Raw genomic sequence first — 57,671 nt, forward strand, 5'->3', positions numbered from 1 at the left:
GGAGACTTCTTTCTGAAGAACGTTAAAAATAACAGTGCCAAAAGTAAACTTAGCAGGGTATAATGAAAGTACCACAGCAATAATCTCGCTGAGTATTTTTATCCCCCCAGTTAAGTGAAATATGTCGTTTATCAGGTAATTAGCTAATTGGATAAGACCGAATACAATACTCACCGACACAATAAATGCAAACAATATGAGAATTACTTGTAGTAAGGACATCTGTTTTATTTTTCCGAATTTTTTAATGCTACCATCGTTAATTGCAAAAGAAAAATATGCCATTAGAGTTAATAATAAGTACCAACTTGAATAGCCAAACCCTATCCACAAAGCACCCATTCCCAAAAGTAGAATCCACCCAATTATGTTAAAGGTTTTTCTATTCACATAACCACTCCCATAAAAAATGATATATAGTTAAATTGCCTCATTGTCCTGATTGGCACTAATTTCTATTCCAGAATTGCTCCCGTTAAAGGAAGAATAAGATAAGTATTTTTTATTAATAGTATGTGTAGTTATAAAAATCGGAATGAATAGCCAAATATTAATAACATGACAAATTCTATTAGCCACCCTAAGTACATTTAGCACACTATTTCACAATGTTCCTTTATAATCCAAAATTAGTAAAACGATGTATGAAATTCGATAAGTTAATTGCTTACTTTATCCATAGATTCAAAAACCATTCCATCTGTTGATTGCACCTTTAAAGGTTCTCTTATTTCATCTAAGCCTATCATAATATAAGGCGTTTTATCCTTATTCTCACCTTCAACAATTTTAACAGTGATTTCAGTCGGTCTCCATTTACTTACACTTTCAACTACAATTTCTTTTCCTAAATATTTTTCTCCTAATCTGAGCGTTACTTGTTTTTTACCTTCCGAAATAGTGGAAGTCCTATAATAGCTTTCACCCCTTCCAGCATCTTCTGTATATGTTGTTTCTCCTTTATCAATAATCCAGTAACCTTGATCAGAATAGATAACCAACCCAATCGTCGCAATAAATATAATCGGCAGGATGGCAAGAATAATTTTATCAAATTTCTTAAATTCCTGTGGTTCCTTCCTACGCACTAATAATGGCAAAAGAAGTGTACCAACAATACTAACGATTAAAAATCCTGCTGCTAAGAAACCGTATGCCATACCCTCAAAACCTCGAATCACAATAAAACCATATGCTGTAACGACAATAGAAAAAAGAAATGTCACTATTGGTGCTAAATAATACTTACCATTTCTTTTAGATACTATAAAAGTAAACATAAAAGTAATCAAACCTAAAAAAATACCACCTAACATGATTAAAAATACCATGTAAACTCCTCCAATTTAAAATAAATGCAGGATATTGTCTGAATATATAATGACAACAGCCAAGTACCTTTATAATTAAATATTAATCCGAATTCACTAACCCAACCAGTTAGCACGATATCTTATTACACTATTTTAACATAATATTCCAATATTTCATTTTTAATTTCACCCATAAAAAAAGACGATCATTTGATAATCGCTCTGAATAAAAATCCCCTCTACATACAAGCAAAGGGGATTTCGTCTATTATTCTATTTTTTTATTACGTCTAGCAATTAGTATCATAGCTCCCACTAAGAGTATGATCAAACCTGCTGTTAACCAATTGAAAGTGCCAGTAGCAGTTTCTGGCAACTCATTTCCTTCAGACTTATTTTTCATTGTGTCTGGAGTACTTTTTTCACCATCTTTCTGATCGTCCGTTGAATCGTTCGAATTATCTGGATCTGATGGTTCTTTCGGATCTGTTGGATCACTTGGATCTTTCGGGTCCTTCGGATCTGTTGGGTCACTTGGGTCTTTCGGGTCCTTCGGATCTGTTGGGTCACTTGGGTCTTTCGGGTCTGTTGGATCACTTGGGTCTTTCGGGTCCACTGGATCTATTGGATCTTCTGAATCAGGGGTGTCTTCTAATACAGTAAATACACTGAAATGATCTGTTGCTGCTGTAACTGTACCTTCTTGATAGTAACCACCAATGGCTTCCCATTCATCTTGGTTATTTAAATAATATACTTGCAGTTCATCTGTATCCTGAACATGATCTATTTGAATAGGGAATATTAACGTTATCGCTTGATCAAATTCAGAGATAAGGTCTTCTCCATCAAAGATAGATAAATCATAAACTGAACTGATTGGGTTATCATGGTCTATTTTTTCTAAAGCAATGGATAGCTGATTGTTTTCTGCAAAATTACTGGCAGGAATTTGTAATGTTATTTCTTGCTCCCTGATAATCTCTATTAATGCATTTTTTTGTACTAATTGAGCTAATTGATCACTCGTGATATCTACTTGTACAGTGTCTGACTCCATGTCAGTAATATCAATCATTAGCGTTCCATTATCATTCAGCAATTCCACAGACTCATCAATGATTGTTGCTGTTTGGTCTGTAATAACAACGTCTGCACGAACATGATCTTGTTTAGGGGTTTCTGGATCCTCTTCATTTGGATCTTCTGGTTCTGGTGTTTCTTCTTCATATAATTCAATATCATTTGCACCACGAGGCTTTAACTGGGTCGTTCCATCAAATTGACTGGAAACACCTACAATATTAACCTTGTCGCCATTTGCAAAGTCAAAATCATTAAACACCAGTCCTGTACGATTATCTACACGTACCAGTACGGTTTCTCCGTCAATTGTTGCGTTAAATTCAAATGTGCCATAGTCATTCACTTCATTTAGTTCTGAAATGACTGCTCCTTCCAATTGAACAAGCTGGGCTTCATTAGCACTTGAGATTTGTGAAGGCGTAACATGGATCGGAGCTGGCACGTCACCTTCTCCCAATTTTTCAAGGTGAGATAAAGAAGAGATTTGCAATTCTCCACGATATTTTCCTTTTATCCCCGTAAGTTGGACAAGATCACCTTGTTCCAGTTCTAATTCATTTTGGAAGATATAGATACCAGCCGTTTCATCCTGCACATAAAAACCTTGGCTTCCCCAATTTCCAGTATCGGTAGTTACCACACCTTCAATTGTAACTTCCTGTCCATCATCAGCATTCCGTGCCTCATTAATAGTAATCGTTTCATTAGGCGCAGGTGTTGGTTCTTCTTCGACCCATTCAAAACTAGCAGGAGACTTCAATCCCGGCATTCCAAAATACGCTTCTAAATCACCAGTAATCTCAATCCATTTCCCTAAATTATCCGGGTTATCTACTAGATTCAAATCATTACGAATCGCACCAGATGGCAATTGTACTGGAATAATGTTATCCATATTTCGTTCATCTGGGGAATCTGCTAACATCAAGTTGGTATGCGTAAAGTCACCATCAAAATTACCAGTCATGGTGCCCACAATATAGCCTCTTACTGTCTCAGTACCTTCATTGTTGGCAATTGCCTGGGAAACTGTAATGAAATCCCCATCTTCTGTCGGCGGTTCTACAGGTGTATCTGTGATCGTGATTCTAGTACCTTCTTCATAATCGATCGGTCCATCATGATTCGTTACATATTCAACCACTGCTTCCCATACTTTACCGTAACTTTCATTTCCTGTTTCATTACCTAATTGATAATAATTACTTCCATGCATGTAGTCATTATACGCAACCGTATATTCTATTGACTCATCTAATGGTGTACCATCAGGTAATGTGAAATTCACATCAACAAAAGAATTGTTTTCTTTCACAAGTTCGTAATGCAATCCTGATACTTGTATATCCGTTCCGTTGTGATAATTAGACTGCTCTAAGAATATTTCTTTCATTTCTTCAACCGTAGTTGTGACAACAACCACTTCATTTCCAAATCCGTCTAAAAACTCAATTTGGCCATCCGTAATATCACCTGCTGGTATAGACCCTTCTACAGAAGATCCATTTAGCATACTAAAATCGGCACCCGTTAGATCACGTACTGCATCGGTATAGAGATTTCCTAAACTAGCATCTCCGGACATCTTGTTATCTGACGACAAGCCATTATTCGTGTGTCCAATCACTTCGCCAGCAATTGGTGCATCGTTGTCAATTTCGATTTCAATACGTTCATTACCCGAATAATTAATTTTTTCGCCATTTTGCGTAAGATGCTTTGCATAATCTATCATCGCATCTGTCATCATACCTGTTAAAGCGGCTAAAACTTCACCTTCAAAATGATAACCACTTCCGCCTGTACCAATGTAATCACTAACTGCTACTGTATAGGTTTGATCCTCTTCGACAGGCTCTCCATCTACTTCTAATTCAACATCAATGAATTTGCCAGCATTGTTGGTAATCACTTTATAATGAAGGCCAGAAGTTTGCAAATCGATTCTATTACGTCCATCACGCTCATAAGAATACTGCATAACATCCTTAAGCGCAGCACCTGTCATTTCGAGTTTCATAATTTCATTAGCAAAAGGTTCAATCGTGTAAATATCATTAACAGTTAAAGGACCTGCAGGGATACTTGCACGAATGCCACCACCATTCGTTAAAGCTATATCTGCATCAGTTTTAAAACGCATAGCATCTGTCCAAAAATTACCTAATGGTGTATCAAGGCTACCATTTCTGCTCAGCCCTGTTTCTGTGTAACCAATTTCTTCTGACAAAAGTTCATCCATATCGGCAATATACTTATCGACTTTAGTTTGAATACTATCATCCACGTCTTCTAAACTAGAAATCGATTGCAAGAAATAGTCGACATTTTCTACTTCTTTTGTTTCTGAATTAATCTGTAGAGTAAGGTTACCTATATTTGCTGCATTACCACCTGTTTGTACAATTGGCGTGCCATTGTCGGTATTTGGGTTATTTAGTGTTGTATGACTGTGTCCACCGATAATGACATCAAAATAATCTACTTCCTGAGCTAATTTCTGATCTTCTGAATAACCGATATGCGTTAATGCAATAAGTACATCTGCTTTTTCTGTTAATTCAGATTCGTATTGCTTAGCTGTTTCAATGGGGTCATTAAACGTAAGTCCTTCGATACCAGCAGGTGCTGTCGAAGGAGGTGTTTCCGTAAGAGAAAATACAGCTACTTTTAAGCCATTCACGTCAAAAATTTCATAAGGTGCTGGTTGCGGAACATCAGCTTCCGTACCTTCACCAACCTCTATGTTCGCACTTAACCAGTGAAAATCAGATTGGTTGATACGTTTAACCATTTCCTCCTGACCATAATCAAATTCATGATTACCAATGGCCATGGCTTGTAATTCCATATCATTTAGCAGATCAACAATAGGTTTTCCAAATTGAAGATCGACAACTGGATTACCGCTAAAAATATCGCCTGCATCTAAGTACATGGAATATTCGGACTCTTCCCTCTCTGATTGTATATACGCCCCTACTTTTCCAAAATCCTCAATTTGCGCATGAATATCATTTGTATGTAGAATCTTTAAATCTATTGGATCGCTGTTTTCAACCGTTTGGGCAGAGGTCGGGATAGCTAGTCCAATTACCAAATAGATTGCTGCTACGATTACCAGAAAAAAATTAAACTTTCTCGACAAGTGCTGCTGTGAATTTAGCATTTGTTATTCCTTCCTTTCATATTATAGGTTTGCACTTGCGATTATAAAGGTAAGATACTAAGGGACTGTTAATTTAATGTAATTTTTTTGAAAATTAGCTTGATTATGTCATAATAAAGAAAAATCAACTAAGTCGGAGGTGATTTTCATGATCGTGACGATTAACAACCAGACAATTAAACTTTTTAAAGGAGCAACGTTGAAACATGCTTTATTAAAAACAGATGAACAATTGTATAAGTCGGTTGTTAAAAAAGAGGCAATCATTAAAGATCAAGAGGGAAATAGGACAGAGGTGAATGGGGCAGTTGCAGACGGGTGGTCTTATGTGGTTGTAAAAAGAGTTGAATAAAAGAGACTAATCAGTAGTTGGTCTTACAGATGTTTTACACTACGTATATAAGCTAGATAGACGAATTGTTTTCCTTTTAGCAAAATATGCAGTTATTATTAAAGTGAATTATAACATTGACCACTTTTTGCATTATTTTTTTATTAGACATTAATACGTCTATTCTTATTCACAGTAAATGCTCATTCCTTTTGTAATTTCTTATTGAACAAACATGCCCGTCACTTTAATAATGATTGAACCTTTAAAGCAACCTCTTTCGGTTTAACATCAATAGATGATAACCTTTCTAAATCCATCCACATTGGCGAATACGTTAATCTATCTCTATCCTTGTCTGTGTATTCTTCACCTTGTCCTGTGCCAAATGTTCCATCAATGATTTCAGATAAGAAAAAGTATTGAGTTCCGTTAAATTTTACTTCTGCAATGCACTTATTAACCTTAACTTTTACTCCAAGTTCTTCTAAAGCTTCTCTTTTCGCAGCATCTTCGGGTGTTTCTCCATTTTCAATCCCACCACCAGGAAAAACGTAATAAACAGAACCATCTCTTATTCTTCTAATTAGTCCAACCTTTTTACTTTCTATAATTACTACTGAACCTCTATCACGCATAATCGCATCCCCTCTATGTCTTATTAAAACAACCCGCCCCGTTAGCACAATATCTTATTCCATTATTTTAGCATAATATTCCAATGTTTCATTTTTAATTTAACCCATAAAAAAAGACGATCGTTTGATAATCGCCTTGTTAAACTCTTGTACCTTTTGTTGAAATATCATATTTTTGGTTAACTTCTTATTATTTCTTTCACCCAATTAATTCCTTCATTTACGAACGTTTCTGTTGGATTTGTATGTGGTGTGTGTTCAAAAACAAAATACACACCTGAACTTGTCGATAGTTTATATATTAATTCTTTTACATTAAAGTGTAGATTGTCGATTTCGTGTGACGGGTGAACAGGTACCCAAATGTATTTATTATTATGAAACTCTACGTTGTGTAAATGGACTACCTTTATATGCTTCTTCCATTTTTCAATATAATCCATTACCTTATCTCCAGTCGCTAATAAATAATCCCCTATGTCAATGCAAAGTTTTATTCCATACTTGTCCCAAATTTCAATTGGAAAATTATCAAGAGATCTAATTCCAAACGCTGACCTGTTAAGTCCTAGTTTTGGCTCGCAAACAATTGTTATAGAATATTTTTCTTGTAGTAAATGTAATCTTTTTATTCCATTTTCTATTATTTTATTAGTATCTATATCTTTTTCTTCCTTAAAATAAGGAAAGTGCCCTAAAATATACTTTGCCCCTAACTGGGACATATATTTAACTTCCGATTCAAACTGTTCCCATGCCTGTTCAGGTTCGTATTGTATCTTTTCCAACAAATCATATTTACTTTGATTTCTGTACAAAGGTGAGTGTAGACCAAATGTTACATTCTTTTCCTTTAATAGCTCTAAAAAATTTTTAAAAGACTCTTCACTTGGAAACTCACCAATCTCAATATGATTTACATTTTTCTTCCTAAATAAGAAAGGGAACTTTTCAGGATCTGACATAATTACACTTCCAGAAAGTCCAATACAATGATGCATATTATAGTTTATCCCCCTTCTAAAAAAAGATTCTAAGTAAAACATATTCTTAAAATACATTATTCAAAGCACTATACAATCGTATTGTTTAACCATTACACTAGATAGCTTAAGTACACCATTTAATGAATTACTATAATTGATTAAATGGTTGTGCTAGATGAGTACTGCCTCTTCTACATATCAAATATCTTTACAAGCCCATGCATCAATTTCTACTTTAAGCGAAGGTGCTGCTAGTTCTCCTACATATAGCATTGTAGTGCAAGGAAGATGTTCTCCAAGAAAATCTCCGATTATTTTTCTTCGTTGTTCCGCTTCAAAATCCCCAACTAAGTAGAATACCATTTTTGTCAAATCTTTAATCTCCATTTCAGCAGCAACAAGATTCTTCTTGAGTTGCCAAATCGATCAACAAGAAACGAAGATATTTAATCCCATATTTGAGGTCTATCAATATCCATCGTTCTCATATAATCTAACAACTGACCTGTATGAACAGATTCATGATAAGCAATACGCAATAGCATATCTCCAAGTGTTCTAACATATCCTACATCAGATCGGTCTATTTCAATATTTTCAAAATCACTAGGATTGATTGTCTTTATGTAACTAATAAATTTCTCGCGATATGGTTGAGCATATGCCAATTCATCTTCTACTGTTGTAAATTGTTTTGTATCAAAAGGATTAGATAAATTGGTTAATGCTCCACTACCTTTTCCCTTGAGAATTTGGTGATAAAGAAACTCACCTTCTAATATATGTCTAATCATCTCGGCACAAGTCATTGCCCTTTCATCAGGCTTCCAATCTAGCATATTGCTCGGTATTGCCCTCCATACTTTTTTACTCCTACGTCTAATTTCTTCAAAATTTAGTAATATTAAATCATTCTGATTCACTTTCCATCCCCTCCAATATCTTTCATTCTTTTTTCATCAATAACCATCTATTTTCAATTCTTGCACCTTTTAATTGAAGAATTCTATTATTAATACCAGTCCTTTTTTAGTAGCGAATACGAATAATGGTCATAGTATTTGCCTCTAAATAAATGTTTGTCTCGATAAATGCCCTCATTTTTAAATCCTAAGCTTTCTAATGTATTTGTGGATCTTTTATTTCCCAAAGCTACATATGCATTTATTCTATTTAGTTTCATATTGGTAAATCCACTCTCTATTGCTGCAATTAATGCCTCTTTCATATATCCATAACTCCAAAATTCATACCATAAATCATACCCTATTTCCGCTATATTATTAGTTCTATCCCACAAATCAAATCCACAGGTGCCAATCTGTTCATTGCTATCTTTCTTCTCTATAACCCATCTATTATGCCCTTTTTCTTCAGGGTTTGTGTTCCACTCTATAAGTTCAAGCGCTTCTTCTTTTTTTGTAAATATTTCTTCATCATATAGAAATTCACATATTTTTTCGTTACTGAAAAGCTTAAATATAAACTCTGCATCTTCTTCGTTAACATTTCTTAATTTTAATCTGCTAGTCTCTAATTCAGGGAAAAACCTTTGCTCGCTCATCATAAACACCCTTTACATCGATTTACTATCTTTTACTTAACCTGCTCGTTACTCTAAGTGCTTATAACAAATACACATACTAAAATTATACCAACAGAACTTTAATTTCCTTCAATTGTTCTATTAGACTACTTCTTCCACTAATATTAACGATTAGTGAAACGGATTCATTTATCCTCGGAAAAATTCACAATAAATAAACCGACCTTAATCAATAAAAGGAAGAAAAGAAAAGTAAACCTATTCCTATAAAAATCCCCCTATTTTCGCTACTTTTATTTTACCATTTTTTACTTAAACTACCATAGTAGATGTGAATAGTAAGTTTTATTTGGTATACCGATTTTCATTATGTAATAGTCGAATTATCTCTTTTTAAAAACCCATACTTCAACTTTTGGTTAGTGTCACAAAAAATTACCACTTGAAAAATAACCAAATAGCTAGTAAACTATTCAAAGTGTTTATAAATAAAATAATACAACCTGTATAACCTCAGAATATGGCGTGAGGGTCTCTACCAGGAACCTTAAAATCCTGATTACAGAAAATGAATGATTCGTTTTCTGTAATCAGGATTTTTTTATTTCCTATAAATCACTTTAGTAGAAAGGACGTAAAACAGAATATGAATGTAAAAGTTTTTATACTAGCATTATCCACTGTAGCAGTTGGACTAGTTGAATTAATTATTGGTGGCATACTTCCAACTATTGCAGATGATTTAAATATCACTTTAAGTTCAGCAGGACAACTAATCACGATTTTCGCACTTATTTATGCTGTATCTGGCCCTGTATTACTAGTTCTAACGAGCAAAATAGAGCGAAAGAAATTATATTTACTATCTTTATTTGTTTTCTTCATTGGTAATATTATGACCTATTTCAGTCCGAATTTTACCTTTATGATGATTGCAAGAATTATCACCGCAATGAGTACAGCACTTATCGTGGTACTATCCTTAACGATTGCTGCCAAGGTTGTTGCACCAGAACACCGAGCGAAGGCTCTGGGTCTAATTTATATGGGAATTAGTTCATCACTTGTTATGGGAGTACCACTAGGGATTTTGATTTCTGACAAATTTGGTTGGCGTGTTATTTTTCTCGGGATAGCTATTTTATCTATCGGTTCCTTTGTACTGATTTCGATCTTTTTGGAGCGATTATCTGGAGAAAACACCGTTCCACTTTCACAGCAATTAAAAGCAGTAAGTAGCTTAAAAATAGGTAGTGCACATCTTGCGACTATGTTTATGCTAGCAGGACATTACACGCTTTATGCCTACTTTACTCCATTTTTAGAAACGGAACTTCAGCTAAATTCTAGTTGGATCAGTATCTGTTATCTATTATTTGGAATTGCAGCGGTAAGTGGTGGAGCATTCGGAGGAAGTCTATCCGATTCGATTGGAGCTCAAAAAAGTATCATTGTCGTCATTGTTTCTTTTGCTGTAGTATTATTCATCTTACCATTCACTACTTTTTCGCTTATTGTATTTATACCAATTATGATGATTTGGGCAGCATTAAGCTGGAGTCTAGCTCCACCTCAACAAAGCTATTTGATTCAAACAGATCCGGCTACATCGGATATTCAGCAAAGCTTTAATAATTCAGCGTTGCAAGTTGGTATTTCGATTGGATCAGGTTTTGGTGGTATCGTGTTGAGTCAGACAGGGACTGTTGCTCATACGTCTTGGTTTGGTGGAGTTCTTATTGTCGTATCGTTAGGGTGTGCGGTTTTTTCTTTAACAAGGAAAACGACTGCAAGAGAAAATAATAATACGACCATAGCTTTTCAAAAATAAATACATGAGTAACCAATAGTAGAAGAATACAAGAACAAAATTCCCCTTGGCAAACAGGGGGTATTCACTAGTTCTGCTCTTCAACTCTGTTATCTTAAAGAACTTCTTGTTGTGAATTACATCGGGTGCATTTATACTTCAGTAATGCACCCGATTTTTGATAAGTGTTTAAAGGAGACAAATCTTTCCTCGAATAACCTTCGTTATCTAGTTGGCAATGGTGCTCGCTTAGAAATAAATCCTTTGTCCACTAATTCAGTCCAAAAGGATTGTGGGATATCTTTATTAATCATCTCTACATCTTCTGCATTATGTTCTGGACGTGTTGAACCTGGAATGACAGCTTTTACTGCTGGGTGTGCCGTTGAAAATTGTAATGCTGCTGCTTTCAAGCTTACATTATGATTTTCAGCAATTTCTTCTAACTGCTTTACTTTATTTAATATATCAGCACCAGCTTTAGCATAATCAAAATGATCTCCTCCAAGTAACACACCAGAATTAAATGGACTTCCTACAATGATATCTACACCTTTTTCCTCAGCTCTTTGCAGCATGCGCTCTAAGGATTGCTCATGCTGTAAAAGCGTGTATTGAGTGGCAGATAAGCAGACATCAGGCTGAGCTTCTTCCAAACCCATCACTAGTTCAATAGGTTCGGTTGTATTGACACCAACTCCCCATGATTTAATCACCCCTTCTTCACGAAGCCGACTTAAGACACGAAAGGCGCCATTTCTAGCCTCATCAAATTTTGTAATCCATTCATCTCCATGGAAATCAGGGGAAACATCATGAACGAAAACCATATCCAAGCGGTCCGTTTTTAACCGGTCTAAACTTTGTTCAATAGATTTCATGGTGGCTTCCTCTGTATAATCTGTTATTACTTTATTTTGACGACCATACTGGAATATCCCTTCTTTATTTTCTTTTTCATCGGTAATATAACGTCCAACTTTAGTCCCTATGAAATAATCATCACGATTATACTCTGATAACGCCTCACCTAAACGCATTTCCGATAAACCTGCTCCATAAAAAGGTGCAGTATCAAAATAGCGAATTCCTTGATCCCAGGCGGTTTGTATGGTTTTTTGTGCTTCCTCTTCGGGAACGTCTCTGAACATATTCCCTAATGGCGCGGTTCCAAGACCTACTTTATGTTGAAGTGCTTGCTCTAACGATTTCAACTAAACTCCTCCTTATCATGAAGTTATATATTTCATTTTCCACTTATACTCTGCACTAAACACGAAGACTTGGATATTTAAATGTTAAAACGTTTTAGGAGGAATAATCGTTTTAAGTTGTAACTTTACTAACTTCTAGATAAGTTTGAACACTTTATTCTATGTATATTGAAAGGCAACCCACGATTGTTAGAGGAAAAATGTAGTAGGGGGTTATAAAGTTCCTTGATTTGATGATAGACTTCACTTATCTAAAATCCTTCATATCTATTTCATTAACTTTTGATAAATTTTTATTTGTTCATCTAATAGTTCACTATATTTTAAAGTAGAGGGGGCTGTTAATCCCTCTCGTAATCCGATGTCTACTAATTTTTCCCGCATTAATTCAATTCGTTCTAATAATGAGTCGGCATCGACTTCACTATTATGCATATGGAAACCTCCTTATTCAACTGTATTGGTTTGGATGAATTGGGACAGGAAGAATATAGAAGGATTATTTCGTGAAATTACATTAAGTACTTAGTAAAACGAGGAGAGAGTCAATATTTTGTCTTAATTTTTTGGGATGTTTAATCTCCTAATTACGTTCAACTATTTATTCCAACTTGCATCCCCTTGGAACCCTTCATTAATTCATCAAGTACTCAAAGCATGTCCTTATTGTATTTTCCTGTTTATCTATACATTTGTCTTATATGCATTTTGAAACTAATTGCCTATCTCATAGCTCTCACCGCCTTTTCAAATTCCGACTCGGATTACTGGACATTTCGTTCAAGCTCTCATTATAGAAAAGCTCATCAACCGTACAATTTAATACATCCGCTATTTTTTTAGCCAAATCAACACTAGGTGTTCTTTTTCCTTGTTCAATTTTGTAATAATAAGATGTTGAAATACCAACCTTTTGTGCGATTACATCAACTTCTTTATAACCTTTACTAATTCGAATATGTCTTAAGTTTCTTCTCATAGAATCACCTTCTTTATTAGACGCTATGTCCTGTTAAATAATACTATAATGGACATTACGTCCAAAATCAATCCCTTTTTCCCCATTTTGTCTAAATATATTTTGTGTTTTGGACAAATAGTATAATATATGAGTTATATGGAGGCTGACTAATGAGTAAATTCAGTAATAGATTAAAAAACATTAGGTTAAAAAGGAATATTTCTAGAAAAGCATTAGCTCAAAAGGTTGATCTATCTTACTCGACTATTGCTAAGTATGAGAATGGAGAAAGAGAACCAGATATTTCTACATTAAATAAATTAGCATTATCTTTGGAAGTATCAGTTGATTACTTAGCAGGAAAATCTAATAATGAAAACAGTGACGATTCCAACCTAATTTCAGAAGTCAACTGCCTTCTTAAAGAGTTTGGCATAGAATATTCGGGCTTTCACGATATCGATCGCTGGAAGGCCTTGGGACCAGAGGAATTAAAAGAACTGGAGAATTACTTTAAATACATCACAGATATGGCTATGAGAAAAAAAGAAGAAAATGATGATGAACCAACTTAGTGTATAAATAAAAGCTATCTAACATTTACTAACCTTCACATAAGGAATAAGACAAGGGTAATGATTGTAGTTACCCTTTTGCTTTATTCTATAGTGATTATTTTACTTTAAGTGATTAGAAGAACAATTTTTTACTCCAGTACTTTTCCCCACCAACACTTCATTACCACCAAAAAAGTAAGAGATTATGTTAACAGAATCTGTCATGGGGAGAAAACTAATAATTCACTAGATGGCTCTCTCTTTCAATTAAAACTTAACAAAGTCAAAAGGATGTACATACTATGAGTTTATGAATCACGTTCTAGGATCAAGGACTATTTCAACTCTCTGCTTAACCAGTATTTGTGATACAGTTCACTTTGCTTTTATGGTAAAGCACTCTATAAATTAATTTACTAATGAGTACAGTTGGTATCCCATATAAACAGCCATGCCCCATATAATAAACGCGGATACCTGGTTCATAAATCTTAAAAACTTACCATTTTTATCAAACTGACCAATCTTTCTGCCAAAGATCGCCAAGGAAAAGAACCAGATCCAAGAAATCATTATACAAGCCACGGTAAACACCCATTTTTCATATCCTGTATAAGCCAATGAACTAGTTCCTATCACTCCAATAGTATCCATAATAGCATGAGGATTAAATAATGAAACACTAGCAGCAAAAGTTACCTGACGGCGTAGAGAAAAATGTTTTTTTTCTTGATGATCGCTTATTTCAGGTTTGCTTTTCCACATACTCCATCCCATATAGGCTAAGAAAAAGACTCCAACTAAAAATAACAAAATCTTGACCCATTCAAAACTAAAAACAATAATGGATACCCCTGCCACAGCCAAATAAATGAGTATGGTATCACAAATTCCTGCTGTAATAATCGCAGGTAAAGCGTTGACGAATTTGTTGTGTGTCGCTCCTTGATTAAATACAAATACATTTTGAACTCCTAAAGGTAAAATTAATCCAAATGCTAGAATTATTCCATGCAATAATGGTTCCACGATGTTCCCCCCTCTTCTTATCTAGAATAGCGAAGGATCACCAATATGTCTCCAACCAATTGGATGGAAATTCACCCAACCATTTTGTTATAATTTCAAAAAAAGATTGGAGGTAACCTATGTCTGATTTAGCGTGGAAGCCACAAAAAAATTCATCCATTCCTTTACATCAACAAATATCTGATTTTATGAAAAACAAAATAATGAACGGTGAATGGACAATAGGTACTAAAATACCATCACAACGAGATTTAGCAAAATCTTTCCAAGTAAACCGCAGTACAATTGTAACTGCACTTGAGGAACTGGTTGCCGATGGACTAATTGAATCTAAGGTTGGGAACGGTACTAGAGTGATTAACAACACATGGAGCCTACTCGCTTCAACACCTCCTGCTGATTGGATTAGTTATGTAAAATCTGGTATTCATAAACCAAATATAACAATCATCCAAAAAATTAATAAAGCTGAGGCAGATCCTAATATCATTAGACTGGGAACAGGAGAACTTTCACCAGACTTGTTACCCAACAGCAGAATGGAGCAACTGCTACAAATAGATAATGAACAGTCTTTATCGCTTGGTTATACGGAGCCAAAAGGAAGTCTTTCTTTACGTAAAACGGTTAGTACATATTTGAAAACAAAGGGAATCAACGCATCTCCCGAATCAATTTTAATTGTTTCTGGAGGACTTCAAGCCCTGCAGTTGATTTCAATTGGATTATTAAAAAGAGGTTCAACAATACTTCATGAAACACCATCCTATTTAAATTCCGTTCACGTTTTCCAATCGGCTGGAATGAATTTAATGGGGATTCCACTTGATGAAGAAGGAATTAAAAGTAATTCAATTGGACCTATGAAGCGACAGCATAACGCAACTTTGCTCTATACGATCCCTTCTTTCCACAATCCTACAGGTACATTAATGTCCGAAAAAAGGCGGCTCGAATTAATAGAGGCTTGTCAAAGGGAATCTATACCTATCATCGAGGATGATGTTTATGGTGATTTATGGTTTGAGACTCCATCACCAAATCCTTTGAAGGCAAATGACGCACAAGGAAATGTACTGTATATAGGAAGCATGTCTAAAACATTGAGCCCAGGTTTACGAATCGGTTGGATTGTGGGGCCTGAACCTGTCATGGATCGTTTAGCAGATATCAAAATGCAAACAGATTACGGGTCAAGTTCCTTATCACAATACGTTGTAGACAAGTGGCTTTGTAGTGGTATGTATGAGGATTACTTGAAGGAAACAAAAGAGGAGTTAATCTTCAGAAGGGATTTCACTATTCAAATGTTAAAGAAATATTTTTCTGACATAGCAACATGGAGCACCCCAAAAGGTGGCTTTTATATCTGGCTTCAATTATTAACAGGTGTTTCCACCCGAAAACTATTTGATGTAGCCTTGCGAGAAGGAATTTTATTAAATCCAGGAAGTGTATATGATAATAATGATGATCAGCACCTTCGTATTTCCTATTCATATGCCTCAATAGAACAATTAGAAAAAGGGCTATTTTATTTAGCACAACTTATTAAAAATCTTTCTATCAATTGAATCTCTTCATGGAGGATACCGTAATAATGTAGTACGGTATCCTTTTTTATAAAAGACTATATAATAACTTCTTATTTAGGGTAAGCATAACAGTTTATCTAAATGAGGTTAGCAATACCCATCACTATCCTACTTTTAGCTGCGAATCTCCATATTTACTAGCTCTTTTATGGTTAATAAGTTGCGATACAAACCAAGCAAGTACAGCCAACCAAATAACCATTCCTAAAACCAAAGAAATACCATAGTCTAGGTTAAAGCCTTCTGGTGCATAGAAGAAATACGTACTTACTACCGCTGTCATGAACAACGCCGGAATACTACAAATCCAATGAAACTTGTTATTTTTTACTAAATACATGGTTGCTGTCCACAACATCACCGCAGCAACAATCTGATTCGAACCCCCAACATAACGCCAGAGAAAGCTATAATCAATCGTCGTTAGATATAATGTTGCACCAGTCACAGGTATGGTAAGTAAAGCTAATTTCTTTTTCCCATTAAAATCTTTCTTCGTCAGTTGAGTTAACACTTCCGCCAACATCATTCTGGAAGAACGTAATGCCGTATCACCCGTGGTAATTGGGAGAACAACAATACCTAAAATGGCGATGAATCCGCCAAATGCACCTAACGTCGTTATACTAACTTCATTAACGATCCCAGCTGGACCTCCTGCATCCAGTGCTGTTTGCAATGCACCCGTACTACCAAAAAAGGTCATCCCTGCTGCTGCCCAAACCATAGCAATAACGCCTTCACCAATCATTGCTCCATAAAATACTTTTCTACCTTCACTTTCTTTTCTTAAAGTTCGAGCTAAAATGGGACTTTGTGTACTATGAAATCCAGAAATCGCTCCACAAGATATGGTTACCATTAATAATGGCCAAATAGGCATTTCCCCAGGGTGTAAATTACTTAATGTTAAATTGGGAATTGGATGATCAAAAAAGAAGAACATTCCAATACCGATTGATACAGCCATAAAAATTAAGATAGCTCCAAATATAGGATAGACTCTTCCGATTATTTTATTAATTGGTAGAATCGCAGCAAGTATAAGATAAGCAAAAATAATCACCAACCAAGTCGTCGTGTTAAGTGGCGTTATTTGCGTTAGTAACTGAGCAGGTGCTGCAGTAAATGCTGCTGCTACCAACACCATTAATATGATCGACACAATCGTCGTAACGAACTTCATTTTACCGCCCAAATATTTACCGACAAGTGTCGGAAATTGAGCTCCATTATGTCTAAGTGATATCATCCCCGAAAAGTAATCATGTACCGCTCCAGCAAAAATACACCCAATAACAATCCATATAAATGCGACTGGACCATATAATGCGCCCATTATTGCACCAAATATCGGGCCGGTTCCAGCGATATTTAATAGTTGAATTAAACTCGCTTTCCACCAACTCATTGGCATATAATCAAGACCATCATTGTTGGTATAAGCAGGCGTTGAATCCCGGTCATTAATGCCAAAAATTCGTTCAACCACCTTCCCGTAAACAATGTAGCCAACAATTAACAATACAATAGATGCTATAAACGTAACCACCGCTGAAACCTCCTTTTTTTGAAAAGTACATATTATGATAATATAAATTGGGAGGAAAAAGCAATGGTGTTTTTGAAATTTTCTGATTTTTTATGTTTTTTTAGAACCTTATTTACTTGTGGTACGTTTCACACATTTGTATAAGATATATTCCCCATACTGGTCCGTGAACATCAAGAAAAATCCTAAGTAACTATGCATACATGAATACCATAAAATGGTTTTTGATTGACATATCAAGGAAATTGTATTAACTTCTTACCTTAGGAGTATGGTACATACTAAATGATTGAATAAATACATAGTAATAGTACATTACATTAGTAAAAAATTTAAATAGGAAGAGGTATAAAGATGAAAAGGATTTATAGTTTACTATTTATGATAGTAGTTTTATTATTAACAGCTTGTGGGGAAGACAATAATGCAGGTTCTAATAATGAAGGGAGTAGTAATAGTAAAAATGAAAATGAAGATGTTGTAACTTTAAATTTATATGAGGAAAACGGTAACTTAAACAATTTAGCAGATGTAGATCATGATTTTTACGAAGATAATGGTGTTTGGGATAGTTCAAGAGTAGTTTACATGGATGATGAAGTAGCGGTTTACTATGAAGATGTAGGCTTAATAGCTATTGATTGGAAAACTGGAGATGTTATATGGGAAGATAAATACATTCCTATGGGCTCAGGAGTTTCTGAAGTTGTAAATGGATATGTTTATTATCATAATGAAGATGAAAGTAAGTACATGAAGAGATCTATTTATGAAGATAGTACGGAAGAAATTGACGAAGATGAGTATGTGTTTAAAGCTAAAACATATTATTTATCAAATAAAGACGAAAATTCCATTCATTATGAAAGTGTAGAAGAAGCGGGCGTTGTTTCTATTAAAGCTACAGACAAAGCAAGTGGAGAGGTGTTATGGAATAAGGAATTAAGTGAGTTAGATGATGATAGTAATGATATAACGGAAATAGGTGATTATGTATTAATACTTAGCAGTGATGTTAGAACTACTTATGTCTTAAATAGCGCAGATGGTGAAGTTATTTTAGAGGATGATAGCTACTATGACAATGGATATCAAGTGGACGATAAGATATATTTAGTGAAAAATACTTCAAACAGTTATATATTTTACGAATTAGATGTTAATGAAGGCTCAGTTAAAGAAATAAAAGAATTTGAGGATTCTCATTACGATTACAATAAGATTCCTCATCTTGCGCTAACTGGCAACGTATTAACTTATCATTTACATTTTGGTGTATTAGGTATAAATTTAGATAATGGCAAATATGTTGAGATATCCTCTAATGAAGGTGACGATGTCTTAGATAATCATGAGTTAGTTAGTATTGAGAACAATGGTAATCTATATTTTGTTTCAACAGATGATTCAGATACTATTTTATCAATAGTAAATATAGAAAATAATGAAGTTATATCTCAGTATAGCTTAGATAACGTGATGGCCTATAATAGAGAAGTAGCTATTAGTAAGTTAAATGATCAAAAGTTTTCTATAGGTACTGATGAAGGTATATATGTGTTTAATTTTTCTTCTTTTGAATAACCAAATTAAAATTAATAAATGTTAGATACGGCTTCCGCTACATCTAAAAGATGACTTCTGTATTGTACAGTGGTCATCTTCTTTACATTCTATTGATAAGAGGGGATGATAAGACGCATGGTCCTTGTAGTTAAGGCGAATGATTTCCGAAGTATATGTAGATTAGAGAAAATGGCTTCATGCTTTTGATGCCAGATAAATATTAGCGTGTTACCCTTCAAGGGTAGTAATGGCATGTGTCAATGTATTTGTTTGCGCTTCTCTTTGCCTGAAACCATCTTTTTAGATTGCTGATGAAGCCACTTCCGCTACGATCGCCACTGTTGATGTGGTCTCTTGATGAGGAAACACCTATAAAAATAGTGGGGTTTTGGTATTTGTTATCAAGATTTTATTTTAACTTTTTTTGAATCTAAGTTACGTTTTAAAAGCATTCTTAAAATCTTTATCTCTTCCATTGAAGTGAAAAAATGATTAGGTAATAGAATAGCTTTATTTTTAGAAATATACAGGCGAAACATATCATATTCTTCTTTTGCTACAAATATCTCGTTCCACTCTATAAAATTCTTTGATCTTCTAACTTTCTGAAGTATTCCTTCATCATTAATAACATAGCTCATTTCAATTTGTATTCGTTGATCTGTTTTATATTCCTTGCGCACCCTCATGTTAACTATAGGAATAGCTATCAGCATTGATAAACCAATCATCACTGCCGAAAGGAGGATCGCAATTGGGTAGATAATTATCCAACTGCCTGAGAAGAAACTAGCCCATAAGAATACAAGTAACACAAAAACTACACCAAAATAAATGAACATAGTTCTTCTCCTATGATAACTGTTATGTCGCTTAAAATCTTCATATGTTACCGTTCCAGAAATGGAAATCTCATCGTGTTTATTTGGTGTCATGGTATTCTCTCCTTCGAACCGTATGCTATAATATAATTTCTATTTTTTATACTAGATTCCTCTTTAGAGTTGCAACTTAAAAATACAATATCAAATGATTTGAAACTATTTAACTTTTTTAGATACATTTTCTGAATAGATTCTGCACAACAAGGTAATAAAAACTATCACATCTGTAAAATTACACAAGCAGTGTACCGATATGGCTAATTTTAATGAATCCTTTTTTATATACAAAATAATACGAGGGTAACATTGATATAATTCTTGTTAAAATGAGCCAAGGTGACCAAAATTGATAAAGTGAAAATAATATTACATTTAATAATACCGCAGATTTCCCCATCCATTTCATACGAGCAAGTAAGTATCTCCTAAAGCAAAGCTCATCAATTATTGGTAAAATAAGCGTAAAAACAAAGAAGCTCACTATGGTTGCAATAACTATAAAATTTCTTTCAAATAAACTCAAGTCTTGCACATATTGATAGCGGCTTTAAGATTGTCATAAGTATCCCTGTTATTATAAATAACATGAGACTGTAAAATATGTATTCTTTGCCCTTCTTCCCACTTTTTAGGCCTAGTATTCTAAATATATTAAAACTTCCAGCTTCTTTTTTTACTATATAGAATAGATATCCAAGTTGTAAAGGGATTATAGAAAAAATCCCTGCTAGCCCTAATATTACTAACTTAGGATAAGTTGTTAAGATTTCTCCTTTCAATAGAATGATATAAATAACACTTAACTATATCCCTGGAATTAGATGAAGTAATATAAGTTTCCATACACTCCTAATTTCCTTTTCAGTATTATGCACACCTTATCCCCTCCTAAATAATAAAAACCAACAAAACTATTAACATTTGCTCCGTTGGTTATAATGGTAAACTATGGTGTTACCCCAAGGTCAATATCGATAATCATTATTTTACTCTTCTTCAATTGGAGCATAAATTTCTAGGAAGGCCCGTTCTTTTTTATCAAGATATGTGATAAGTCGCGTATTAACAAAGGCAACACCTAATGGTTTTAGTCCTTGTTCATTATCCCATTCTAATGTGGATTCAAACGCTTTATATTTAATATCTTTATCATTAATTTTATCTCTGCCATCCTCAATAATTGTATAGATGCTTTTAGAATATTATATAAAACATCCGCTTTCTTCTACATTTTTCGTCTTTGACTCTTACAATATACATTTTAGAATCTAGAAAACCATTTTCATCAAAAGTAAATTTCCTCATGATTTTGCTAAGATTATCATCCTTCCCCGTATCCAACTTTTCCAATTAAGCAAGGTACTCTAAAAAAGAATAGAAGTCAGAGAAATTCACTGATTACTTCATACCTTGGTAACTCCCTTATGGAGTATTGGTTTAGATTTTCTTTTAATTCTTCACAAAATGCTTTTGTTTCTTTAACTTTTTGTAGCATGTATTCATTATTCCGTATAGTTTCTTCCAGATCTTCGATTTTACTTCTAATAAAATTTCTAGTTCTTCTATTGCTCTGCCTTCTTGTAGTTTTTAACTTCTTTCATTGATAGGTTTCTTTTTTTATAAAAATCCGCAACCAATAATGTATATATCGTAGTTATCATACTGTCGATAATTATTTGTCTTATTTTGATTGGCTTTACAATTCCTTTTTTCTCATAATACCTAAGAGCATCTCTAGATATACCTAGAATATTCGATAATTGACTAGTTCTATATGTATCCTTACTCATTTCATACTGCCCCCTAGAGCTAGACCGTTTATTAAAATACTTTAACAATTCCGATATACAAAATTAATAAAAACCTCATCTATTTATGGTACGGTTCACCCTTCATAATCCTAAACCCCCGATAAACCTGCTCCAACAAAACCAACCGCATCAACTGATGAGGAAACGTCATCTTAGAAAAAGACAGCGAATAATCACTTCGATCACTAACTTCCTTACTCAATCCCAACGAACCACCGATAACAAAAACAATTTTACTCTTGCCATGAATCATTAATTGCTCTATTTTTTCGGCAAATTTCTCTGATGTTGGCATCTGTCCCATTATTTCCAGGGAAATAACGTATGCGTCTGGGGAAATTTTCGACAGGATTCGTTCACCCTCTTTTCGTTTCACTTCCTCTTGTTCCGCCTCACTCATATTTTCTGGTGCTTTCTCATCTGGCACTTCAATTATTTCCATATTGGCATAAGCGCCCAATCTTTTCATATACTCTTGTATACCCTGTTTTAAATATTTCTCTTTTAACTTTCCTACCGCTACAATCGAAATCTTCATGTGAGACATCCTTCCGAATACTATCATTATTACTATTTTACCAAATCCTTGAACTGGATACGAGTTGTTCATAATTGATTTACGCACCATTTTACCTTACCATTAAATATGGGGATGATTACATCTTTTGTCTCTATCACTATTAATTGGAGGCGATTTCGTGGAAAAAATCATATTTATTGAAACAGGAACTGGAATAGATGTACATGGACAAAATGTGACCAAAGCCTGCCTTCGTGCTGTGGAAAATGCCATTCACTACAATTCCATGCCAGGGATTGCCGAATACCTACCAGAAAACAACCTGCACAACATGAAAGTTAATGTTAGACTAGCCGTTCCCATCGACAAAGAAAAAGTAGATGTAGAGCTAGTCAAACAAGAAATACCATATGGAACTGTCACAGTTGAAGTAATTGATGGTGGCATGGCAACAACATCTGGTATCGTTCTCGAAGAAAAAGAAGACAAGAACGATCAGATGTATATCGTCAATGCAGCTGTAGAAGTAGGCTATTAAAATATTTGGGAGGAATGTGTATGACGACGTTTATTGCCAATCCGAAACGTTACCATGAAATACCGTATAACCGTTGTGGCAAATCAGGTATCAAGCTCCCGGCCATCTCCTTTGGCCTATGGAACAATTTTGGAGGCGAGGATACATTAGAAAATCAACGCCGAATGTTAATGAAAGCTTTTGATTTAGGGATTACTCATTTTGACCTTGCCAATAATTATGGTCCACCTCCAGGGGCAGCAGAGAAAAACTTTGGACGAATTCTCAAAGAGGATTTTACTCAGTATCGGGATGAAATGATCATCTCAACAAAAGCGGGCTTTAGAATGTGGGATGGACCATATGGCGACTGGGGATCGCGAAAGTATTTAATCTCGAGCCTTGATCAAAGCTTACAGCGCATGAACCTCGACTATGTAGATATATTCTATCACCACCGTCCAGATCCAGAGACACCTCTTGAAGAAACAATGGCCGCTCTCGATCAAATCGTCCGACAAGGAAAAGCACTATATGTCGGCATCTCCAACTATAACGCAGAACAAACAAAGCAAGCAATTGACATCTTAGAGGCACAAGGTACACCTTTTATCATTCATCAAGCAGCTTATTCTATGCTAGATCGTACGATAGAAAATGGCTTAACAGATGTGCTAGATGAACACGGAATTGGTTGTATTGCATATGTACCATTAGCTCAAGGGCTACTGACAGATAAATACTTAAGTGGGATTCCAAAAGATTCCCGAGCAGCAAAAGAATTTATTCCATTCTTAAATGAACGCGATGTATCTTCTGACAAACTACAGAAGATCAAAGCATTAAATACAATCGCACGAGACCGCGGGCAAACCTTAGCACAAATGGCACTCGTCTGGGTATTACAAGAAAAATCAGTTGTAACTGCATTAATCGGTGCAAGCCGAGTTAGTCAAATTGAAGAAAATATCAAAGCATTAAATAATACTACTTTTACACAAGAAGAACTGGATGCAATTAATGATATTTTAAATTAAGAGCAAACTCGAGTGCTAGCACTCGAGTTTTTCTAGTTAAGTATGCACGCCATACTTTATGTACTTTTTATTTGTGTCTCAAAGTATTCCTTTTGCAGAAGTCCCATATGAATAATGTCATGCCAATCACCATTTCTAAATAGACTTTGTCTACTTTTTCCCTCTTCTTGAAAACCAATCCGATTGTATAATCGTATAGCTCTATCATTAAATGAAAATACTTTGAGCGAAACACGATGAAGATTGATTTCGTAAAAGACGAAATCAAGCAGTAACTTTAATCCCTTTGAACCATAACCTTGACCCCAATATTCTTTTTCACCAATGTCTATAATACATTCAGCGTTTCGATTCTTATAATCCATGTTAATCAATGATACAATGCCAATTGGTATTTCATTGTCTTTATCCATTATGATGTAGCTTTTAGAATGAGGAGAATTTAAAATAACAGTATCTACAAATTCTTTCGTTGCCTCTACGAATATACATCCAAAGAGGGATTTGTGGATTGCATTACTTCTATATCATTTCTCCATCTGTGATAAAGTTCTGTATCTTCCTCCGTCATCTTCCTTAATCTTACCCTTGATGATTCAAACAACATTACGATCACTCCTTATTTTACGTTGTTACTGTTCGGTCCTATCCTTGAAACACATAAGGAACGGATTGATTTAGCAAATATTTAACACCATTTTTATGATATGGCATTTTTTCATCAGCGGTTTTCACATCCACCCACCTGACGTCTGAGATGGTCTCTGTATCCTGAATGGACAGCTCACCATCTATTATCCTTGCTTTGAACGTTATGAAAAGGGCGTGATGGTCATCAGATTTCATAAATGCTTCATTGACGGAAATAATGTGATCAACCTCGATAGTTAAACCCGTTTCTTCTTTTGCTTCACGTATAGCTGCTTGGGCTAGCGTTTCTCCTGGTTCACCAGATCCACCTGGTAAAGACCAATTATCATATTTAGTGTTGTGAACCATTAAAACTTTTTCTTGTATGTCATCATAAATAAGTGCATAGACTACATCTACTCGTTTCATTAAAACCCCTCCTCATTTCTTTATCACCTTCTAAAAAAATGTTTCCGAAAAGTGGTTGATATCCTTCCTGGGGATCTTTCTCTTGTCCAACACCCCCATCCCAACAAGCTTATAATTCGTTAAATCCCTTTTGGATCTAACTAGCCCCTTTGCAATCTATTATTTAATTATTAACACAAATATCCAATACTGAGAATAGGAATATGATGAATCTTCAATAAACATACTCTACGATGTCATATGAAAGTGCATTTTTAAGTTGAAATATTTACATTTTATTGTAAATGTTTGGTTTTATTCACCTTACTCTTTATAATGTACTTACGCAAGTTTCGGTGAGGAGGAAATGCCTATTGAAAAGGATAATAAGAGTTTTAGCCATCATCCTTTATTTTCTTATTCTAAGTGGCTGTAATAAGGAAATAGAACATTCTAAAGAGACTGCCGACAAGTCAAATGAAGATATTTATATACCAGTCCAAGAATATACAGGAGAAGGATATAAGTTAGACAATGGCGAAGAGACAGAACGTATTGCTAAAGAGAATAGAGCAGTAGTGGAAAAAGCAGTACAAAGATTCTTTAAAGAAGAATATAAAACAGAAATTACTGTACATAACATAGTTGGAAATGTGGATGGTGCAACAGTGTTTGTAGAATCAGTAGGAGAACCACATTTTTATACCTACGCAATCATTCCGATTGATGTTGAAAACGAAGAAGTTCTAGAAGAAGACGTTTGGTCTCAACAAAATCAGGTAGAAGATGCTATTACCACTGGGTTATATGCTTATGCACACCAACAACAATTCGATGAGTTAAATACTTTCATAGATTCAATAGCTAATGACTTTAATTTAACAGGAAAAACGACGGAAGCAATTAAAAATGTCGGTGGGGCAGGATTTGCAACTAATTATTACTTTATTCAAATAGCAGATGAACAACCTTTTAAAGAAATATTAAATACATACATCGAACAACCTAATATAGATCAACAGTCTTGGTATGAATTATTTAAAAACACTAATTTTAAACCAGAGTCATTTCTAATATCCATTAAATTGTTTACGAAAGATAATCAAAAACCGGAGCAAGAGTTATTAGACACTATAGCAAATAAACTCGAAGAAACTGATAATCTGCCTAGAGGAGCTTATAGTATTATATTAAATGACAATCTAGTGAATAAGAACACAGGGATCGGTGAATATGAAAACTCTATCGAAAGATCTTATCCCAATGATATTGTCAAGGAGTAGGTTGATTTAAGGTAGGAAAACAAACTACCGATAAGGAGGCAAAATTGTGGGTAAAAGTAGATTAATAGTCATCATGATGGTCAGCGTTGTTATTTTAGGCGGGTGTGGCGAATTGCTAAAAGAAATTTACAATTATGAATCGTCACATATTGATAATGGGGTAAACGGAAAAGACCCCGAGGTATTAATGCCTGTACAAGAATACACAGGTGAAGAGTACACGTTAAGAAATGGAAAAGAAACAGATAAAAATAGCAAATGCCAATCGAGAAGTCATCGAAAAAGCTGTGAAGCGTTTTTTTGATGAAGAATATAACACAGAAGTCATCGTACATAACATAGCTGGAAACGTGGATGGTGCCACTGTATTTGTGGAATCAGTTGGAGAACCGCATTTCTACACCTATGCGATTATTCCAATTAATAAACAAAATGAAGAAATTCTAGTCGATCATGTCTGGTCACAAGAAGGACAAATAGAAAATGCCATTATGGCTGGAATATATGGAATGGTGATGGAAAAAGAGTTTCAACATTTAACAGACTTAATTGAAGAAGTGAATCAAGAATATGACTTAACAGGAATAAATAAAGAAGCTATACCTGTTGGAGCAAATAGATTTAGTAATGAGTATTATTTTGTAACGATTTGGGATGATAAAGATTTCGAGGGAGCTTATCGGGAGTACTTAAAAAATTCCAATCGTTCAGGTAAGGAATGGGAAGAAACGATCCAACTTAATAAAATAGAGCCAGATGGAATCAGTATCGCGATTAATCTTTATATGGCAGAGAAAGATGTTGAACCTAATCAAGAAGCTTTTGATCATTTAATTGACAAGATTGAAGAAGCTGATAATATACCTAAGGGGCGATATGGAATAAGCCTTCATGATAATTATATTGATATGAAAGTTGCATCTGGAAGTAAAGATAATACTTTAGAAAAGGGACATCCAAATTATATTGTTAAAGAATAAGGTGATTAAAATGGATGATAAATATACTCAAGACAGTGATTTAGTACAATTAGCAGGTTATCATGCATATATTGAGTCTAGAGAAGAAGATCAATTAGAAGTCAATGGGACAGTATACAAAGTAATTAATATTAACTACGGACATTCTACAGGCCTCGACGCCATAACTGTACAAAACCTATCAATTCAGGAATACACCATCGTCTACGTCGATACCGACAAAGACCAACTCGAAGATTTGCTCACTGATGCTTATTTACTTAGCAGCACGGATGTACCACAATTAACAGCTGCTAAAAAGTACTATGAAGATATGGATAAACAATATGGAATTGATTCACAGTTGGAAATTTTTAGGCGAAGCATTAACGGATGTTGTAGTTATCAAAAAGTCTCCCCCGAAATGCTATATATAGTTATAAATTACCATATAATCCATCTGTTAGCATAGATAAAACGAATCGTTTCCAAAAATTTCATTATAAATAGTTGGTTTTACATATTATTATTCTTATAATGAATATGCGTAAGCTTCGATAAGGAGGCGGAAAATGTTAAAAGTGAGAAAAAGTAGTTTAGTAGTCATCATGATTTTCAGTGTCATTATTTTAGGAGGGTGTGGTGAAGTGCTAGAAAAATTTAATGATGCATCAGAAAACGAAACGGAAGATATAGATAATGGAGTAAACGGAAAAAATCCAGAAGTGTTAATGCCTGTACAAGAATACACAGGTGAAGAATACACGTTAAGAAACGGAAAAGAAACAGATAAAATAGCAAATGAAAACCGCGAAATCATTGAAAAAGCAACAAAAAGTTTTTTTGATGAAAAATATAACACAGAAGTCATCGTACATAACATAGTTGGCAATGTGGATGGTGCTACCGTATTTGTGGAATCAGTAGGAGAACCACACTTTTATACCTCTGCCATTATTCCAATTAATAAACAAGAAGGAGAAATTCTAGTTGATCAAGTGTGGTCACAAGAAGGACAAATAGAAAATGCCATTATGGCTGGAATATATGGAATGGTGATGGAAAAAGAGTTTCAACATTTAACAGACTTAATTGAAGACGTGAATCAAGAATATAACTTAACAGGACTAAATAAAGAAGCTGTACCTATTGGTGCAGATAGATTTAGTAATGAATATTATTTTGTATCCATAAGAAAGACGGATAACTTCGAAATTCTTTTGGATAAATATTTTGTAGAACCAGATCGCACGAGTGAAGAATGGAGTAACCTTATGGATTGGGACAGTATTAAACCTGATGAAATTCGAGTAGCTATTAACCTTTTTATGGCTGAAAAAGATGCGGAACCAAGTCAAGAGGCTTTTGACCATTTAATTAACCGAATAGAGCAAGATGACAAAATACCAAAAGGACTCTATTCAATAAGATTACACGATAACTATATTATCAAAACGGCAGGAGTCGGAACTAAAGATAATAGTTTAAAAAGAGCTGATCCCAATGATATTGTAAAAGAATAGGATGAAAAAAATGAGTGAAAAATTTGTTTCAGATAAAGATTTAGTCGAGTTGGCTGGTTATCATGCATATATGAAATATTCGGATGAAGATCAAATAATAGTAAATGATACTATATATGAAGAGTACGTTTACCGACTTCGATGATAAAGTGAGAAATACTGTCAAGCATACTCTAGAGCCTATCGATACCCTTGCATCAAGGATTAATGGAGTAAGGGATGGCGTTAGAAGATTGAATAGCAATATCCCTACTATTATAAACAGGTTTCGTCCCTATTTAGAAAATGCTTTGTTTAATAATGAACGTTTTTTTGATGTTTACTTATATAATAATTCAGCAATTGCACTTATTAGAGAACTGGACTTAGTTTTCCATGATATTAACAGCCAATTAGCAAACCATCATGCCAAAACTATTCTAGAGTTATTATTATATGGCAGACATATTAGTGTAAATATCAATCGACTACAGGATCAAGTAGAACGAGTAGCAAATTAGCGTATAAACATAACAGCCCTCATCAGAGTTTTCTCAAATGAGGACTTGTCGATTTATTTTGCTCTATAGAATAATGATCAAGACGTATGCGAAACAATAAACGTTGCATTACCAGCTAATTTATACTGCTGAATCGTAGCCGGAATAATAAAGTGGTCACCTTTTTTAACATCGTATGTTTGGCTAGCTGTCGTAATAGTTGCTTCTCCCTCTACAATACTGACTTGCAAAAAGTCTGCCGTTCTTTCCAGCTCTGCTTCGCCATGTAAATCCCAATGATAAACCGTGAAATACTTTTCTTCTACTAGCTTTTTCTCCGTTAATCCTTGTTTATCCACAACTTCTTGGGTTAACTGCGGTGTTTCATGTGGAACACTTGTTACTTCTTTCGCTTCTTTTAAATGTAATTCTCTTGTATTACCGGCTGCATCTGTCCGATCATAGTCATAAACGCGATAAGTAATATCAGAGCTTTGCTGCGTTTCTAAAATAACGATTCCTTTACCGATTGCATGGATCGTTCCACTTGGTACATAGACGAAATCGCCTGCTTTTACTTTAACACGGCGTAATAAATCATCCCACTTACCCTCATCGATCAGCTTTTCTAATTCTTCTCTTGTTTGGGCATGATGGCCGATGATTAATTCAGCATCTTCTTCAGCACTTAATACGTACCAACATTCTGTTTTACCATATGCTTCATTCGCTACTTCTCTTGCATATTGATCATCAGGGTGAACTTGAACAGAAAGATTGTCGTTCGCATCCAAAATTTTAATTAACAGTGGATAAGCTTCCTGGTTATCCACAGGCTTGTTAAATAATTCGCCATGCTGATTCCATGCATCCACCAGTGTTTGATCTTTTAATGGGCCATTGATAATTTTACTTGGTCCATTCTCATGAGCAGATATTGCCCATGCCTCACCTGTTTGTTCGTATGGAATCGTGTAATGAAACTCTGTATGTAACTTCTGACCGCCCCATATTCGTTCCTGAAAAATCGGTTGAAGGAAAATTGGTTCTTGATACATAAATAGACTCTCCCCTATCATTTCTATAAGTTCGTACTTCCTAAAAGATACTATCTTATCCATGTAAAATCAATCTATATCCTGTTATTTATCCACAATTTTGTTCACAATGCACGAATTTTATCAGTTATTCACATCTGAATAGCCATACAAACAGTTTATCCACAAAATTATTAACATACTCACAATTTTCTTATATATATCGTATAAGAATTTATGTTCTACACCATATATGGACATTTATCCAGAATTATATCCACAGTATGTGAATAACCTACAAAAAATGTGGATAAAAACTGTTGAAAGTTCTTATCCACATCTGTTTAATACGATAATGACGTCAGTTCTACCGTTGTTTCCAGTTCTTCTCCATCGCGATAGTAGGTAATCGTTAATTGATCCCCGACTGATTTCTCCGAATAGAGATGTTTGCGTAAATCTACAATATCCTGAATCGGCTCTCCATCAAGTTCAGTAATCACATCGTATGACTCTAAGTCACCATGATCAGCTGGAGACATTGGTTCCACACTACGAATATAGATACCACCTTCGATATGATCAGGCAGATTCAAGCTGCGTTCCCATTCAACTCTTGCGATATCATTTAACGAGTATGCTTCCACGCCTAAGTAAGCTCTCATGATTTCTCCGTTTTGTTCTAACTCTTCGATGACGGGAATCACATCATCTACTGGAATCGCAAAGCCGATCCCTTCAACTGCAGATTCTGCAATTTTCATCGAGTTAATTCCAATTAACTGCCCTTCCATATTTAGCAAAGCTCCACCACTATTACCAGGGTTAATGGCAGCATCTGTTTGGATAACTTCCGCTTGCCAATCTGCCCTTCCATCCATATTGAAATCTTGTGGAATCGCTCGTTGTTTTCCACTAATGATTCCTTGCGTGACAGAACCAGACAAATGTAGCCCTAATGGATTACCAATGGCAATCGCTGGTTCTCCGACATGGACATCTTCTGATCGGCCGATTTCAATGACTTTTTCTGCATAGTTAGCATCCATTTCAATCACAGCTAAATCGGTATACAAATCACTTCCAACAAGGGTAGCTTCTACTTGTGTCTCATCTGGTAAGACGATTTCTACTTGACTGGACCCTTGAATCACATGATGATTGGTAACAATAAATGCGGAGTCATTTTCAATTTTATAAATCACACCAGAGCCTGTTCCTGCTTCACCGGAATCTTCCTGTTGCCAAAAATCTGTCTGATCTTGCACATTAATGACACCTACAACAGCTGGTGATACTTCCCCTACTATTTCTGAAATTCTGGTGGAGATGTCCACCTGCACATTGCGAATGTCTGAAGGCTCGATATTATCTCCTGCACGATTGTCTGTTTGATGTTGATTGGTTGCTGTATCATCATTGACCATAATTTGATATGGTAAAAGATTATTTTGGACTAACGATGGTAGTAAGACAGCAAACAGAAAAGCACCTAAAACCAAGCCAATAACAAAAGGTGTCAGCCAATTTCTTTTCTTTGGTGGTTTCTTCGACATGTAATGGTCATCATAATAGCCCATTACTTCACCTTCTTTCTTGATTTAAACTACTTCATAAATAGGTGTCGGTGATTTCGGATCAGTATCATGAAGTGTTACGTGATCGCCCACCGTAAAACCATATTCATTTAAACCATTCTCTACTGACATTCTTGCTAAATCCTTCATATTATTATCTTTGCTTAAATGTGCTAAATAAATACGTTTAGTTTCATTATCAATAATATCTTTTAAAGCAACAGCACAGTCCTCATTAGAAACATGACCACTGTCTCCTAAAATCCGCCTTTTCACACTCCAAGGATAACGACCCATTCGTAGCATTTCCACATCATGATTTGCCTCAAAAATCAGCGCATCCGCTCCTTGCACGGTTTTCTTGATTCGTTCTGAAACATAGCCAAGATCCGTTACAAGTGCTACTTTTTTGCCATTATGGTGAAAGGTGTAAAACATTGGTTCTGCCGCATCGTGGGACACGGCGAAAGATTCTACATCAATGTCGCCAAAGGTTTTGGTCTCATCCATTTTGAATACGAATTTTTGATCGAGCTCAATTTTGCCAATGGCACTGTCCATCGCTTTCCATGTCTTTTCATTGGCGTAAATCGGTAAATCGTACTTTCTGGCAAAGATTCCTAACCCTTTAATATGATCACTATGTTCATGTGTCACTAATATTTTGGAAAGACTGTTGGGATCGACATTGATCTCTGAGAATAAGCGAGTCATTTCTTTTCCACTTAAGCCTGCATCCACTAATATTTTCTCTTTTTCTGTTCCGATATAAAAAGCATTCCCCGTACTGCCAGATGCTAGTACACTAAAATGTAACGTCATCTTACTCCACTCCATTTGTTGTTTCTTCTTGAATTTCTAAAAGTTGTTCTAGTAATAACTCTATATTTTCTTCTTCCCATTCTTCATCTGTAACTTCAACTGTCGCTGTACTACCCTCTGCGAAGTAGTCACTAATTTGGATCTTCATTTCTTGGATAAAATCTTCATCATTTCTAGAAGTTAAATGGCCTTCAATGGCATTCACATAATAATGGTGCTCCCCATTTACTTCAAATTCCCAAGTAGGTGCGAGTAATTGCACACCGTTTGGTAAAGGTAATAAGTTATGATAACCTAATTCCACTTCAGCTGTTATTTCATCTCCAGACCTGATAAAACCGTTTCTGAGATACAATCCAGTTAAAGCATCCATAGGTGAATTTATTTCCTCTGGTTCTTGTTGATCCTCTGCTTTTTCCAGTATCGTTTGTACATACCTTGTCACTTCTTCCTTGTCATTAACTTGTACCAAGAGTACGCCACTAGGATTGAAATAAATCGGGCGGTCTATCTCCTGAAAGAAAATATAGGTATTAGAAGCTTCATCTTTATCAAAGTATCGATATTGATTAAAGTTCCATATATTTTCTGCCAAAGCTTCCATGTCTTCCTCGACATTAATCGCTAAAGGCTTATCAAATTCAGATACTATTAAATGTCTATCAATAATAACGCTTGTTTGATTCGGAAGCTCTTCAATTTCGGTTAACTCTGTATCAGAAAACTCTTTTCGTTCTGCATATAACATAGCTTCTTCAGAAGGAGATTTTTCTGGTAAATTATTGATTCCATTCACATTATTTCGAACATCGTCTTCCATTGGAACATTATCAGTAGGTTCGAAGTTAGTATTAGAATAAGTAATAAAGTGATGTAACAAGAAAATATCGAGGATAAGAAAACAAAGAATGAACAGCGTTTTAATTTGGCCCCATTGCATTTGTCTCTCCTCCTTGGGTAATAGCATTAGCTTCAGTTGTTATATACTCCCAACCTGCATAAGTTTGAATACACCATGTTGGAATAAAATCAAAAACTTGTCCTTGTTGTTCCATTCGGTAACCTAATTGAATATCAATTATCTGATTAAAAGAAATACGATCTGTTTGTTGAAGATAGTCATACAATTCTTGACCAGACATTAAATCAGTTTGTCCCCGGTCATATGGTTTCGTTAATTGAATTAAAGGTCGAACATATTGATATTCATCTAGATTCTTGTACATAACAGACATCATGGATAATCCTTCATTTCCCCTTGAAAATACCGGATGATTTTCGAGCACCATTCGGTAATCAACCTTATTCGAGACCTCACTTAAGTTGAATAAGCGGTATTGAATTCCTTGACCAGTAAGCCATCCCTTATGTGAATTGATATATTCTATTGAACTGGAGATCAAGAAATCACCTGTATTTGCTGTTCTTTCAAAGGAAGACTCCTGTTCGTCTTGCTGATTTTCTGATGGGTAAAAGTTCGTATATTCCATGGCATAACCGTTAAGCACAACCTCCCGCTGATTATCACCTAATACTTGGTTTCCCTCTGCATTTCGTGTATTGACAATCGTAGACGGTCTACGGAAAAAGATCGTCCGAAAATTCGTCGTTTCCGGATCAATGGTCTCATAACGGAATTGCTTCCCTGCAATATTGACCTCATTCTCCGGTATATATACGGAACTATTATTTGCAAGCTCTACTTCCAGGAACGGAATCAGGTCATAAACCAATGAAAGACGATTGTAATATTCCACAACCTGTGTCATGTTTTGCACACTTGCCCGAATACTAATACCATCTTGTTCCCGATTTTTAAATACGACCTGTTGACTAGATTGATTTTCATCAGCATAGATATAAACACGCTTAAATTTACTATCATATAACATACTATCATCTGTTGTAAAAACTTCGTTGATCAATGAAGATGGGATCGAAGTAGGGAAAATAAGCTCTATCACGTGTGATGATTCATCTATTTCAATATCCTCATCTTCTGGAATAATATCAAAATCATACAACGCCCATTGTGATATATCTTGAAATACTTCTAATTCATCTTGACTATCACTGAATCCTAATAGAGCATTACCATCATGCATAACAACTTGTGAGGGCTGTACTAAATTTTTCTTTGTTTCTTCTTCCCCATTTAACTCTGCGTCTGTTGCAGAACTACTGCTAGATGGTTCATAATCCCCTTGATAAGTCCATATACCAAACGTTAATAATAGACTTAGTGACACTAAGAAAACGAGTAATATCGTTTTTACGAGCTCAAAATCTATTCTCATTTTTTACTACCTCGCTTTCTTTTCGTGAGCGGTAGCGTAAAATAAATGGTAGTTCCTTTTCCTTCTTTACTGGAAGCCCAAATTTGCCCATGGTGCGTTTCAATTATTTCCTTGGAAATAGCAAGCCCTAAACCAGTTCCGCCTAATTCTCTTGAACGTGCCTTATCAACACGGTAAAAACGTTCAAATATCTTATCGACTTTTTCTCTGGCAATACCTAATCCCTGATCACTAATACTAATTCGCAGACGATGAGGTTCCTTAACTACCTGGAATGTTATTTTTCCACCTTCTGGAGAATACTTGATAGCATTAGACATAATATTATCTGTTACTTGGGTAATTTTATCTTGGTCTACCCAAACAAAAATACGCTCATCAGGAATTTTACGCTCAAAATGTATTAATTCTGTCTTATTCATTTCAAACCGGTCCAAAATATGGTGGAATACCGGAATAATGTCAATTCTCTTCTTGTACATGGCACTTTCTTTATGATCCATCTTAGACAATTGCAATAAATCATTAACTAAACGAATCATTCGTTCCGTTTCATTTTGGGTAACTTGTAAGAATTGTGGTGCTAGTTCTTTGTCTTCCCATGCACCACCATCTGTTAATGCTTCTAGATAACTTCTCATCGTTGTTAACGGTGTTCGTAATTCGTGTGACACATTGGAGACAAATTCCTTACGTTCTCTGTCTACTTTCTCCTGTTCGGTTACATCACTAATCACCGTGATCAATCCCATGAAGTTGCCACCTTCATCTTGTACAATAGAAAAGTTTGCTTTAATTAAAAAGAGTTGTTCTTCATCACTAAAGTCGACTGTTAAAGAACCTACTTCTTCTAATTCCTTTACATCCACTACTTTATCTTCAATCTGCAATATCTCCGCAATAGGCTGGCCCTTAGCTTCATGTAAAGACACACCAATTAAGTGTGTGGCAGGGTCATTCATTAACGTTATGTTTCCTTTTTCATCGGTCGCGATAACTCCATCCGACATATTGGAAAGTACAGAGCTTAACTTTCGCCGCTCTTCTTCTGTCGTTTGATTTGCAAGCTTTAATCGGTCATTCATATCATTAAAGGTAGTTGCCAATTGGCCAATCTCATCCTGACCATAGACATTTACTTTCTTCGAGAAATCCCCTCGGGCCATTCCCATTGCTTGTTTCCGCATTTCCGTAATAGGCTTAGTAATCGTTCGTGCTACTAAAACTCCTATGATAATCGATACGATAATGGCAAGAATGGTCCCATTTAAGAATATTTCATTTATCTCCTGTAATTGTTCATATACTTCCTCTACGGAAGCTTCGGAATAAATGACACCAACCGCTACATCGCCATCCATAATCGGTAATGTGCGGACATATACGCGATCTGATGTTCCTTCTTTTCTTCTGATTTCACCGTTGTCTGATTGCCCATGCACTAAGGCAAGACGAATATCACTGTTTCCAGAGATTTTTTTTCCGACCATATCAAATTTGTTGGAACCTAAAACGCGAAATTGTGAATCAATCACTTGCAGTTCAGAGAAAATTTCACTAGAGTATCTACTCGAGTATCCGCCATATCGGGCTGTGATATCTTGAACGTCTTCTTGTAATGTTCGTCCTTCTCCATCATCTGATCGCTCTTCACTAAAAGATTCCTCTAAATTAGTTGCCAATACCTGTAGTCGGTCTTCCACGTTTTCTTTGTGACTTTTTAAAAGACTACTCTCTAATTGTTGGCCAAAATACGTACCGATCACCTGGATTGCCAATAATAGAAATAAACTAAGTATGACAATAATTTTTAACCGAATCGATTGAAAAAAACTAACTTTATTCATGTAACATTACCCCTGTTCAGGATTTCGCAAATAATATCCGACACCTCTTCTTGTTACGATCCACAATGGATTACTCGGATTATCTTCAATTTTCTCTCTCAACCTTCTTACTGTTACATCGACCGTTCTTACATCACCATAATAGTCATAACCCCAGACCGTCTCTAACAAATGCTCTCTCGTCATTACTTGACCAATATGGCGAGCAAGATAATGGAGTAACTCAAATTCTCGATGTGTAAGCTCTATATATTCGCCATCTCTTGTAACCGTATATGCATCCGGGTGAATCACCAAGGAACCGATCGCAATATCTTTGGATTCGTTTTTTTGGTTGGCAGGTTCCACTTCCAATCGTCTTAAATTAGCCTTCACCCTGGCAATTAACTCTCTATTACTGAATGGTTTCGTTACATAATCATCTGCTCCAAGTTCAAGGCCGAGCACTTTATCAATCTCTGCATCTTTTGCAGTAAGCATGATAATTGGCATACTATGGGTTTTTCTTACTTCCCGGCATACTTCATTACCATCTTTTTTCGGTAACATAATATCGAGCAATATTAAATCAGGATCCTCATTGGTCGCGAGTTCAATCGCTTCTTCTCCATCATAGGCACACAATACTTCGTAGCCTTCTTTTTCTAAGTTGAATTTTAATATATCTGCAATTGGCTTTTCGTCATCTACTACTAATATTTTTTGACTCATAAAAAGCACGTCCTTTTTCCATTAAATTTTTCCTTACGTTCTATTCTAACCGATATTAACAAAAATGTCTTATCGCTACTATATCTAATCAAAATGACTCTGCTCTATTCGCAAAAAACCCTTGTTACAATACGGTAACAAGGGTTTGATACTATCTAATTTTGGGTATGTTTTATATAAGTGTTTAATAGTAGTCTGCTGGGTTTTCTAAAGAACCGTCTTTATAGACTTCAAAGTGTAAATGGATACCTGTTGAAAAACCAGTATCCCCCATCACACCGATCTTTTGACCTTTTTCTACTGTTTGACCTGAAGAAACGTCGATCGATGATAAGTGAGCGTAAATCGTACGATAACCGTTGTTATGGTCAATGACAACTTTGTTACCATAACCTCCATTATCCCATCCGGCAGAAGTAACTGTTCCGTTATCAGCTGCTAAAATTGAGCGGTCACTTACACCAGCAATGTCGATTCCTTTATGGAAAGAACCCCATCGTTCTCCCTGATGGCTTGATATATAACCTCCGACTGCCGGCCAGTGGAAATCACCAGTACCGCGAGATGAAACTACCTTCGTACCTTTGACAATCACTTTATTTGTCGGCTCTTTCGTTACATTTTCATCTAATACATCCGTGTCTACTGTTTTACCGTTAACTTTTTTGATTTGGTAATGAGTTTCAACGGTTCCGTTCTCGCCTTCTTGTTTCACTTCTTCTTCGCCTTTATACATATCTTCTGACTCTTCTACTTCTGTTTCATAGGCGATTTCTTCTTCATCGAGTTTCTCTTCCGTAACAACAACTTCTACAAATGGTTCATATGCTGTTACATTTAATTCATCACCGACTTTGATTAAAGAATCTTCTGTTAGATCTGAGTTAAGTTCTAGTAACTCATCTAGTGAAAGATCATAATCACTGGCAATACTTCCTAAAACATCTCCATCATCCACTACATGTTTTTTGTTTTCCAGTGTGCCTTTTTCTAGTAGTGTAATACCTTCTTCAACGGTTAAAATTTCATCTTCTGAGACTTTTTTATCTATTATTGAAACCTCTTCGGTTAGTGTAACGTCTATAATATGAGACTCCCCTACAGATAGTGATTCAGATTCTAATTCTGAATCATTATCTATTTTTTCTAATACGTCTTCACTAACGTAGTTTTCTTTATATTCTTGGATGACTTGTTCTGCTAGGTCTTTCTCAGCAAAATAACCTACTACTTCATCATCAATCGATAGGGCTTGTGCTTCAACAACTACCGTTAATTCTTCATCTAAATAATCTAACACTTCCTGATTATCTACTTGTGATGAAAAAACGGTCTCTGCAACATATTCAATCTCTTCATTTACAGTATATGTAAAGTCATTCTCATCTTGGTGATCAGAGATTGTTTCCGCAATGTAATCTTCTACAATGTCTTTGTTTTCTACAATTCCTACATGCTCACCGTCTACATAGACATGATAGACTTTGCTTAATTCTTCGTCATCCGCCAAAACAACTTGTGACGTAAGACCTAATGCCACAACACCAGCAACCGTCAGATGTTTCACGAATCCTTTCATATTTAATCGCATTCTAACTTCCTCCTATAACCCCAACTACTCTATTAAATCTCTATTTATCTTTAATTCAAATCTTCTACCTTACCCAATCTACCATAAAACCAAATAGCAATAAACATTTTTAAAGAGAATGTAACAAAACTGTATAATAAAAGCCAAAATATTACATGACTTGTAACAATAGGAATATATACCTAGGAATGATTCCTTCTTTTCTCTATTGAGTAATATGACAAATCGTGTATCTATATCCTTGGAAAGCCACCACTAAACAAAAGGTGATATAACCACCCAGCCTTCGCTAAATGTTGTTCTCCAACATATATCCGCGCTAGAAAATCGGATTATTATCCCACTAACGCGCAGTATTATAAGGTTTTATAATTTAGTACCAAATCACAGTAAAAAAAATTCATTTTGGTACTAAATCCTGTTTTAAGTACCATTTTGACAGTTTGTATTCTATTTTTGGTACTTATTCGAAAGCTTAGTACCATTTTGACTTTATGCTAGTGATTTTTGGTACTTAATGATTCCCAAATAGCAACTCCATATGTATAGCTATGCTTTCCTTACATATAAAAAAAGGTATAAACTCCTCTTCACATCCGTGAAAAGAGTTTATACCTTCAAGCTTATACTGGATTAAATACTATAAACACTTCTAACAACATTTGTTTGCGAACGGTCAGGTCCTACAGAGAAAACGGACAATGGAATGCCTGTTAACTGGGAAATACGTTCTAAATAATGGCGGGCATTTTCCGGTAGTTCATGTAAGCTTTTCACACCAGTGATATCTTCTTTCCATCCTGGTAGCTCCTCATAAACAGGCTCACATTCTGCCAGTACTTTTAAACTAGCTGGGAATTCTTCCATGATTTCACCTTTGTACTTGTAAGCTGTACAAATTTTTAATGTTTCAATACCTGTTAATACATCAATCGAGTTCAAAGATAAATCGGTAATACCACTTACACGACGAGCGTGACGTACGACAACACTGTCAAACCAGCCGACACGACGAGGACGGCCTGTTGTTGTACCATATTCATTACCAACTTCACGGATTTGATCACCAATTTCATCATGTAATTCTGTTGGGAATGGACCGTCTCCAACACGAGTTGTATAGGCTTTGGAGACACCTACTACATGATCAATTTTCGAAGGACCTACACCTGAACCGATCGTAACACCACCAGCGATTGGGTTGGATGAAGTAACAAAAGGATACGTACCTTGGTCAATATCAAGCATAACTCCTTGTGCACCTTCAAAAAGCACACGACGTCCTTCATCTAATGCATCATTTAATACAACAGATGTATCCGCCACATATTTTTTCAATTGCTGACCGTATTCATAATACTCCTCTAATATATCTTCTACTTCTATTCTGTCTGTTTCATATACTTTTTCAAAAAGACGATTTTTCTCTTTTAAGTTGCTTTCTAATTTTTCACGAAAAGCATCTTTGTCCAATAAATCAGCAATACGAATTCCAACTCGAGCCGCTTTATCCATATAAGCTGGTCCAATTCCTTTGCGTGTTGTTCCGATTTTATTTGCACCTTTATCTTCTTCCTGCAAAATATCTAATTTTAAGTGATATGGCAAGATGACATGTGCACGATTACTAATACGTAAATTGTCTGTGCTAACATCTTTGTCATGTAAATATTTTAATTCCTCAACCATTGCTTTTGGATCGATAACCATACCATTACCTAATACACAAGTTTTGTCTTTAAAGAATATCCCTGAAGGTATTAAGTGTAGTTTATATGTAATACCATCAAATTTTATGGTATGACCTGCGTTATTTCCACCTTGATAACGTGCTACTACCTCTGCGTTTTGTGAAAGAAAGTCTGTAATTTTCCCTTTTCCTTCGTCTCCCCATTGTGTACCTACAACGACTACTGAAGACATAAACGGCACCTCCGCCTTATCAATTTATTGATTCCGAACTAATTCTACCAATCTTACCGCGCAATGTCAATTTAATTACGAACATTTATGATGTTTTTATTATTATTGTTCGTGAAAATAGAACTACTAAAACCTATATTCTATTATGAACATTGGATATTGAGACTATACTAACCAGTCTGAATATTTGAGGATATCAATGAGTAACGACGACCCAGTACTTATCACAATGCTAAGTGGGTCTGCTATTGTTATAGTAGCCATTTTGAAATATATCGATCGTATTTCCCCCACTCCGGCTGCCCACTTCCCTTTCCGTGGGGTTTGTCCTTCAGCTAACTTTTTCGAGCACAAACCGCTCGAAAAAGTGGATCTTCAGACCAAACAATTTCCACAGGAGTGGAAGTGGACGGCCTTCGCTAAGATCTGCTCTACAACAAATGTCAGATCAAGCATCTTGGAGTATCCTCAAATTTCACTTATCATAGTTCAAAAATACGGTGGTACCCGGGATTATATGCTTATCTAAATAAAAAAAGATAAGGATGCTATATCCTTACCCTGGTGGTATGTCGCTATCCTGATAGCGATGATCTAAATCTACGAATTTATTATATTCTTTTACAAAGGCTAGTTCGACGTTTCCAACTGGACCGTTACGTTGTTTGGCTATAATAATTTCAATAATATTTTGTTTTTCAGATTCCTTATCATAGTAATCATCACGGTATAAGAAACCTACGATATCGGCATCCTGCTCAATACTCCCTGATTCACGTAAGTCGGACATCATTGGTCGTTTATCCTGACGGGATTCAACCCCACGAGATAACTGTGATAAGGCGATTAACGGCACGTTTAATTCCCTTGCTAATCCCTTTAATGATCTAGAGATTTCCGATACTTCTTGTTGACGGTTTTCTTGTGAACCGGCACTACCTTGAATTAATTGCAAATAATCGATTAAAATCATCCCGAGGCCGTGTTCTTGTTTTAAACGACGGCATTTGGAACGAATTTCACTTACTCTAATACCAGGTGTATCATCGATGAAAATACCAGCATTGGATAAACTACCCATTGCCATCGATAATCTTCCCCAGTCCTCTTCTTCTAAAGTACCAGTTCTTAAACGCTGCGCATCTATATTACCTTCTGCACAGAGCATACGTGATACCAGCTGATCTGCCCCCATCTCCAAACTGAAAATAGCGACATTTTCTTCTGTTTTAATCGCTACATTTTGTGCAATATTTAAGGCAAAAGCTGTTTTACCAACAGATGGTCTTGCAGCAACAATGATAAGGTCATTACGTTGGAAACCCGATGTAATACGATCTAAGTCACGAAAACCGGTGGCAATGCCGGTAACTTCACCTTGGTTTTTGTGCAATAGATCGATATTATCATAGACTTCCATTAAAACATCTTTAATATTTTTAAATGAAGAAGCATTCTTTCGATTCGATACTTCTAATATTCGCTTCTCAGACTCATTCAACACTTCTTCTACTTCGTCTTCTTTCGAATAACTATCTGTTACAATATCTGTTGCTGTTCGAATCAGTCTTCTGAGGATCGATTTCTCTTCGACAATTTTGCAATAATAAGTAATATTCGCTGCTGTAGGTACAGCATTTGCTAAATCACTTAAATAAGAGACACCACCAACGTCATCTAGCTGTTGATTATTCGCCAAAACTGTTGTAGCAGTGACAATATCTATCGGTTCCCCTTTATCTGACAGCTCTAACATCACGCGGTAAATAAGCTGATGACTTGCACGATAAAAATCTTCCGGGATTAATATTTCCGAAGCGCTGGAAATAGCATCCGGATCTAGAAAAATGGCACCAAGTACCGCTTGTTCTGCTTCTATATTGTGAGGCGGTGTTCGCCCTTGGATCATTTCCGCCATCTCATTGCCCCCTTTCCTACAAAAAGTGGACATTCATTCCGCTATTTGTGACAAAATGAACGTTTTTAGGATGTTAGTGGACATCTATTCCGTTATTCATTCAAAATAAGGCTGTTTTCCAGTTCATTTTGTTAAATAAGGGATTATATGTCATCCAACAGCTAAAATGAAACATTATTCTTGAAAATAACGTATTAAATGTCCGCCATATATCACTATGATCCGAGTTCTTTACTTAAGAAAATGGGAAGTAAGGTAAACTTCCCATTGTGTTATGCTTCTACAACATGAACTCGTATCGTACCTGTTACTTCTGGGTGGATTTTGACCGGTACGTTTGTATAACCTAATGAACGAATTGGTTGATCTAATTCAATTTTACGCTTGTCCATTTTAATTTGATGATCTTTCTTTAAGGTTTCAGCAATTTGTTTACTTGTAATGGAACCAAATAAACGGCCGCCTTCACCAGATTTTGCTGTTACTTTCACTTCTATATTAGCTAATTTTTCTTTTAATTGCTGTGCTTCTTCTACTTCTTGCTGTTCCAATTGCTTCTCTTTATTCTTCTTTGCGTTTAGTGCCTTCATATTTGCTTGATTTGCCTCGATTGCTAAATTATTTTTCAGCAAGTAATTGCGGGCATATCCATCGGAAACATTTTTTACTTCCCCTTTTTTTCCTTTGCCTTTTACGTCTTGTGTAAAAATGACTTTCATTCTGTTTCTCCTCCCTCATAATATTCATCTATAATTTCTTTCAGCCATTCATAAGCATCGATTACTGCCATATCATCTAATTGTGTAGCAGCATTTGTCAAATGACCGCCGCCATTCATTTTTTCCATAATAACCTGGACATTGACATCTCCAAGTGACCTGGCACTGATACCAATACGGCCATCTTCTCGTTCTGAAATCACAAAGGACGCCTCAACTCCAGTCATCATTAACAAGGTATCTGCAGCTTGAGCTATAATGACAGGGCCATATCTCTCTCTTGAGTTCCCTACAGATATTGCAATATTACCACGATAAATATTCGTATTTTCAATTAATCTGCTTCGTTTGACGTAAATATCCAAATCTTCTTTTAAAAACTTTTGGACTAATACGGTATCTGCACCTTTAGATCGTAAATAGGAAGCCGCATCAAAAGTTCTCGACCCTGTTCGTAAGGTAAAGCTGTTCGTATCTACAATAATACCTGCTAACAATGCTGTCGATTCTAACATATTTAAAGAAAGCTTACTAGGCTGATATTCCAACAATTCTGTTACTAGTTCTGATGTCGAGGATGCATATGGTTCCATATAAACAAGTGTAGGATGATCAACAAATTCTTCTCCTCGACGATGGTGGTCAATCACTACCACATGTTCTGTTTTATGCACTAGCTTTTCCTCTTGCACCAAGGAAGGTTTATGCGTATCCACCACCACTAAAAGGGTGTCTTTCGTTACGATATCTAAAGCCGAATCAGGGTCAATAAAATGGGACCACAATTCCTCACTGTCTTTCATTTCATCTACTAGTCGCTGTACCCCTGTATTAATATCATCTTCATCTAAGACAATGAATCCTTCTACATCGTTCGCTTGTGCTATTTTTAACACACCGATTGAAGCACCGATCGAATCCATATCAGGAGCTTTATGCCCCATCACTAAAATTTGGTCGCTTTCTTTTACTAATTCTTTTAAGGCGTGAGAAATAACCCTTGCTCTTACTCTCGTTCGCTTCTCCATTGGGTTTGTTTTACCACCATAAAAACGCACTTTTCCAGTGTTATCATCTTTAATAACAACTTGATCTCCACCTCGACCAAGCGCTAAGTCAAGACTAGATTGTGTTAGCTCACCCAAGCCGGGTAACCCTTCGCTTCCTAATCCTATTCCAATACTTAGGGTTAATGGTACATTTTTATCGGTAATTAATTCACGGACTTCATCTAAAATTTCAAATTTTGATTTTTCTAAGTCAGCCAAGATCTTCTGATTCATCACCGCCATAAATCGCTCTTGTGATGTTCGTTTTAAATAGATCTCATGTTCATTCGACCAATTGTTTAAAATAGATGTAACCTGTGAATTAATTTGACTTTTGGCTGTATCATCCATGTTTTGCGTTATTTCTTCGTAGTTATCTAGAAAGATAATACCTAGCACCGTTTTTTCATTCTGGTATAGCGTGTGTAGCTCTGTTTGTTTCGTTCGGTCAAACAAGTATAATAACTTCTCTTCTTTCTTGTTATATACTTGTAAATCATATTGATCAATCGTTAGCCAAAAAGTTTCCTTATCATCTTTCAAATAAGAAGAAATATCATCCGATAAGGCGTCAAGATTATCACCGATTAATGTGTCTGTTTCGGTAAACTGATTCATATAAGGATTTGCCCACTCTATCTGATAATCGTCTCCATATAATATAATCCCTATCGGCATTTCTAATAGGGCTTCTTCGCCGACTTTTTTGACACGATAAGAAAGTGTTGATATATATGCCTCTGTTTGGTCCACCAGTTGCTTTTCCCGTTCGATACTGTAGTACAATGATACAGAAAACAGAACAGTCATCACGGCACCAATAATCCAATGGAAATAAAAGAGAAAGATTAATAGTACAAAGGATAATACATATATGCCTATGATATGCCTCCCCATTGCAACTGGTTTATCTTTAATTTTTGGCATTGTTGTCAGCTCCTAACTAAAGTCCCTTTACTTTGCCATTCTTTTTCTTAACTCAAACCCTAAATCAATTATACCTAAGATTCTCATCAAATAAAGACCCATAAACGGAAAAAATATAATGAAAAGGATACTAATAACTGGCAATGCAACGGACTGCTTCTTCTCATGAGTATAAAAGAAAATAAATGACAATCCTTGTAAAGCCATCAATATTCCTGCTAAATGATACACATTCCATATTATAACAGATGGTGTGGTAGAAAAGTCCGCTTCAACAAAAAAGGAAATAAGTAACATTACAAAATATATCCATAACATCACTTTTGGCAGATTAAAACTACGAAAGGGTGGAAATTGATAATGTTTTTGTTGCATTTTATTGATTACTTTATAGCATATCCATTGTGTTAATATGGCAAAACCCATGGAAACAACTACTAATATCACCGGCAGTAACTGTAGCATATTCATCATTTCTTGTCGTATGACGCCAAACTCCTGTTGCCCCATACCGATTGCCTGAAACAAGTCCTCTGTCATCTGGATGGAATCATCCACCGTATTTTCAAAGGCATTCATAATCGAAAATTGAAGCACTACTTCAATATAAGCGTAAATAAGCGTCAATCCTAGAACAAAACCGGCTGTACCTTTCGCCCATGTTTCATAGGGATGCTGGTCCTGTTTTATCGACCATCCAATCATAGCTCCACTTATCAAAGCTAATAATGTTAATGGAAATGAGAATACAGGCACAACAAATAGAGAAAAAGATAACAAAACAAGCATGCCTAATATCGTCCATTTAATGGGATAATTTTTCATTAGCAATATAACTGGGATGGGTAGCAAAACGAGTGTAATCATTTGTATAAATGGTATAAGTATTGTAATGAACAAAAGGAGTAAAAAGCTACCTACATATATAAAAAAGTCTTTCCTTACTGGTTGCTGATCCATGAGAAACCACCCTTACTACTCTAATTGATTGAAAAAGCACAGCAAGAAAGCGCTGTGCTTTTTCATCGTACACTTTTACTATATTAATTATATACGAACAATATATCTGGGACAAATTAAATCGACTTTCTAATGATTTAGTTTCCTTAATCCTTTATAATGTATGTAGAACGATTAGAGGAGGAGCACCAGATGATTAAGACAATTATTTTTGACCTTGATGATACACTTTTGTGGGACAAAAAAAGTGTCAAAACCGCATTCGAAGAAACCTGTCAATTAGCAAAGCAACAATATGGAATCGATCCTGAGCAATTAGAAGAAGCTGTACGCGCTCAAGCTCGTAAATTGTATCAAGGATACGAAACCTATGAGTTTACCCAAATGATCGGGATTAATCCTTTTGAAGGTCTATGGGGAAATTTCTTAGATGATCATACATATTTTAAAAAAATGGCAGAGATCGTGCCTAATTACCGTAAAGATGCCTGGACAAATAGTTTAAAACAACTAGGAATAGAAGATGAAGCGTTCGGTGCTTACTTAGCAGAACAATTTCCTGAAAAACGAAAGAAAAATCCTTTCGTCTATGAAGAAACATTTTCCGTCTTGGAAAAACTGGCGAGTGATTACCAATTAGTCATGCTAACGAACGGCTCGCCCGATCTACAAAACACCAAATTAACGATCACACCAGAACTAAAGGAATACTTTAATCATATTATTATCTCTGGTGGATTTGGCAAAGGAAAGCCTGATCCAAGTATATTTGAACATGCACTGGAAACAGCTGGCGTGACCAAAGATGAAGCAATGATGGTCGGAGATAACTTGATGACAGATATTCTAGGTGCAAACCGGACAGGGATTCAAAGCGTATGGATCAATCGAGAAGATAAGCAATCAACCGATGTACAGCCTACTTATCAAATTAAACATCTTGATGAGTTGTTTGCGATTTTAAACAGATAATGCATTAAGAAAAAAAGGTACCAGCACCGATTCAAACACTTCCGGTTGAACCATAGCGGAATCTCAGAATGAGAGCTATATGTTAAATAAGAAGAAATGAAAATACTGAAGAAGGAGGGATTTGGTGTGATAAAAGCAATAAACACGGTCGCTTTTGCTTCTTTAGTTTTAATTCTTAGTGCTTGCCAAGACTATCAAGGAGAGTACATTAAATGGTCTGAGCAAGTTGATAAAGAACCGTTAACTGATCGGTTAGAAGAAAATGATATCCCTTATAAAATTAAAGATGATATCATACTTATCCCCGAAGATGCTGTAAACGATGCAGTAAATTGTTGTTCCTAATAATAAAAAGAGTAGCAAAAAAAATGCTACTTTTTTTATAGATTTTGAATAAAGTTTGATAAAAACTGAATCACTATTCACCCTGACAGGAGATGGTACCATAAAGTAGGGTCATACCCTTACATCATATAAATTATCGTTCATCGAATATCAGCAGGGAAATTTGATGTCTCCCTGTTGATGTTTTTGTTTTATAAAAAGAATTGAATGACATAAAATTCACATATCTGGTAGGTATACACCAAGAATATAATAACTCACATCACTAGTAATTCCGGAGGGTTTTCTATCAACTTTACAAAATCCAGAGAAAAAAGCTCTTCAACATCGAAGAGCTCTCATCTATTGGATTATTTACAGTTCCATAGCAGTCAATTTTTCGATTTCTTCAAATTCATTCAGTGCTTCCACATCTGCGTCTTCTAAATATTTATCAACCGTTAAGACCATGATTGCTTCGCCACCAACATCTGAACGACCTACTTGCATAGCCGCAATGTTAATTCCACGTTCTGCAAGCAAACTACCTACTTTCCCGATTACACCTGGGCGGTCATTGTGCTTAATGACAACAAGGTCGCCTTCTGGTACTAAATCGACCGTATAAGCATCAACTTGGACAATACGTGGTCCTAAACCATTCAGTAAGGTACCTGCGATAGAACGTGTCACTTCTTTTGTTTTCACTTCTACTTTTAAGAGATTTGTAAATCCTCTCGGTGTAGAAGATTTATTTTCATTAACTTGAATACCTCTTTTTTCCGCTAAGTAAGAGGCATTTACATCATTTACGTGGTCACCTAAATGACGCTTTAATAAGCCTTTAATAGTATTTCTTGTTAATGGTGCTACTTCAAGCTCTGTTAATTCTCCAGAATAAGAGATATTAATTTCTTCAATAACACCTGGAGTTAAATAGGTTAAAAATGTACCAAGTTTTTCAGATAGATGGAAATATGGTTCGATTTTATTCATCAATTCTTTCGGTACAGATGGTAAGTTAACCGGATTTTTTGCTACATCTTCTGTTAAGTAACGCACAACGTCATGACTAACATCAATTGCTACATTTTCTTGTGCTTCTACCGTACTAGCACCTAAGTGAGGTGTAGCAATAACTTCTGGAAGCTTTAATAAACGATGATCTGTAGCAGGCTCCTCTTCAAATACATCAAGAGCTGCTCCCGCTACTTTACCAGATTTAATTGCATCATATAAAGCATCCTCATCAATAATACCACCACGAGCACAGTTAATAATACGGACACCGTCTTTCATTTTGGCAAATGCATCTTTATTAATTAAATGCTTGGTTTCTTTTATTAATGGTGTATGAACCGTAATAAAGTCAGATGCAACAATAACGTCCTCGACTGATCCAAAATCAACACCAAGCTTGTCTGCTCTTTCTTTTGTTAAAAATGGATCATAGGCAATAACATTCATTCGTTGACCTTTCGCACGTGCCGCTACTTCTGCACCGATACGTCCCATACCAACAACACCTAGTGTTTTACCTTTTAATTCTACGCCGACATGGTTTTTACGATCCCATTTACCATTTTTCAATGCTACAAATGCTTGTGGTATCTTTCTTGCTAATGACATAAGCATCGCAACCGTATGTTCTGCAGCAGAATTCGTATTACCATCTGGTGCATTTACGACAATAACTCCGTATTCTGTTGCTGCACTTAAATCAATATTATCGACCCCAACACCTGCACGACCTATAATTTTTAAATTAGATGCTTGGCTAATAATATCTCGCGTTACTTTTGTTTGACTTCTTACCAATAAGGCATCATACTCCCCAATTTTTTCTGTCAACTCATCAGGAGATAAGCCCGTATCAATATCGACTTGAATATTGTCTGCTTCACGTAACGGTTTAATTCCATCTTCACTTAACGGATCGCTAATTAATACTTTAAAAGTCACAGTTGTCCCCTCCAAAAAAATTATATTTCTTGTAAAAAAACATCCAACTTGCAAAATAAGTGAAACACTTCACTTATATACACTTTCTATTAATTAATATTATTATAGCACTTTTGAACTTTAATAAATAGAATTGAATTGTGAAAATTTTGACACTTTAGTTTTTAGAAACATGTCTATTATTAAAGTTTTCTCTATCATAGCAAATTAAAAGAGAATGTCAATACAAAAAAGTAAATATCTATTGATATCGTTCGTCTTTTAAATGTTTATTATTATTTAATTTACTATTATAGCTTTTTCTTGTTCAAAACACGAACATTAATCCTAAGTATAAATAAATGTATACCATTTGGTGTGGATGTCAGAATCGAGCTATTCTTCAAAGATTTTATTATTAGTGGGATAACTAAGAAACGGGGCTATAAAATAGGTTTTCCTTATATTAAGTGGACCGATATGGATTATGTTTCATCTTTTTTGACGTAATAAAAGAGCTTGAAGCGTATAGCTTCAAGCTCTTAAACATTTATTAGTCATTCACGTAAGGTAAAAGCGCCATTTGACGAGCGCGTTTAATTGCCTTAGTCAATTTACGTTGATATTTTGCAGAAGTTCCCGTTACACGACGAGGAAGAATTTTTCCACGCTCAGAAACGAAACGACTTAATAAACCAACATCTTTATAGTCGATGTGTGTAATACCGTTCGCTGTGAAATAACACACCTTACGACGCTTTGCGCGACCACGACGAGCTGCCATAATCAAAAACCTCCTTTAATTTAAAATGGTAAATCATCATCCGAAATATCGATAGGCTCTCCACTATCCTGGAATGGATTACCGCCATCGTTATTTCCTTGATTATTTTGATTATTATTGTTTTGGTTAAATTGATTTTGATTTGCTTGACTCGGTTGGTTCTGATTTTGATTATATCCTTGAGATCCTTGTGCGTTAGGTTGTCCACCAGTTGATCCACCCTTAGATTCCAAGAATTGAATCGATTCTGCCATTACTTCTGTCATGAAGACTCGTTGACCTTCTTGATTATCAAAACTACGAGTTTGAATACGACCATCTACACCGATTAGACTTCCTTTTCCCATGTAGTTTGCAAGGTTTTCCGCTTGCCTTCTCCATGTGACACAATTAATGAAGTCTGCTTCTCGTTGTCCTTGCTGATTAGTAAAAGGTCTATTACAAGCTATGGTAAAATTAGCTACGGCAACGCCATTTGGTGTATAACGTAAATCAGGATCTTTCGTTAACCTGCCGACAAGCACGACACGATTTAACATCAGAACCACTCCTTATTATTGATCATCTTCACGAATTGCCATGTGACGTAAAATGTCATCAGAGAACTTCGCTTGACGATTGAATTCGTTAATAGCTGTTTCATCACCTGTAAAGTTAATGATTACATAATATCCATCACGATAGTCGTTGATTTCATAAGCAAGACGTTTCTTACCTACTTCTTCAACTTTTTCAATTTCCGCACCATTATTCGTAAGGTAACCGTTAAAACGCTCGATTAGAGCTGTTTGTGCTTCCTCCTCGATATCTGGGCGGATGATGTACATGATTTCATATTTATTCATCCGTTTACACCTCCTTTTGGTCTTGACGGCCCTATTTCTGAGAATAGAGCAAGGAGTAATAGTCTCATTACTCACAATAAGATATTATATCAATTTTCTTTCTCTAATGCAAACAATATTTTGCATGTAACAAGTGATCCTGCTATACGTTAAAACGGAAATGCATTACATCTCCATCTTTCACCAAATACTCTTTACCTTCTAATCTTACTTTTCCTTTTTCTTTTGCAGCTTGTTCAGAGCCTGCTTCAACTAAATCATCATAAGAAACTGTTTCAGCACGAATAAATCCTTTTTCAAAATCACTATGAATAATTCCTGCTGCTTGGGGTGCTTTGATTCCTTTTTTAAATGTCCATGCTCTTACTTCTTGCTCCCCTGCTGTAAAGTATGTTGCTAAGCCAAGCAAGTTATAAGTTGCCTTAATCAGTTGATCTAGTCCTGATTCAGCAATTCCTAACTCTTCCAGGAACATTTCTTTTTCTTCTCCGTCTAATTCGGCAATCTCAGACTCTACCTTGGCACTTACCACAATGACTTCCGCTTCATCTTTGGCAGCAAAATCTTTTACAAGCTGTACATATTCATTGTTATCTGCTTCTAATAATTCATCTTCCCCTACATTAGACACATACAATACCGGTTTACTTGTTAATAAGTGTAAACCTTTAACAAGCTTTTGTTGCTCTTCTGTAAAAGATACCGCACGGGCTGGTGTTTCTTCTTCAAATGCATCCTTTAACTTCGAGAGCACTTCAAATTCAGCCATTGCTTCTTTATCTTTCTGTTTTGCCATTTTTTCTACACGTTGGATTCTTTTTGAAACAGTTTCCAAGTCGGCTAAAATAAGCTCTAAATTAATGGTTTCAATATCGGAAATAGGATCTACTTTTCCAGATACATGGGTAATATTTTCATCTTGGAAACAACGAACAACGTGACAAATTGCATCTACTTGGCGAATATGCGAAAGAAACTGATTACCTAGTCCCTCCCCTTTACTCGCACCTTTTACAATCCCTGCAATATCGGTAAATTCAAATGCTGTTGGAATTGTCTTTTTTGGTTTTACTAATTCTGTTAGCTTTTGCAACCTTTCATCTGGTACTTCTACAATTCCTACATTTGGATCTATTGTACAGAATGGATAGTTTGCCGATTCTGCACCCGCTTGTGTTATTGCGTTAAATAACGTTGACTTACCCACGTTAGGTAAACCAACAATTCCTGCTGTTAATGCCATGTTAACTTTCACTCCTTAAGGATTCCGTCCATATGAACGTATCAGTCATACCAATTATAGTGATACTTTTCCAAAATGACAAGTTATTAAAGAACGAAAATCAAGGGCATTAACCCCTTGATTTTCCAATTTTCCTCTATTGAAAAAATGATTTATTACCTTTCAGCATATTAGAAAAAATGATTTTGTTTCACGTGAAACATTTTTATGAAAATTATTTCATTCCTGATGTTCGAGTACTCGTTTCATTTTTTGTTCGAATCGTTTACGTGGTAACATGACACTATGCCCACATCCTTCACACTTAATTCGAATATCCATGCCCATGCGGATAATTTTCCAGCGATTCTCACCACATGGATGGGGCTTTTTCATTTCGACTACATCATTTAACTGAAATTCCTTGCGCTCCATGTTATCACCTCAATCTTACACGATATTCTGATACCTATTATATTAGATTTTTTTATAAAAAGGAAATAGTAAGATAGCACAAAGTAAATATAAATTGACAATACCATAAATGGGATAAAGAAATTCGATCAGTGTCGAAAAGCCAATAGTTGTTAACGGTGTGAGAATGATTAATAAAACGATGGTAATTTGCCATAAATGATATTTAAAGAAACGGCCAAGCCTTGTTACCAGTCCTAAAACACCTGAGATAGCTGTAGTAAATATAGCACACCATAGTAAGATTGACATTATAATATACGTGTAATTGGGATAATTCTTCAATATCGCAAATAAAGGAATTTCATATAAAATAATGACTTCTGATATTTGAATTAATGAATTATTATATAAAAAAGAAATAATTCCTAAAATCAAACCACTACCAACACTTGCTATCACTATTTCACCGTTTGATTCAATCTTTTCCCCTACTGCTCCTAACACTGCGAGAATGGACAAAATATTTAAAGCAGTAAATGTAAATGCAGCAGTCCAGTTTGCTTGATGATCTAACGATATGATAAATGGAAGTTGTTCATCAATAGAATAAATGACTAAAATCGATAATAAGCCTATGATTAATAAAGGTAGTATAATGACGTTAAAAGTGAGCACCCCTTTAATTCCTTTAATAAAAATCAAAATTATAAAAACAACAATAAAGAGTATGCCAATCCATTTGGAAAGTTGAAAAGCTTCGAAGGTTGCACCACTTCCCGCTATCATAATCACAGTGGTAGACATAAGGTAGAAGAAAATCAAGATATCATAAAAACGCGCAATACGTTTTCCCAGAATAATCTCCAATAATGCGTAATAATTGGACGTTTGGTTTTGGTAACCAACTTTCATTGTAATTGCAACAGAAGAAATAAATAATAAGGTAAATAAAAGAATAGCCAGTCCACTTTCATGACCAAAAAATTGCCATAATTCTCTGCCTGAAGCATACCCTGCTCCAACCATTGTTCCTATAATTAAGAACATCCACTTCGCACCCGATTTCCACATATCTTTGCCTCCAAAAAAGCTTTAGATATATTAAAAATATGCGACGCGGGACAAAGGTATGAACAAAAATTCCTCCATTTTAAAAGCCACTAACTGAGCACTGATTGTCAGCTACAAAATATATACAAGCTGCCTGAGCGGACATTTAGTACGTTTATTTGAATGAAAATCACCAGTTTTTCGATCTTAGCGGACATTGAATCCCTTATTTGGTTCATTTCGGCTTCCATTAGCACTATTTTCGATCAATAAAGGAATAGATGTCCGCGACCACCTTAAAAACGGCACTTTTGTCACAAATAGCGGAACAAACGTCCGCACTCTGCCCAGATTTACTTGGAAGTCCACGCTCTTGCTTAATATTCTAAAATACTATAAATCCATAGCTAAAATAAAAAATAATGAATACAAAAATCGCTGGGAGGAAGTCTCCTATTTTTATTTTGGTGATATTAAGAATGTTTAAGCCAATTGCTAATATTAATAACCCCCCTATTGCAGTTACCTCATTGATAAATCCATCCAATATAGATTGCGGGAGCCAGTTATTAATTTGTACCGCTAGTAATGCAATTGAGCCTTGATAAAGAATAACTGGTATCACCGAAAAAATGACGCCATATCCTAACGTTGTGGTTAACACCATTGCCATGAAACCGTCTAAGAACGCTTTCGTATATAAGACTTCATGATCCCCTCTCAGTCCACCGTCCAATGCACCGACAATACTCATTGCTCCAATGACAAAAATTAAAGAAGCCGTTATAAATCCTTCTGTTAAATTTCCATTGCCATCCTTACTTATCTTACCTTCTAGTTTTTGCCCAAGGATATTTAATTTATCTTCCAAATGTACGCCTGCACCAATAATAGAGCCGAGTAATAGACTTAGCAAAATTAAAATAATATTATCTGCTTGAATCGCCATTTGAATACCAATCAGTGCTACTACTAAACCAATTCCTTGTAAAGCAGTGTTTTTAATTCTTTCTGGAATATTAGAAAAAACCAGACCAATAATGGTACCAATAATAATACATAAACCATTTACTAATGTTCCTAATAAAGCCATTATGCATCCACCTTCACCTGTAGCATAGTTTCACATGAAAAAGCCTGATCATTCGCATCCGCAAACAATCAGACCAAGTATTATTCCATCTTATCTAAAATACGGTTTAAGTCTTCTTCTGAAAAAAATTCTATTTCAATTTTCCCTTTTCTTTTTCCTTTGTTAATCTTTACATTCGTCCCAAAGTACTCTTTTAAATGATTTTCTTTTTCAGTAATAAAAATATCCTTTTTTGGCTTTTTCTTTTTCTTCGGTTGCTGATTATTTAGTTCGTTTATTAATGCTTCTACTTGGCGAACATTCAATCTCTCTGTCGTAATTCTTTTTACTACTGGTTTGATTTTATTTTTATCTTTTAAACCTAATAAAGCTCTGCCATGTCCCATGGAAAGTGCTCCATGGTTGATTTGGGCAATAACCTCTTCTGGCAAACTGAGGAGTCTTACCAGGTTCGCGATATGTGATCGGCTTTTCCCTAACCGCTTAGCAAGTTGATCCTGTGTAGTACCTAACTCATTAATTAAACGATCATATGCAGTTGCTTCTTCAATCGGAGTTAAATCCTCACGTTGAATATTTTCTAATAACGCTAACTCCATCATTTGATCATCTGTTAAATCTTTAATAATAACAGGTATTGTGTCTAAATTTGCTTCTTTAGCCGCTCTAAACCTTCTCTCACCTACAACAATTTCGTATCCTCTAATACTCTTTCTTACTATCAAAGGTTGTAAGATACCATGTTGTAAAACAGATTCTTTTAACTCCTCGATCGCATCCGCTTCAAATACTTTTCGTGGTTGATATGGGTTTGGCCGACACTTATTCAGTTCTATCTCTTCAATCTTGTCAGAATCTTTTTCTTCTATTTCTGGAAAAAATGCATCTAACCCCTTACCTAATCCTCTAGCCACCAGCAATCACTTCCTTTGCTAAATCAAGGTAAACCTCTGCTCCTCTTGATTTAGAGTCGTATGATATGATTGGTTGTCCATGACTTGGCGCTTCGCCTAAACGAATATTACGTGGTACCACCGTGTTATAGACTTTATCTTGAAAATACTTTTTCACTTCATCTATTACTTGCAATCCAAGATTCGTTCTCGCATCTAACATGGTTAAAAGAACTCCTTCTATCATCAGTTCTTTATTTAAATGTTTTTGCACTAACCGAATCGTGTTCAATAACTGACTTAATCCTTCTAAAGCATAATATTCACATTGAACGGGAATTAAAACTGTATCTGAAGCTGTTAAGGCATTGATGGTTAACAACCCTAGTGAAGGAGGACAATCAATGATAATATAATCATAGTCATCCTTAATACTATCAATAGCCTTCTTCAAACGAACTTCACGTGAAATAGTAGAAACTAATTCTATTTCAGCTCCAGCTAGCTGAATGGTTGCAGGTATTATTTCTAAGTTTTCAATATCTGTTTGTAAGCATACTTGTTTCGTTTCAATATCCTCTACTAACACGTCATATATACAATGACTTACATCTGCTTTATTAATCCCTACCCCACTTGTTGAATTACCTTGAGGATCTATATCAACAATTAGTATTTTTTTATTAAGATGTGCTAAACATGCACTTAAATTAACAGAAGAAGTCGTTTTGCCGACGCCACCTTTTTGGTTTGCAACGGCTATTACTTTACCCATGGTGTCACCTACCTCTTGCATCTTTTCTCTTATTCTATCACTAATATTCCATTATAAATAAATTTTTTTTGATTTTTAGCATTTTTAGTCAAAATGGTACAATTTATAAACCTGAAAATTCCTACTATATTGCCAAAAAACAACCCATCTTCCTAACTTATAAAAGATGGGTCATCATGTAATCATTTTTTCTTAGGAATTTTGATCGTAATCTGATAAAAATCATCATGATCCTGTTCATCAGTCTCTAAATCGATTCCGGTGTCCGATACCATATCTAACGATTGCCTGATCGTGTTCATGGCAATTCTCATATCTTTATTAACACCTTTTAAGCGAGGCTTTTTGGCAGGCTTTTTCTTATCAGATAACATTCGTTCTATTTGTGCCTCTGTTTGTTTGACATTTAAATCTCGGTCTATAATCTGTTGCAAAATTTTCAGTTGAAGTTCTTCACTCTTTAAAGCGATCAATGCACGAGCGTGCCTCTCCGTAATCGTCTTCTGCAAAATAGCTTGTTGCACTGGTTCAGGCAATTTCAATAAGCGCATTTTGTTTGCTATGGTCGATTGA

General features: G+C 35.4%; 55 protein-coding genes, 4 pseudogenes and 1 riboswitch (1 of these 60 running past the window's edge). Of the genes and pseudogenes, 16 read left to right on the forward strand and 43 right to left on the reverse strand.

Going from position 1 to position 57,671, the window contains the following annotated elements; all coding sequences use genetic code 11:
- From GHT08_RS14550 to GHT08_RS14560, 3 genes are all read right to left on the reverse strand, one after another.
- A partial coding sequence (locus GHT08_RS14550; RefSeq protein ID WP_163582123.1) for a disulfide bond formation protein DsbD occupies positions 1–390 on the reverse strand: 390 nt, incomplete at its 3' end.
- A gap of 269 nt (positions 391–659) precedes the next feature.
- A complete protein-coding gene (locus GHT08_RS14555; protein ID WP_163582124.1) occupies positions 660–1,331 on the reverse strand; it encodes an MFS transporter in 672 nt (223 codons plus the stop codon).
- A 250-nt stretch (positions 1,332–1,581) separates the two neighbouring features.
- The gene (locus tag GHT08_RS14560; protein WP_163582126.1) at positions 1,582–5,568 is read right to left on the reverse strand and encodes a 5'-nucleotidase C-terminal domain-containing protein; all 3,987 of its coding nucleotides are present in this window, start codon (positions 5,566–5,568) and stop codon (positions 1,582–1,584) included.
- Between the two features lie 148 nt (positions 5,569–5,716).
- On the opposite strand from GHT08_RS14560, the gene GHT08_RS14565 reads away from it, so the two are divergent.
- Complete coding sequence (locus GHT08_RS14565; RefSeq protein ID WP_163582127.1) at positions 5,717–5,920, forward strand: hypothetical protein; 204 nt, start codon at positions 5,717–5,719, stop codon at positions 5,918–5,920.
- A 221-nt stretch (positions 5,921–6,141) separates the two neighbouring features.
- On the opposite strand, the gene GHT08_RS14570 is transcribed toward GHT08_RS14565, so the two are convergent.
- The 5 genes and pseudogenes from GHT08_RS14570 to GHT08_RS14590 form a co-directional block, all read right to left on the reverse strand.
- Positions 6,142–6,537: an NUDIX hydrolase gene (locus GHT08_RS14570; RefSeq protein ID WP_163582129.1), complete on the reverse strand. Its 396-nt coding sequence runs from the start codon at positions 6,535–6,537 to the stop codon at positions 6,142–6,144.
- A gap of 179 nt (positions 6,538–6,716) precedes the next feature.
- Positions 6,717–7,502: a TIM barrel protein gene (locus GHT08_RS14575; RefSeq protein ID WP_238343591.1), complete on the reverse strand. Its 786-nt coding sequence runs from the start codon at positions 7,500–7,502 to the stop codon at positions 6,717–6,719.
- A gap of 219 nt (positions 7,503–7,721) precedes the next feature.
- Positions 7,722–7,937: pseudogene (locus GHT08_RS14580) on the reverse strand (RidA family protein); the annotation flags it as partial.
- Positions 7,938–7,969: 32 nt separating this feature from the next.
- Complete coding sequence (locus GHT08_RS14585; protein ID WP_163582132.1) at positions 7,970–8,446, reverse strand: DinB family protein; 477 nt, start codon at positions 8,444–8,446, stop codon at positions 7,970–7,972.
- 89 nt (positions 8,447–8,535) lie between these two features.
- Positions 8,536–9,087, reverse strand: coding sequence for a GNAT family N-acetyltransferase (locus tag GHT08_RS14590; protein WP_163582134.1), 552 nt, complete (start codon positions 9,085–9,087; stop codon positions 8,536–8,538).
- 465 nt (positions 9,088–9,552) lie between these two features.
- A riboswitch (purine riboswitch) is annotated at positions 9,553–9,651 on the forward strand.
- Positions 9,652–9,715: 64 nt separating this feature from the next.
- Between GHT08_RS14590 and GHT08_RS14595 the strand changes: the two genes are divergently transcribed.
- Positions 9,716–10,900, forward strand: coding sequence for an MFS transporter (locus tag GHT08_RS14595; RefSeq protein ID WP_163582135.1), 1,185 nt, complete (start codon positions 9,716–9,718; stop codon positions 10,898–10,900).
- A 203-nt stretch (positions 10,901–11,103) separates the two neighbouring features.
- Here the strand turns inward: GHT08_RS14595 and GHT08_RS14600 are convergent, their stop codons facing one another.
- From GHT08_RS14600 to GHT08_RS14610, 3 genes are all read right to left on the reverse strand, one after another.
- Positions 11,104–12,093, reverse strand: coding sequence for an aldo/keto reductase (locus GHT08_RS14600; RefSeq protein WP_163582137.1), 990 nt, complete (start codon positions 12,091–12,093; stop codon positions 11,104–11,106).
- 267 nt (positions 12,094–12,360) lie between these two features.
- The gene (locus GHT08_RS14605) at positions 12,361–12,528 is read right to left on the reverse strand and encodes an aspartyl-phosphate phosphatase Spo0E family protein (RefSeq protein ID WP_163582138.1); all 168 of its coding nucleotides are present in this window, start codon (positions 12,526–12,528) and stop codon (positions 12,361–12,363) included.
- 301 nt (positions 12,529–12,829) lie between these two features.
- On the reverse strand, positions 12,830–13,072 hold the full coding sequence (locus GHT08_RS14610; protein ID WP_163582140.1) for a helix-turn-helix transcriptional regulator: 243 nt from the start codon (positions 13,070–13,072) through the stop codon (positions 12,830–12,832).
- A gap of 152 nt (positions 13,073–13,224) precedes the next feature.
- Between GHT08_RS14610 and GHT08_RS14615 the strand changes: the two genes are divergently transcribed.
- On the forward strand, positions 13,225–13,629 hold the full coding sequence (locus tag GHT08_RS14615) for a helix-turn-helix domain-containing protein (protein WP_163582141.1): 405 nt from the start codon (positions 13,225–13,227) through the stop codon (positions 13,627–13,629).
- 390 nt (positions 13,630–14,019) lie between these two features.
- On the opposite strand, the gene GHT08_RS14620 is transcribed toward GHT08_RS14615, so the two are convergent.
- Complete coding sequence (locus GHT08_RS14620) at positions 14,020–14,640, reverse strand: LysE/ArgO family amino acid transporter (protein ID WP_163582143.1); 621 nt, start codon at positions 14,638–14,640, stop codon at positions 14,020–14,022.
- A gap of 119 nt (positions 14,641–14,759) precedes the next feature.
- Between GHT08_RS14620 and GHT08_RS14625 the strand changes: the two genes are divergently transcribed.
- The gene (locus tag GHT08_RS14625) at positions 14,760–16,214 is read left to right on the forward strand and encodes an aminotransferase-like domain-containing protein (RefSeq protein ID WP_163582144.1); all 1,455 of its coding nucleotides are present in this window, start codon (positions 14,760–14,762) and stop codon (positions 16,212–16,214) included.
- A gap of 124 nt (positions 16,215–16,338) precedes the next feature.
- On the opposite strand, the gene GHT08_RS14630 is transcribed toward GHT08_RS14625, so the two are convergent.
- Positions 16,339–17,787, reverse strand: a complete 1,449-nt coding sequence (locus GHT08_RS14630) for a carbon starvation CstA family protein (RefSeq protein WP_163582145.1) — start codon at positions 17,785–17,787, stop codon at positions 16,339–16,341.
- A gap of 354 nt (positions 17,788–18,141) precedes the next feature.
- Between GHT08_RS14630 and GHT08_RS14635 the strand changes: the two genes are divergently transcribed.
- Entirely contained in the window at positions 18,142–19,371 is a 1,230-nt protein-coding gene (locus GHT08_RS14635) for an outer membrane protein assembly factor BamB family protein (protein WP_163582146.1), read from the forward strand.
- A gap of 383 nt (positions 19,372–19,754) precedes the next feature.
- On the opposite strand, the gene GHT08_RS14640 is transcribed toward GHT08_RS14635, so the two are convergent.
- The 4 genes from GHT08_RS14640 to rlmH form a co-directional block, all read right to left on the reverse strand.
- Complete coding sequence (locus tag GHT08_RS14640) at positions 19,755–20,288, reverse strand: YcxB family protein (protein WP_163582148.1); 534 nt, start codon at positions 20,286–20,288, stop codon at positions 19,755–19,757.
- Positions 20,289–20,469: 181 nt separating this feature from the next.
- A complete protein-coding gene (locus GHT08_RS22615; protein ID WP_420370981.1) occupies positions 20,470–20,769 on the reverse strand; it encodes a CPBP family glutamic-type intramembrane protease in 300 nt (99 codons plus the stop codon).
- A gap of 1,030 nt (positions 20,770–21,799) precedes the next feature.
- Positions 21,800–22,027, reverse strand: a complete 228-nt coding sequence (locus GHT08_RS14650) for a MerR family DNA-binding transcriptional regulator (protein WP_163582150.1) — start codon at positions 22,025–22,027, stop codon at positions 21,800–21,802.
- A 79-nt stretch (positions 22,028–22,106) separates the two neighbouring features.
- Positions 22,107–22,586 (reverse strand): 23S rRNA (pseudouridine(1915)-N(3))-methyltransferase RlmH, encoded by a 480-nt coding sequence (rlmH, locus tag GHT08_RS14655; protein ID WP_163582151.1) that lies wholly within the window; start codon positions 22,584–22,586, stop codon positions 22,107–22,109.
- A gap of 160 nt (positions 22,587–22,746) precedes the next feature.
- Between rlmH and GHT08_RS14660 the strand changes: the two genes are divergently transcribed.
- Complete coding sequence (locus tag GHT08_RS14660; RefSeq protein ID WP_163582242.1) at positions 22,747–23,106, forward strand: Lin0512 family protein; 360 nt, start codon at positions 22,747–22,749, stop codon at positions 23,104–23,106.
- Positions 23,107–23,126: 20 nt separating this feature from the next.
- Positions 23,127–24,122 (forward strand): L-glyceraldehyde 3-phosphate reductase, encoded by a 996-nt coding sequence (gene mgrA, locus GHT08_RS14665; RefSeq protein WP_163582153.1) that lies wholly within the window; start codon positions 23,127–23,129, stop codon positions 24,120–24,122.
- Positions 24,123–24,178: 56 nt separating this feature from the next.
- Here the strand turns inward: mgrA and GHT08_RS14670 are convergent.
- Positions 24,179–24,729 (reverse strand): annotated as a pseudogene (locus GHT08_RS14670) (GNAT family N-acetyltransferase).
- Positions 24,730–24,767: 38 nt separating this feature from the next.
- Entirely contained in the window at positions 24,768–25,181 is a 414-nt protein-coding gene (locus GHT08_RS14675; protein ID WP_163582155.1) for an NUDIX hydrolase, read from the reverse strand.
- A gap of 353 nt (positions 25,182–25,534) precedes the next feature.
- On the opposite strand from GHT08_RS14675, the gene GHT08_RS14680 reads away from it, so the two are divergent.
- The 7 genes and pseudogenes from GHT08_RS14680 to GHT08_RS14700 all read left to right on the forward strand — a co-directional run.
- A complete protein-coding gene (locus GHT08_RS14680; protein WP_238343592.1) occupies positions 25,535–26,443 on the forward strand; it encodes a DUF1672 family protein in 909 nt (302 codons plus the stop codon).
- A gap of 46 nt (positions 26,444–26,489) precedes the next feature.
- Positions 26,490–26,747: a hypothetical protein gene (locus GHT08_RS22240; protein ID WP_238343593.1), complete on the forward strand. Its 258-nt coding sequence runs from the start codon at positions 26,490–26,492 to the stop codon at positions 26,745–26,747.
- Positions 26,674–27,423: a DUF1672 family protein gene (locus GHT08_RS14685; protein ID WP_238343594.1), complete on the forward strand. Its 750-nt coding sequence runs from the start codon at positions 26,674–26,676 to the stop codon at positions 27,421–27,423. Before GHT08_RS22240 ends, GHT08_RS14685 begins: the two co-directional genes overlap by 74 nt.
- Before the next feature lie 10 nt (positions 27,424–27,433).
- Positions 27,434–27,763: pseudogene (locus GHT08_RS14690) on the forward strand (SA1320 family protein); the annotation flags it as partial.
- Positions 27,764–27,974: 211 nt separating this feature from the next.
- A complete protein-coding gene (locus GHT08_RS14695) occupies positions 27,975–28,925 on the forward strand; it encodes a DUF1672 family protein (RefSeq protein ID WP_163582159.1) in 951 nt (316 codons plus the stop codon).
- Positions 28,926–28,935: 10 nt separating this feature from the next.
- Positions 28,936–29,070 (forward strand): hypothetical protein, encoded by a 135-nt coding sequence (locus GHT08_RS22415; RefSeq protein ID WP_272953902.1) that lies wholly within the window; start codon positions 28,936–28,938, stop codon positions 29,068–29,070.
- Positions 29,048–29,425: pseudogene (locus tag GHT08_RS14700) on the forward strand (SA1320 family protein); the annotation flags it as partial. The gene GHT08_RS22415 and the pseudogene GHT08_RS14700, both read left to right, overlap by 23 nt.
- A 77-nt stretch (positions 29,426–29,502) precedes the next feature.
- Here the strand turns inward: GHT08_RS14700 and manA are convergent.
- The 13 genes from manA to GHT08_RS14770 all read right to left on the reverse strand — a co-directional run bounded on the left by manA (position 29,503) and on the right by GHT08_RS14770 (position 46,782).
- Positions 29,503–30,462 carry a mannose-6-phosphate isomerase, class I gene (gene manA, locus GHT08_RS14705; protein ID WP_163582162.1) on the reverse strand — a complete coding sequence of 320 codons (960 nt, stop codon included), beginning with the start codon at positions 30,460–30,462 and terminating at the stop codon, positions 29,503–29,505.
- Between the two features lie 323 nt (positions 30,463–30,785).
- A complete protein-coding gene (locus GHT08_RS14710) occupies positions 30,786–32,021 on the reverse strand; it encodes a S1C family serine protease (RefSeq protein WP_163582163.1) in 1,236 nt (411 codons plus the stop codon).
- 21 nt (positions 32,022–32,042) lie between these two features.
- Complete coding sequence (locus GHT08_RS14715) at positions 32,043–32,840, reverse strand: MBL fold metallo-hydrolase (RefSeq protein ID WP_163582165.1); 798 nt, start codon at positions 32,838–32,840, stop codon at positions 32,043–32,045.
- Position 32,841: 1 nt separating this feature from the next.
- Positions 32,842–33,780, reverse strand: coding sequence for a two-component system regulatory protein YycI (locus tag GHT08_RS14720; protein WP_163582167.1), 939 nt, complete (start codon positions 33,778–33,780; stop codon positions 32,842–32,844).
- Complete coding sequence (locus GHT08_RS14725) at positions 33,761–35,137, reverse strand: YycH family regulatory protein (protein WP_163582169.1); 1,377 nt, start codon at positions 35,135–35,137, stop codon at positions 33,761–33,763. The genes GHT08_RS14720 and GHT08_RS14725 overlap by 20 nt, the downstream gene beginning before the upstream one ends.
- Positions 35,134–36,984, reverse strand: coding sequence for a cell wall metabolism sensor histidine kinase WalK (gene walK / locus GHT08_RS14730; protein ID WP_163582170.1), 1,851 nt, complete (start codon positions 36,982–36,984; stop codon positions 35,134–35,136). Before walK ends, GHT08_RS14725 begins: the two co-directional genes overlap by 4 nt.
- Positions 36,985–36,990: 6 nt before the next feature.
- Complete coding sequence (gene yycF, locus GHT08_RS14735) at positions 36,991–37,695, reverse strand: response regulator YycF (RefSeq protein WP_018934402.1); 705 nt, start codon at positions 37,693–37,695, stop codon at positions 36,991–36,993.
- A 184-nt stretch (positions 37,696–37,879) separates the two neighbouring features.
- Positions 37,880–39,286 (reverse strand): peptidoglycan DD-metalloendopeptidase family protein, encoded by a 1,407-nt coding sequence (locus GHT08_RS14740; RefSeq protein WP_163582172.1) that lies wholly within the window; start codon positions 39,284–39,286, stop codon positions 37,880–37,882.
- 633 nt (positions 39,287–39,919) lie between these two features.
- On the reverse strand, positions 39,920–41,209 hold the full coding sequence (locus GHT08_RS14745; protein ID WP_163582173.1) for an adenylosuccinate synthase: 1,290 nt from the start codon (positions 41,207–41,209) through the stop codon (positions 39,920–39,922).
- A gap of 556 nt (positions 41,210–41,765) precedes the next feature.
- The gene (gene dnaB, locus GHT08_RS14755) at positions 41,766–43,127 is read right to left on the reverse strand and encodes a replicative DNA helicase (protein WP_018934405.1); all 1,362 of its coding nucleotides are present in this window, start codon (positions 43,125–43,127) and stop codon (positions 41,766–41,768) included.
- A gap of 272 nt (positions 43,128–43,399) precedes the next feature.
- Positions 43,400–43,846 (reverse strand): 50S ribosomal protein L9, encoded by a 447-nt coding sequence (rplI, locus tag GHT08_RS14760; protein ID WP_163582176.1) that lies wholly within the window; start codon positions 43,844–43,846, stop codon positions 43,400–43,402.
- The gene (locus GHT08_RS14765; protein ID WP_272953903.1) at positions 43,843–45,822 is read right to left on the reverse strand and encodes a DHH family phosphoesterase; all 1,980 of its coding nucleotides are present in this window, start codon (positions 45,820–45,822) and stop codon (positions 43,843–43,845) included. The genes rplI and GHT08_RS14765 overlap by 4 nt, the downstream gene beginning before the upstream one ends.
- 27 nt (positions 45,823–45,849) lie before the next feature.
- The gene (locus GHT08_RS14770) at positions 45,850–46,782 is read right to left on the reverse strand and encodes a YybS family protein (protein WP_163582178.1); all 933 of its coding nucleotides are present in this window, start codon (positions 46,780–46,782) and stop codon (positions 45,850–45,852) included.
- 192 nt (positions 46,783–46,974) lie between these two features.
- Here GHT08_RS14770 and GHT08_RS14775 point away from each other — a divergent pair, with 192 nt between their 5' ends.
- A complete protein-coding gene (locus GHT08_RS14775; protein WP_163582179.1) occupies positions 46,975–47,754 on the forward strand; it encodes an HAD family hydrolase in 780 nt (259 codons plus the stop codon).
- A 126-nt stretch (positions 47,755–47,880) separates the two neighbouring features.
- Positions 47,881–48,099 carry a hypothetical protein gene (locus GHT08_RS14780; protein ID WP_163582181.1) on the forward strand — a complete coding sequence of 73 codons (219 nt, stop codon included), beginning with the start codon at positions 47,881–47,883 and terminating at the stop codon, positions 48,097–48,099.
- A 354-nt stretch (positions 48,100–48,453) separates the two neighbouring features.
- Here GHT08_RS14780 and serA read toward each other — a convergent pair whose 3' ends face one another.
- From serA to noc, 11 genes are all read right to left on the reverse strand, one after another.
- The gene (gene serA / locus GHT08_RS14785; RefSeq protein WP_163582182.1) at positions 48,454–50,040 is read right to left on the reverse strand and encodes a phosphoglycerate dehydrogenase; all 1,587 of its coding nucleotides are present in this window, start codon (positions 50,038–50,040) and stop codon (positions 48,454–48,456) included.
- 532 nt (positions 50,041–50,572) lie between these two features.
- Positions 50,573–50,803 carry a 30S ribosomal protein S18 gene (rpsR, locus tag GHT08_RS14790; RefSeq protein WP_018934413.1) on the reverse strand — a complete coding sequence of 77 codons (231 nt, stop codon included), beginning with the start codon at positions 50,801–50,803 and terminating at the stop codon, positions 50,573–50,575.
- A 20-nt stretch (positions 50,804–50,823) separates the two neighbouring features.
- Positions 50,824–51,342 (reverse strand): single-stranded DNA-binding protein, encoded by a 519-nt coding sequence (gene ssb, locus GHT08_RS14795; protein WP_018934414.1) that lies wholly within the window; start codon positions 51,340–51,342, stop codon positions 50,824–50,826.
- A gap of 15 nt (positions 51,343–51,357) precedes the next feature.
- Complete coding sequence (rpsF, locus tag GHT08_RS14800) at positions 51,358–51,648, reverse strand: 30S ribosomal protein S6 (RefSeq protein ID WP_018934415.1); 291 nt, start codon at positions 51,646–51,648, stop codon at positions 51,358–51,360.
- A 142-nt stretch (positions 51,649–51,790) separates the two neighbouring features.
- Positions 51,791–52,891 (reverse strand): redox-regulated ATPase YchF, encoded by a 1,101-nt coding sequence (gene ychF / locus GHT08_RS14805; RefSeq protein WP_018934416.1) that lies wholly within the window; start codon positions 52,889–52,891, stop codon positions 51,791–51,793.
- Positions 52,892–53,110: 219 nt separating this feature from the next.
- On the reverse strand, positions 53,111–53,305 hold the full coding sequence (locus tag GHT08_RS14810) for a DUF951 domain-containing protein (RefSeq protein WP_018934417.1): 195 nt from the start codon (positions 53,303–53,305) through the stop codon (positions 53,111–53,113).
- A 42-nt stretch (positions 53,306–53,347) separates the two neighbouring features.
- Positions 53,348–54,358 carry a YkvI family membrane protein gene (locus GHT08_RS14815; protein WP_018934418.1) on the reverse strand — a complete coding sequence of 337 codons (1,011 nt, stop codon included), beginning with the start codon at positions 54,356–54,358 and terminating at the stop codon, positions 53,348–53,350.
- Between the two features lie 364 nt (positions 54,359–54,722).
- A complete protein-coding gene (locus GHT08_RS14820) occupies positions 54,723–55,430 on the reverse strand; it encodes a DUF554 domain-containing protein (RefSeq protein WP_153836239.1) in 708 nt (235 codons plus the stop codon).
- A gap of 80 nt (positions 55,431–55,510) precedes the next feature.
- A complete protein-coding gene (locus GHT08_RS14825; RefSeq protein WP_163582183.1) occupies positions 55,511–56,344 on the reverse strand; it encodes a ParB/RepB/Spo0J family partition protein in 834 nt (277 codons plus the stop codon).
- Positions 56,337–57,098 (reverse strand): ParA family protein, encoded by a 762-nt coding sequence (locus GHT08_RS14830; RefSeq protein WP_163582185.1) that lies wholly within the window; start codon positions 57,096–57,098, stop codon positions 56,337–56,339. The genes GHT08_RS14825 and GHT08_RS14830 overlap by 8 nt, the downstream gene beginning before the upstream one ends.
- 182 nt (positions 57,099–57,280) lie before the next feature.
- On the reverse strand, positions 57,281–57,671 hold the 3' end of the coding sequence (gene noc, locus GHT08_RS14835; RefSeq protein ID WP_163582186.1) for a nucleoid occlusion protein. Its footprint extends 473 nt past the window's final position; 391 of the gene's 864 nt are visible here — the last part of the coding sequence; its start codon lies beyond the right edge, outside the window; it ends in the stop codon at positions 57,281–57,283.

Source organism: Gracilibacillus saliphilus (assembly GCF_010994085.1).
Taxonomy (GTDB): Bacteria; Bacillota; Bacilli; order Bacillales; family Amphibacillaceae; genus Gracilibacillus; species Gracilibacillus lacisalsi.

What these genes read in the sequence shown, in the direction of transcription:
- GHT08_RS14555 (WP_163582124.1), bottom strand. Translation starts at nt 1,331, where the DNA reads ATGGTATTTTTAATCATGTTAGGTGGTATTTTTTTAGGTTTGATTACT.
- GHT08_RS14560 (WP_163582126.1), bottom strand. Translation starts at nt 5,568, where the DNA reads ATGCTAAATTCACAGCAGCACTTGTCGAGAAAGTTTAATTTTTTTCTG.
- GHT08_RS14565 (WP_163582127.1), top strand. Translation starts at nt 5,717, where the DNA reads ATGATCGTGACGATTAACAACCAGACAATTAAACTTTTTAAAGGAGCA.
- GHT08_RS14570 (WP_163582129.1), bottom strand. Translation starts at nt 6,537, where the DNA reads ATGCGTGATAGAGGTTCAGTAGTAATTATAGAAAGTAAAAAGGTTGGA.
- GHT08_RS14575 (WP_238343591.1), bottom strand. Translation starts at nt 7,502, where the DNA reads ATGTCAGATCCTGAAAAGTTCCCTTTCTTATTTAGGAAGAAAAATGTA.
- GHT08_RS14590 (WP_163582134.1), bottom strand. Translation starts at nt 9,087, where the DNA reads ATGAGCGAGCAAAGGTTTTTCCCTGAATTAGAGACTAGCAGATTAAAA.
- GHT08_RS14595 (WP_163582135.1), top strand. Translation starts at nt 9,716, where the DNA reads ATGAATGTAAAAGTTTTTATACTAGCATTATCCACTGTAGCAGTTGGA.
- GHT08_RS14605 (WP_163582138.1), bottom strand. Translation starts at nt 12,528, where the DNA reads ATGCATAATAGTGAAGTCGATGCCGACTCATTATTAGAACGAATTGAA.
- GHT08_RS14610 (WP_163582140.1), bottom strand. Translation starts at nt 13,072, where the DNA reads ATGAGAAGAAACTTAAGACATATTCGAATTAGTAAAGGTTATAAAGAA.
- GHT08_RS14615 (WP_163582141.1), top strand. Translation starts at nt 13,225, where the DNA reads ATGAGTAAATTCAGTAATAGATTAAAAAACATTAGGTTAAAAAGGAAT.
- GHT08_RS14625 (WP_163582144.1), top strand. Translation starts at nt 14,760, where the DNA reads ATGTCTGATTTAGCGTGGAAGCCACAAAAAAATTCATCCATTCCTTTA.
- GHT08_RS14635 (WP_163582146.1), top strand. Translation starts at nt 18,142, where the DNA reads ATGAAAAGGATTTATAGTTTACTATTTATGATAGTAGTTTTATTATTA.
- GHT08_RS14640 (WP_163582148.1), bottom strand. Translation starts at nt 20,288, where the DNA reads ATGACACCAAATAAACACGATGAGATTTCCATTTCTGGAACGGTAACA.
- GHT08_RS14650 (WP_163582150.1), bottom strand. Translation starts at nt 22,027, where the DNA reads ATGAGTAAGGATACATATAGAACTAGTCAATTATCGAATATTCTAGGT.
- rlmH (WP_163582151.1), bottom strand. Translation starts at nt 22,586, where the DNA reads ATGAAGATTTCGATTGTAGCGGTAGGAAAGTTAAAAGAGAAATATTTA.
- mgrA (WP_163582153.1), top strand. Translation starts at nt 23,127, where the DNA reads ATGACGACGTTTATTGCCAATCCGAAACGTTACCATGAAATACCGTAT.
- GHT08_RS14675 (WP_163582155.1), bottom strand. Translation starts at nt 25,181, where the DNA reads ATGAAACGAGTAGATGTAGTCTATGCACTTATTTATGATGACATACAA.
- GHT08_RS14685 (WP_238343594.1), top strand. Translation starts at nt 26,674, where the DNA reads ATGGAAAAGAAACAGATAAAAATAGCAAATGCCAATCGAGAAGTCATC.
- GHT08_RS14695 (WP_163582159.1), top strand. Translation starts at nt 27,975, where the DNA reads ATGTTAAAAGTGAGAAAAAGTAGTTTAGTAGTCATCATGATTTTCAGT.
- GHT08_RS22415 (WP_272953902.1), top strand. Translation starts at nt 28,936, where the DNA reads ATGAGTGAAAAATTTGTTTCAGATAAAGATTTAGTCGAGTTGGCTGGT.
- manA (WP_163582162.1), bottom strand. Translation starts at nt 30,462, where the DNA reads ATGTATCAAGAACCAATTTTCCTTCAACCGATTTTTCAGGAACGAATA.
- GHT08_RS14710 (WP_163582163.1), bottom strand. Translation starts at nt 32,021, where the DNA reads ATGGGCTATTATGATGACCATTACATGTCGAAGAAACCACCAAAGAAA.
- GHT08_RS14715 (WP_163582165.1), bottom strand. Translation starts at nt 32,840, where the DNA reads ATGACGTTACATTTTAGTGTACTAGCATCTGGCAGTACGGGGAATGCT.
- GHT08_RS14720 (WP_163582167.1), bottom strand. Translation starts at nt 33,780, where the DNA reads ATGCAATGGGGCCAAATTAAAACGCTGTTCATTCTTTGTTTTCTTATC.
- GHT08_RS14725 (WP_163582169.1), bottom strand. Translation starts at nt 35,137, where the DNA reads ATGAGAATAGATTTTGAGCTCGTAAAAACGATATTACTCGTTTTCTTA.
- walK (WP_163582170.1), bottom strand. Translation starts at nt 36,984, where the DNA reads ATGAATAAAGTTAGTTTTTTTCAATCGATTCGGTTAAAAATTATTGTC.
- yycF (WP_018934402.1), bottom strand. Translation starts at nt 37,695, where the DNA reads ATGAGTCAAAAAATATTAGTAGTAGATGACGAAAAGCCAATTGCAGAT.
- GHT08_RS14740 (WP_163582172.1), bottom strand. Translation starts at nt 39,286, where the DNA reads ATGCGATTAAATATGAAAGGATTCGTGAAACATCTGACGGTTGCTGGT.
- GHT08_RS14745 (WP_163582173.1), bottom strand. Translation starts at nt 41,209, where the DNA reads ATGTCTTCAGTAGTCGTTGTAGGTACACAATGGGGAGACGAAGGAAAA.
- dnaB (WP_018934405.1), bottom strand. Translation starts at nt 43,127, where the DNA reads ATGGCGGAAATGATCCAAGGGCGAACACCGCCTCACAATATAGAAGCA.
- rplI (WP_163582176.1), bottom strand. Translation starts at nt 43,846, where the DNA reads ATGAAAGTCATTTTTACACAAGACGTAAAAGGCAAAGGAAAAAAAGGG.
- GHT08_RS14765 (WP_272953903.1), bottom strand. Translation starts at nt 45,822, where the DNA reads ATGCCAAAAATTAAAGATAAACCAGTTGCAATGGGGAGGCATATCATA.
- GHT08_RS14770 (WP_163582178.1), bottom strand. Translation starts at nt 46,782, where the DNA reads ATGGATCAGCAACCAGTAAGGAAAGACTTTTTTATATATGTAGGTAGC.
- GHT08_RS14775 (WP_163582179.1), top strand. Translation starts at nt 46,975, where the DNA reads ATGATTAAGACAATTATTTTTGACCTTGATGATACACTTTTGTGGGAC.
- rpsR (WP_018934413.1), bottom strand. Translation starts at nt 50,803, where the DNA reads ATGGCAGCTCGTCGTGGTCGCGCAAAGCGTCGTAAGGTGTGTTATTTC.
- ssb (WP_018934414.1), bottom strand. Translation starts at nt 51,342, where the DNA reads ATGTTAAATCGTGTCGTGCTTGTCGGCAGGTTAACGAAAGATCCTGAT.
- rpsF (WP_018934415.1), bottom strand. Translation starts at nt 51,648, where the DNA reads ATGAATAAATATGAAATCATGTACATCATCCGCCCAGATATCGAGGAG.
- ychF (WP_018934416.1), bottom strand. Translation starts at nt 52,891, where the DNA reads ATGGCATTAACAGCAGGAATTGTTGGTTTACCTAACGTGGGTAAGTCA.
- GHT08_RS14810 (WP_018934417.1), bottom strand. Translation starts at nt 53,305, where the DNA reads ATGGAGCGCAAGGAATTTCAGTTAAATGATGTAGTCGAAATGAAAAAG.
- GHT08_RS14815 (WP_018934418.1), bottom strand. Translation starts at nt 54,358, where the DNA reads ATGTGGAAATCGGGTGCGAAGTGGATGTTCTTAATTATAGGAACAATG.
- GHT08_RS14820 (WP_153836239.1), bottom strand. Translation starts at nt 55,430, where the DNA reads ATGGCTTTATTAGGAACATTAGTAAATGGTTTATGTATTATTATTGGT.
- GHT08_RS14830 (WP_163582185.1), bottom strand. Translation starts at nt 57,098, where the DNA reads ATGGGTAAAGTAATAGCCGTTGCAAACCAAAAAGGTGGCGTCGGCAAA.